Source organism: Gracilibacillus lacisalsi DSM 19029, assembly GCF_000377765.1.
Classification (GTDB): Bacteria; Bacillota; Bacilli; order Bacillales; family Amphibacillaceae; genus Gracilibacillus; species Gracilibacillus lacisalsi.
The window spans coordinates 173015-230685 of the sequence record NZ_KB898668.1; the positions used below are offsets into that span (position 1 = coordinate 173015).

The window sequence follows — 57671 nt, forward strand, 5'->3', positions numbered from 1 at the left end:
CCAGGTAAATCTATACCAGTTTTTTGGTCAAAATCAAATGCGTGCAAATAGTCTAAAAAACGATCCGCTCCAATTTTTTCATAGGCTAACTTTGCTGCCGCTACGTTTGAAGAACGTTGTATTCCTTCTAAATAGCTGATCGTTCCCCAGCCTTGACGCCTATTATGATCTCCAATTGTTTGAGCATGATCTTCTGCCTTGTATTGTCCTGATTTATATTGTTCCTCAGGATTCCAGACACCTTCTTCGATTGCTGCTGCTAAAGTAAATACTTTCATTGTTGAGCCAGGTTCGAAAGGTGTAGCAATAACGTCATTATACCAGTTCTCTACTTCTCCAATGCTATTCGGGTTATAACTTGGTCTATTACTTAGAGCAAGTATTTCTCCTGTCTTGGCATTCATGACAACAGCTGTCATTCTATCAGGATCATATTCCTCTTCTACCTCTGATAATGCATCTTCAACTAATGTTTGAACTTTTTGATCAAGTGTTAGGTAAACATCATCACCATTATCTGGCTCATTAATTACCTCTTTAGGATCTAATAGTTTCATATTAAATTTATCACGTTGATACGAAATCGAACCATTGACTCCAGTAAGTAAGTCATTCATGAATCCTTCCACACCATTAATTCCAACAATTTGATCATCTTGTTTATCCGTTAGTCCGATTGTGTGTGATGCAAACATCCCGTTTGGATAGAAGCGGGTTGGTTCTTCTATAAAATTTATACCAGGTAATTCTAACGCTTCAATCTCTTCTTTCTGTTCCTGATTTAATTCCCTGGCGTTAGAACCAAATTCTACTTGGAATCTCTCATTTTTAATCCCATCGTTCAATCGCTCTGCTATTTCACTTTCTTCCATTTCTAATATAGGTGCTAGTTTTTTTGCAGTCTCGTTAACATCTTTAACATGTTTCGGTTGCAGAGGATTGGTAGTATGTGACTCATCAACAACAGCGTATAAACGGTACACCACATGTTCTTGAGCTAGTGCCATTCCATTACGGTCATAAATTGTTCCTCTACTAGCAGGAATAGTATAATTATTCGTTCTTTTTTCATCAGCCAACTCTTGAATCGATACTCCCGATACTTCTCCAGATACTTGAATATACAAAAACCTACCAGCTATGACAAGAAAAAAGCTCGTAAATATAACAATCCAAACAATTGGCATGACTTCTGTTGTTCTACTTTTCATCGTTAACACCTATTCTACTAAGTCTGTCGCTCGTTTCACTTGGGTGTTTTGAACTTCCAGACCGTGTTTTTTGGCATTTTCAATAATCCGTTCAGGTTGGCTTAATTCTTTTTGTTTAAAAGCAAGGTTCTTGTTATGTACCGTTTGTTGTTGAATTTGTGTATTTAACGATTCAACCTCACGATTTAATTGGTCTAACGAAGAACTGTAGCTAACCAAGTAAGCAGAAATACTAAGAAAAATGACAGCAAAGATTGCATACATCATTTTTTCACCGCGAGTTACCCAGCGCTTCTGCACCTTTACTTTTTTTCTGACTACATTTGGTTGTTGGACTTGTTCTCTTACTTGATCATGTGTGTAATAAGCTCTTGCGTGTTGACTACTCATGGTTTTGCCACCCTTCTATTTTATATTATCTTCATTCCAATCCTTCACTTTTTCAATCACTCTCAACTTTGCTGACCTTGAACGTCGATTCTCTGCCAATTCATTCTCTGATGGCAGAATTGGTTTTCGATTAACTAGACGAAACGATGGTTTAAATTCCTCTGGTATTACCGGAATATTCTTTGGTACAGGAGGAGGTGTACTCCATTTTTTAAATGTTTGCTTACAAATTCGATCTTCCAGCGAGTGAAAGGTAATAACGGAAATACGTCCACCTATCGAAAGAGATCTTCCTGCTTGATACAATGCATCTTCAAAAGCCTTCAATTCATCATTAACAGCTATTCGTATCGCCTGAAAAATTCGCTTGGCAGGATGTCCACCTTTTCTTCTAGCGGGAGCAGGTATTGCTTGTTTAATGATGTCAACTAATTCAAATGTTGTGTCTATTGTTTTTTTCTCTCTTTCCGCTTCTATAGTTCTTGCAATTTGTTTGGAAAACTTCTCTTCACCATACCTAAAGAAAATCGATACAAGATCTTCATATGGCCATTTATTCACTATCTCAAATGCATTTAATTCACTTTTTTGATCCATTCGCATATCTAATGGCGCATCATGCTGATAGCTAAACCCTCGTTCCCCTCTATCTAATTGTGGAGAAGAGACACCTAAATCAAACAAAACACCATTCACTTCTCTTATTTGCAATTTTTCTAATTCTTCACTTAAATGACGGAAGTTCCGTTGTATCAAGGTGACTTGGTTAAGTCGGTCTTTCAATCTTTCTTTAGCAGCATTGATAGCGTCTTGATCTTGATCAAATGCGATCAATCTGCCTTTCTCATTCAGTTGTTCTAATAAATATCCGGAGTGTCCGCCACCACCTAATGTACAATCAACATAAATGCCATCTGGATTGATATCGAGACCACTAACAGTTTCTGTTTTTAATACCGTATAATGTCCAAACATGGAGTCACCCCTATTTCTTGTTGTCTTTACAAATCAAAATCCATCATATTTTCTGCAATTTCTGCAAATGATTCTTCTGATACATCTACAAATTCATTCCATTTATCTTCTGCCCAGAATTCTACTCGGTTTGATACACCGATCACTGCACATTCTTTTTCAATTCCGGCATATTTACGAAGTGGTGCAGGTATATTTATCCTTCCCTGCTTGTCTAGTTCACATTCAACTGCGCCAGAAAAGAAAAAACGGGTAAATGCTCGGGCATCTTTCTTAGTTAACGGTAATTTTTTTAGTTTTTCTTCCAACTGGTGCCATTCATTCATCGGGTACGCAAACAAACATTGGTCCAAGCCACGGGTAACGACAAACTGTTCACCGAGTCCGTCTCTGAACTTAGAAGGTACAATTATACGTCCTTTAGTATCAATGTTATGTTGATATTCTCCCATGAACATACCCAGGCACCCCACTTTCTATCCTTATCGTACCACATTCCCCCACTTTTCACCACTAAATCTTTAAAAAAACTATCCATTTTTTTGTAAAGGCATTTTTCTCGCTACAAATAGCTGCGAATCCATGTGTAAAAAAATAAAAAAAGGTAATTGGCTTTATCAACCAATTACCTTTTTTTATAAATACACAATATAATGTTGTTTTTTCCAATCAAACGAATAATTATTTATTTGTTTGACCCATTCAAACCCATAGAGATTAAGGAAGTAAGTAATATTCCAAATTCGTTCTTGCAGTCCATTATCAGGCTTTAAGTGCATTTGAATATAATCGAACTCTTTTAATTGCCGATGATACTTTTGGGAAAATTCTTTATGGATTCTCATTGAAAGTTTATCTACTTGTTGTAATAACAGTTGCAAATTTTTATCCGCATATTGTGATACATCATCTGTTAAATCATTTGTCACTTCTTTTAGTGGTTGATGCCCCATTTTAATAGCTTCCTTCAGTTGAATCGTCATTTCTTCAACAGGACTGTTAGCTTGAGCTGATAACCAATTTATTTTTTGAGTCTGGACTCCATTATCAATTGCGACACTAGGATCAATATTATACTTACTCAACACTTTTGCGAGCTTCTCATCCACTAATGTTAGCGACACACGTGGCAAAACGGGTGGCATCTTTAGCGATACGCTATGAAATGCATCTTTTAATATAGACCAGTAAGCTGCTTCACTCGGCCCCGCAAAAAAAGCTAGTGTAGGAAATAATTTTTCTTGCATTAATGGTCTAGTTACTACATTATTACTCAATCGCTCTGGCGTTTCTTTTGCTATTTCTAAAAGCTCTTGATTCGAATATAGACATTCATTATTTTTCCCTATCCAATTTTGACCATCTTTTTGAAGTAAGATCCTTTCCCCTTCCTGCTCTACAAATAAATGTCCATCTTGTTCATTTGCATCAACACTAACATGATATCCCTTTGTTCTCATTGACTGTAATGAACGATAAACACTTCGGCTTATTTCTGGCTGTTTTTCAATCATTTCATAATAATATGCCGATTCTAATTGGCGTACTTCACTATCTCCAGAGTCAATCAGGATTAATCCAGTATCAGCGAAAATCTCATGAATAAAGGATGCGAAAAAATCAACAAAAGTGTTAGCTTTCATCAGTTTATCATGTACAGTTTGAAACAATTCCTTGGTATAAGCAGTTTCTTTGAGTGATCGAAATGTTGTTTTCAACCAACGATAGGTTTGCTCTTTGTTTAATGTTCGATTAGACACAGACGTTCTTTCTTTATGATGATCTTCTATAGGATATTTTCGAAGTTCTGTTTCTTCTGGTAAAAAAATATGGTTCACTTCGGCAAAATCGTGGTCCTCTCCTGCTATCCAAAAGACAGGTAACACGGGAACTCCTAATAACTCTTCTTGCTGCTTTGCTAAAGCAATAATGGAGACTATTTTGTTGATCGTATAAAGTGGACCAGTCAGCATTCCTGCTTGTTGCCCCCCAATAACAACCACACTGTTTTCATCTCTCAGTCTTTCAATATTTTCAAATGTAGCTTCCGTTGCAGACCAACGTCGATTAATCGAATGTAACACATCAGCCAGGGCATCTCTTTGAAATGGCTGCTCTTTCAAGTCTTTCTCGCGTTCTTTAAAAACATTTTCATCATAAGGATTATAATCAAAATGATCCAACAAATCCTTTACTTCCTTTTGATAATCCGTGATAAATTTATTATGTAAATCGAGTCTTTGGGATTCGATACGCATTAATGAACTGCTCCTTTATCTTCAATATATACAATAGTAATCCAATAGTATTGTACATAATGAAAACGATAAAAGCACATAATTTGTTTGTAATAATTAGATCGTTACAACACTTTGCTTATATTATAAAAGATTCCATATAAGATCGTAATAATATGTAAAGTAAAAAATAATAAAAAAGTAGCTTTCCAGAAACGTTTACAGACATGAGAGAAAATAATGTCTGTATACACCCTCCAATGTATCAAGACACATATCATCAAAATGAATAACAACAGGAGAAAAATATAACTAATGGGATTTATCGAAAAAATAGAATAAATAATGGCTGCAACTGATGCGATATATAAAACTGTTGTCGTATCAATCGCTAAATGAAAGCAATATCGTTTTTCACCTACAAACTTATAAGATAATTTATAAACTAAAAATGTTATAGCAAACGGTAGTGTAACCATCAATGCAACCAGATAGTACAAACCTTCTATCATAAGATACCCTCACTTCAAAAATGTTATAACTTTCATACTATTACTTTTGGTCATTTTAATATTAATTATATAAGACTTTTGAACTTGTGCAAGCATCTTTTTTAAAAACCCATTACACATACACGCGCCTAAATACTTCTTAGGGATAAAGGATACATATACAGCGAAATAACGTTACTATAGATTACATTCAGGTAAGTCCGGGATGAATATGGACATTTGTTCCGTTATTTGTGACAAAAGTTCCGTTTTTAGAATGGTCCCGGACATCTATTCCGCTAATCATCAAAAACAATGCTTATCGAGGCCAAAATGGACCAAATAAGGGATTCAATGTCCGCTAACATCGAAAAAAGGCTTTTTTCAAATAACGCACTAAATGTCCACTCAACTAGCTCGCATTATTTATCTAGTGTAAATTCTTAACATGATGTAGAAAGTCAATTACATATCATGGCAAACCACATAAAAACCCCATCTATTCGATGAGGTTACTAACTCATAATAATAATGAATTAATGCTTTACCTTTTCCATTGCTTGCTGCACAGTTTCAAGGAATACTTGATATTGATATAACTTTTGCTTTAGCTGTTTATTTTCTTCCACTAATTTACGCAATTCTTCCTGATGGTCTATTTCCTGATAATATTTTTGCAGTCGTTCCAAAGTTTGGATCACTTCATGAATGTTTGGTTGTTCAGTTTGACTAGTATCTAGTTTTTGCTGAGATTGATAAGATATTTTCTTACGATTCTGTTTTGCTAACTGGATAGCTTCTTCATATTGTTTCCTTAACGTTGCGTTCCAGCGAAAACCACATGCTGCTGATGTTCGAGATAATTTTTCTCCTACTTCCTTAAAAGCCTCTAACTGTGTTTTTCCTTCACGAATATACCGTAACACAGTTTCAGCTAGCAAAATATCTTCATCACTAGTCCATGCATCTTGACGATTCCCTTGCACAACTCCACCTCCTCTATTCTTGATACAATGTATGCAATTAATAGAAGAGATAGACATATTGTTCTAAAATATTATAAAAACTTGGTACTCCCTTATCATAAGAAAAGCGCAGAACGCCCGCTTAGAAATGTAGCGACTGGAATGAATTAACTGAGATAAAGGAATCACGGTGAGTTTACGAACCGATGATGACTTATCGTAGGGCAATTGGTGAAGTCGCCTAGTTACTGGGCGCTCTGCGCTAGACATCTGCGCAAAATTTATACTTTCTAAAAATAAAAAGTAGTGTAAGAGATCTCATCTCTTACACTACTTGTTGTACAACATATCAAATTATTGTTCTACTACTTGTTTTCCATCATATTGTCCACAAGATTTACATACATGGTGTGGTTTTGTTAGTTCACCACAATTTGAACATTCTACCATTCCTGGTACATGTAATTTTTTATGAGTACGACGTTGGTTTTTTACCTTTTTTGAAGTTCTACGCTTTGGTACTGCCATGCATTACACCTCCTTTAAAGAGAAGCAAAGATCTATCCTTCACTATCTTTCTCATTACTTTTGTCATCTAATAAAGATTTCAATTTTTCAAGGCGCGGATCAACTTTTTCTGATTGTTCCTCTTCAGTAACCAGTGTCCAACCTTTTCCTTCCTTCATTGTGTTCGCTTCTAATTTTTCGTCATCAGCAAACACTCTTAAAGGCATTTCTAATAGTACATTTTCCTTGATAAATGGTGTTAAGTCAAGTACCTCACCATTTACTACATGTACCTCTTCTTCTTCACGATAAGAGGATGTCGTAAAAAATTCAATTGCATGAATGGAAAATTCATACGGTACATCTACTAACGTTCTCGCACAAGGTAGAATCATCGTTCCTTGAATTTGAAAATCACAGGTAATATCGTCACCATCCATCCTAGCTGTTCCGTCAACTAAAACTGGCTCGATTCGTCGGATATCATTTTCCAAGTTCGCAATATCTGAAATGTCCACTTCCTCACGAAAAGAAACGGGTTCTCCCTGTGACTGTTTAAGTTTTTGGATATATAATTTCATTTACATTCACCTCAAGGCAACAAGAAATATTTTAAAATGTATTAGTCCATTTGTCAATATATTTTCTTTACAGAACAAACATTTATTACTTAATCACGAGCTAACACCTGATAAGTTTCACTAATCATCAAAGGGATTCTTCTCCACTGACCATAGTCGTACTTTATATGATATACTTACTACAATATGATTATCATGCACATTAACTTGAAAGATCATTCATGAAATCAATGATGGAGGTGGTTACTCTGAAAGCATGTGGTTTAATCGTTGAATATAACCCCTATCATAACGGACATCACTATCACTTTCAACAGGCAAAGCGTGTGACAGGTGCGGAATGTATGATTGCAGTCATGAGTGGGAACTTTTTACAACGAGGGGAGCCAGCTATTTTAGATAAGTTCACAAGAGCCAAAATAGCTGTACAACAAGGGATTGACCTCGTTGTTGAACTACCTTATTTTTATGCTGTTCAACATAGTGAGCTTTTTGCAAATGGTGCAGTCAAAATTTTGAACAGCCTGCAAGCTGATTCATTGTGTTTTGGAAGTGAGCATGGTGAAATAGAAGACTTTCATACATTGTATCATTTCATTACCGAACACCAGGAAGACTATGATCATTATTTAATGAATGCTTTAAACCAAGGTCATTCCTATCCAAAAGCAAATGACATAGCTTTCAATAAGATTGGTGGAGAAACGCTGTCTATCGATTTTGCCAAACCAAATAATATACTTGGGTATCAATATGTCAAAAATATTTTTGATCTACATACCACCATAACACCTTACACCATTAAACGAATTAAAAATAATTATCATGATCGTGAAATCCATGATCCTATAGCCAGCGCAACTAGTATTCGTAATCAATTACTGTCAGATCATACTAGCAAAAATGAACTAAACGATGCTATCCCTTCGCTAACCAAAGAAAAACTTGAAGAATATAAAGAGCTTCATGGTACTTGGCATGATTGGGAGGCGTATTTCCCATTACTAAAATATCGGATATTAACGATGAAAAAGGAAGAGTTTGCTAAGATTCATGGTATTAAGGAAGGGTTAGAGAATCGAATAGTTAAAACCGCGAAAAAAGCAGATTCCTTTTCAAATTGGATGGAATTGTTAAAAACAAAGAGATATACTTGGACAAGTTTGCAACGCGTATTTACACATATCTTAACCAATACATACTCTAGCGAAATCGAAGCTTTCGTAACAGAAAGACAACCGTCTGCTATTCGAATTTTAGCTATGAGCGAAAATGGTCAAAACTATTTAAGTACCAAAAAAAAGGATATCGATGTGGAGTGGTATACAAGTAGCAAGCAGCCCTACCCTTATCAAGCTTTTGAAGAGCGTATTGATCATGCTTATTACAGCGTTTTACCACTGTCTTCACAAAAGTATTTAACGAAACAACCCTATCAAAAACCAATATTTAAGACGCCTTAATATTAAGGCGTCTTGGAAGGTTACTACACTTTAGTTTATTTAATTGTGTTTGCCCTATCCTCTTCCGTTTAGATTTTCGAGATAGTTTAAGGCGTCGTTGAAAGTGTCTACAGGAATAATCTCCATGTCTGTTCCGATATCTTCTGCAACTTGTTTAGCTACTTGATAGTTTGAGTCTTCTCTACCGTTCTCATTAGGTGCAAAGAAGATATCACACCCCTCACGGTTTGCTGCAACTACTTTCTTATCTATGCCACCAATTCTTCCTACATTACCTTGATAATCAATTTCACCCGTACCAGCGATCTGATAACCTTTCGTTATATCTTCCGGTCTTAATTGATCGTAGATTTCCAACGAGAACATCAATCCTGCACTCGGACCCCCGATTTCACCGCTAGAGAAAGTTAGTTCAGGCGATACCGTCACATGTCGGTTTGTAACTAGTTGAATTCCAATACCTGGTTGCCCATTTAAGGCCTCAAGAGCTTCCAAAGTAATATCTACTTCAAAAGTCTCTTCATTTCGTTTTACCGTTAACGATACACTGTCACCAACATTTTTCGTTGTTACATAATCAATCAAGTCCTCTGCCTCATTTATCGTATGTCCATCGATTTCGATAATTTCATCTGCTGACTGTAAGATCCCATCAGCTGGCATGTCCTCTACTACTGATACTACATAAATTCCTTGATAATCGATGTTAATCTCCTTATTTGCTGCCTCATAAGCAACAACAGTTGATGCTTCTTGTGAACTTTCCATCATCATCAACTGCATTTGACGATATTCTTCATCTGTCATCCCATCCACTAGTACTTCCTCGATCGGTAGTATATCGTAATAGTCTCTCCATAAAGCCATCATATATTGAAATGGTGTAGCCCTTCCACCTTGTATCGTAACAAGATGCATATCTCCTTCACTTTCTGATGCTCCATCAACTTCTACAACAGGATTTAGCGGATCTGCATGTCCCGGTTTATGAATATAATAGGGTAACTGATAGCTAAATAATAAGAAAATGATAATCAATGCTACGAAAAAACCAATTATTCTTGCTTTACTTTTTGTCTGAAACATCTAATCCCTTCCTTTTCACGGTCTTCCAATTTTATCTGAAGAAAAGTCATAATTCTTCTATACAGTTGCGTATATTTAAATGAAGGACAAACTTAAAAACACTACATATTTTACTACTCATTCTGATAAAGGTACAGAAAAGTGCTATTAAAGGAGTGCAAAACTTGAAGCAAAAGTTGTATTCTATTATCTATGCATCAGTCTCCGTATTTATGGCTACGATGATTATAACCTTCCCTCAAGAAGTATTAAAAGCTAGCCAGAGAGGGTTAGATGTTTGGGCTAATGTTGTATTCCCTTCGTTATTACCTTTTTTTATTGTAGCTGAATTATTAATCGCTTTTGGAGTTGTACATTTTATAGGGGTATTATTTGAACCTGTCATGAGACCATTATTTAATGTTCCAGGTGTTGGTGGATTTGTGTGGACAATGGGAATGGCTAGTGGTTATCCGTCAGGGGCGAAATTCACCGCAAGATTAAGACAAGAAAATCAATTATCAAAAACAGAGGCAGAAAGACTTGTCAGCTTTACAAATGCCTCTAATCCATTATTTATTATTGGAGCAGTTTCGATCGGCTTTTTTCATGATCACAAGCTAGGTATATTGCTCGCTATCACTCATTATACTAGCAATTTCTTTGTCGGAATTTGTATGCGATTTTACAAATACCACGAAAGAAATCGTCATTCAACACAACACTTCTCTATCGCAAAAGCTATGACACAACTCCATCGCGCAAGAATGAGGGACAAAAGACCGCTAGGTAAAATATTAGGAGACTCTGTAACCCAGTCTATTCAAACATTACTTGTTATCGGTGGATTTATCATTCTTTTTTCGGTTCTAACAGAAATCTTACGCGAAGTACAAATTGCTCAATTTATATCAGGAGGTATTAGCATTATTTTAAGCTGGTTTCAAATACCAGGCGAGTTGGCTTTACCACTATTATCAGGTATATTTGAAATTACCATAGGAGCAAACGAAGTAGCAAGCGCTGATTCATCTACTTTAATTAAAGCTATTTTAGTTTCCGTTATCCTAGCCTTTAATGGTTTTTCTGTTCAGGCGCAAGTTGCCAGCATACTTGCGGAAACAGATATCCGATTTACGCCTTACTTCTTTGCTCGTTTGTTACATGGTCTTTTCGCTGGCATTATCGTAACCATACTATATGTACCTGTTTATAAAAGCTTACAAACAACTAATGAAACGGTCATAGCAGCTATAGCACAACCATCTGTTGACAACATTCAGCAGTTATACTTAATGTTCGAACAAGTGGGATTCATCTTCACCTTGTCAGCTTTATTTATCTATTTGATTATTTTAATGAAACATAAAGAGAAACTATGATCCAGGTGTTATCGTCTGTTCCCCCTCACATAGAGCTTCCTTCTGTTACTGGAATCTTGAAGTGGGTGGCTTACAGACGTTTAGCACCTTAATAAAAATTAACCATTGCTAAACTTTTCTTTTAGTGCCTCCTCCACAACTGGAGGTACTAAATCCGATACATTTGCATGATACTTTGCTATTTCCTTTACCATACTTGAACTTAGAAAAGAATATTGATTGTTTGTCATCATGAAAAACGTTTCAATTTCTTCATTTAGTTTTCGGTTCATAGAGGTAAGCTGTAGTTCATATTCAAAGTCGGATACTGCTCTTAATCCGCGTAACACAGCTTGAGCATTTTTACTTTTAGCATAATCCATTAATAAACCACTACATGCATCTACCGATATATTATCGAAATCCTCTGTAGCTTTTTCCAAAAGGTGAACTCGTTCCTCAACGGTAAAGAGTGGATTTTTGGATTGATTGTTAAAAACAGCAACAATAATTTCGTCAAAAACTTTAGCTCCTCTTTGAATAATATCCAGGTGACCATTTGTTACTGGATCGAAACTGCCAGGGCAAATTGCTAGTCTAGTCATCATCTTTCACACCTTTCTTGAAAATCGTGATAGCAGTAGTGGTGTTATATACTTCATGTTTCCATATATGATACCCTTCGTAGCTATCCTCCATACGAATATTAGGATCATGCTCACAAATAATGAGCCCATTTTCAGTGACTATGTCTGTTGAACTAATCCCTTGCAACAATTTATCATAGGACACTTTATGGTAGGGTGGATCCAAAAAAATAGTATCGAACTGTAATGCTCTTTTTTGTAAAGCCTTTAAGGCTCTAAAAGCATCATTACGATATATTTCTACCTTGTCTTGAATATGCAAATGGCTCACATTTTGATGAATAATAGAGATTGCTTTAGGTTGTTTGTCCACTAAAATCGCTTTATTCATTCCTCTACTAATGGCCTCTATAGCCAAAGCACCACTACCGGCAAATAAATCAAGACATATTCCACCATCAAAGAAAGGTCCAATCATTTGAAATAAAGACTCTTTCACTTTGTCCCCAGTAGGTCTTGTTAATTGGTTAGGAACTGCCTGAATTCTGTTACCTTTAAAATCACCAGCAATTATTCTCAAAGCATTCCCTTCTTTCTTGCTTTTTAAATCTCCCTTACTATAGCACGAAAGTAACAAAATTCTCAAATTCATTTGTATAAAAGTAATCGGTTTTGTACAAACTCTAAATATAGCAACATAAAAAGTTGCTTAAATACGGAGAAGACTTACATTTCCCCATAAGTTCTTCCTCCGGTTTCTCCTCTCCCTTTATCTTTTTATTTTCTTTTTTAGAAAATAAAAAGAACCTGCAGTTATTAATGAACTGCAGGTTGTTTTTTTATATTCTAGGAAAGTATAAATTTTGCGCAGATATCTAGCTCCGATCGCCCAGAAACTAGGCGACTTCACGAATTGCCCTACGATAAGTCATCATCGGTTCGTAAACTCACCGTGATTCCTTTATCTCAGTTAATTCGTTCCAGTCGCTACGTTTCTAATCGGGCGCTCTGCGCTTTTCTTATATTCCCATTTTGTAGTCATATTCTTTTTCTTCTTTATCAAACGATTTACTTTCGAAATCCGTTTTAATAAATGGTTTGTAAGAGGGTTCGACATTTGTGACAAAAGGTAATTTTAACAGCGATTGATATGTATCATCCAACTTTTCCTGATCAACATATATCATCGCATATTTTAACTTTTTTGACACATGAACCATATGACCAAATTTTTTAATATGTTTTACATGCTTCATTTGATGAAACCAAACGATTAATCCTTGTCTTTTTACTAGCATAAGGCACCTCACTTTTTACTGCATTTCGCTAAGAAGCTCTACAGCCACACCCACTGCTTCCGGATCCACAGCCACATCCACCATCTGTAAGTGCTGCTCCATCCATCGGAACTTTTACTTTATCACTTACACTAAAAGCTACTAACTGACTAATCTCATCTAGAAATTTCTGAAGATTGGTTTCAGCCATTTTATAAGCAGCAATGGATTCATGCATATCCATCTCACGTTTGGCTACACGTATTTCTTTCATTATTTTACTATAATCAGGATGATATCTGCCAAACCTTTCTACTTCATCGTACGATTGCTTTATTTGATTAAAGTTCGTGATTAGTTCCTGTGCTTTTTCATCCTGTTCCATTACTTCTTTTGCTTTATAAAAATCCTGCATAACATCAGATTCTAATACCATCTGACCTAGTGCTTCTGATTTATCTAGAATATCAACAATTTCCATTGTTGCTAACATAACTCTTACACCTCCATATCTTTATCATACCAATTATAAGAAAGAAATTAAAGAGGCAGCACTCTAATCATTCCAAGAGCCTGCCATTTGCATGAGTAATCGTACCATCTGTATATTTTGTTGTGCTTTTGCCATACGTTGAGGTAACGTTTTTCCATAAAATTGTTTTGCCTCTGTTTCCAATTCGCCAATCCTACTTGGATTTCTTGTTAAATACCGATACCACTCAGGATTCAGCCGAATGAAACGCCACAAGTCTTCTCGCTGCTGGATAAAACGGTAGGTTTCCGGCTCCATCTATATCCTCCTAATCCTTTGGTTTATAAAAGAAATTGTCTGATTGAAATTGGCCCATTTGATTATTTCGGAATTGTTTAAATTGATCTATCAATGTCACAATATTATCTATAGCGCCATTTAGATCATTAATATGATTTTCTACTTGATTCACATCTAATTTTTCGATATGTTTCCAAAATTTTTGATAAAGTTGATTGGTGGAGGTATCTTCTGATTCGTTATTGTCTTGAGTTGCCTTATATTTTTCCCAAGCAGGGTCTTCCTCACCTAATAAAACATATTGCTCATAAGCCTCTTGCAAGCTCATTTTTCCACTTTTAATTTCCTTTATTAAAAGTGGATGCTCATGAATGAATGCTTTAAATTGTTGTACAGAAGGATTGGATGCGTTTTTCATAGCTGTACTCCTCTCTTACAACTTCTCTACCACAATATATGCAAATGGCCTATTTTTGTGCTTTTGGCATTATTTTTGAATGAAATTTTGGGTGTAAAATGATTGGTAAACCCCAACACCCAAATGTGTATATTCTTCTTTTAATAAAGCTTCCCGATGGCCCTCACTGTTAAGCCAACCGTGAATGACAGCTGGAGCATCAACATAATGAGCAGCTATATTCTCTCCTGCAGATAAATAATGAGCATTAGCGGCTAACAAGCGTTCCTTCAACCCATCACCATTCAAGCTATAATGGGAAAAATAATTCTCTTCAAACATATCTTGACTATGAGCTTTTGCAGCATCTGCTGCCTGGTCATCCCATGATAATATTTCCAATTCATGTTCAGCACGAATTTCGTTTGTTAAGTCAAAAATTTGTTGTTCTAATCCTTCCTCAATGGCTTTCCATTGATCTTCATCCGGTTCGCTAGCTTCTGTTATTTCCCCCCAATAGAACAACTCATAAGGTTTTAACAACTCAAACGCATCTTTATTCAGCAGCCGTATACCTGCTAATTTTTCCGTGAATTGATCGATATATAACTGAGCAAATACCTCTTCAGATAGTCTTAATACAGGCCTTTGTTGTAAATCATCTTCAGTCAATTTAAATCGTATATGATCAAACTCAATTTCTTCTTGCAATTGATATATTTCTTCGATCTCCGTTATTGTCTGGCCTATTTCTAGCGGACTAAAATCTAATGTAGCCGCATTCGAATAAATACTCATAATCAATTCATTTTGAACTGCTACCTGTATATAGAAATCTTCTTGTTTAAATACCCACCATTCAAAGTCATATAATGAAGGGTCTTTACGATCCGGTTCTCCGTAAACGGAAACAAAATTATCAATATTTTGATTTAAATATTTCCATACAGCATTTTGTTGAACGATAAGTGTATGATCGTCAGCCAAATGAACTTTATCACTTTTGGTAAGTGTAGGTTTTTTATGATAATGCACTAGTTGAGGTGCATCAGGTTGGCGAAAGTAAAAAAGACTAAATAAAACTATTAAAAATACTATTAGGATAAATGATACCACTTTTATTTTCATGTAATCCCACCTATTATTTACTTGTGTTAACTCCATTATATGCAACTCTATATTAATCATGAAAGTTTTTAATAGGGAATAAACTTTTTTAAATTGCATCTTTTGGCATTTCATACTATTATAGGTTTAGTGATAAATTTAGATGAGGTGAAAGTATGAAAATTACAAACACAGGAATAGAAGACGTATTAATTGATTTACAACCATTAGATCATGCAATGGCAAAAGCTAATTTTATACGAGCAGATCAATGGGATTATGAACGTGTGACATATGATTATAAGATTGGATCCCCTGAAAAAAACATTACATATTACATAAGAGTACAAGGCTATGCAGTGGAGGGTGATGTGGATAGAGGTGATGCTGTAATCAAATTACTTACACCTTTATTAGGGAAACATTATTATCCTCACGGTATTGAATATGGAGAAGAAGAGGAGTTTCCTGCTTCTACTGTTGAGAGAGCTTCAAAGTTATTACAAAATGCAAAAGAAAATATGGAACCGTTTGTTAAATAGTGGTCCACATTCCTAATAAAAACGGCTGTATCCGGAATACAGCCGTTTTTCATAAGGACTCTAAGTGTTCACTATGATTGTGAAAGGAGTTTCAAGATTACTTAATGAAAAATCTCAATAAAAAACATATCAAATTATTTTTTGTAATCCTATTCTTACTTTTATTAGCTATATTTATTTTGCCAGTCTCGATTCCCCTTCTATTAGCATTTGTTACAGCATTGATCCTGAACCCGGTTGTACGATGGTTTATTAGAAAACTAAAAATAAACCGTAAGCTTTCCGTTACCATTGTATTTCTCCTGTTTCTCATAATCGTCAGTATCATCGGAACATATGCAGTGACTAAAATAGTTGGGCAAGTTATAAATTTTGCTGAAAATGTACCATCCTACATTATTCAAGTAAAAGATCAATTACTTCAGTGGGAAACAGAATTTGATCATTTTACTGAAGATTTACCAAAGGAACTCGTTGATGAAGTAAATAAACAAATACAATCCACTACAACTGCCTTGAGTAACAATGTTAGTGAAATGCTTCGGATTGAGGAAATTGCCAAAGTTGCTAGTAAAGTACCGGATTTTCTTGTTAGCTTAATTGTATACTTAATTGCTCTATTTATGTTTATGCTAGAAATACCTCGCTTAAAAGCAAAAGCATATAGCCATTTAAAAGAAAGCACAGCAGATAAAGTAAAATTTATGAACGACCGTTTGTCTTACGTAATTTTTGGCTTTTTTAAAGCACAGTTTTTAGTAAGTATCATCATTTTTATTGTGACACTTATTGGTCTATACATTATAGTACCAGAATATGCGTTAATTATGTCCTTAATTATTTGGATTATTGATTTTATACCTATTATTGGTTCGATTGCGATATTGGGTCCATGGGCTCTCTATATGCTAATTACAGGTGACTTATTTATCGGTGGACAATTAGCTATATTAGCTATCATTCTCCTTGCCATTAGAAGAACCGTGGAACCAAAAGTGATGGGGAAACATATCGGCTTATCGCCACTCGCTACACTTATTGCTATGTATATTGGACTCAAATTATTAGGTATCCTAGGTTTTATTGTAGGTCCGTTGGTTGTCATAGCCTTCAATTCGGCAAAAGAAGCTGGTATTTTTAAAATGAATTTCAAAATCTAACAAAAACATTTGTATGTTTTATCTACACAAATTCAAGGAATTTAGTGTGGAATAATAATCCAGGTTTCTAGCTCTGGCATATGTTGCAAAGCAGTACTTAGCCAAGGCCGCTCTGAAATCTCTGAAAAAGTGTAATACTCTGATAAGAAAAACCGAGAAAGCCCACTCGGTCCTGTCCAAAGTAGTTATTTTGATATGAATAATAGGCGTAACAACCGCTGCGGCTTGCCCACTTCGCTTTCCGTGGGACGTGTCTTCAGCTAACTTTTGTAAAGAAGATCGCTTTACAAAAGTGGATCTTCAGATCACGCTGATCCCACAGGAGTCGAAGTGGACAGCCGCAGCGATGGTTTCCTTTACAAGCTATTTCAAAATGGCTACTCTGCTTACAAATGCGTTGATACCGCGGACTATATACTTTCTTTACTTATAAGAAAAACTGAGAAAGCCCACCTGGTCCTTTTAATTGACCAAAATAATATATCGATGGTATAAAGTAGTTATTTTGAGATGGATATTGGGCGTAACAACCGCTCCGGCAGCCCCTTCCCTTTCCGTAGAGTTTGGCCTTCAGCTAACTTTTTCGAGTCAAAACCGCTCGAAAAAGTGGATCTTCAGGTCAAACAGTTTCCACAGGAGTGAAAGTCGGCTGCCTTCGCTTTATACATGTGCTTCAACATTTGTTAGATCAGACAACTTTAGTTGTTATCCCTGCGAAAGTGCAAGGTGTGCCATAGAAATTTCTAATAAGTTTTATAAAACCCAATATCTTTTCTATACAAGTAAAAAAGCTGAGCATTAATGCTCAGCTTTTTTTAAGTACCTAAAATTGCCTTTAATAAACTAGTTGTTTCTCCGCCGTCATAGAGGACATACAATAATAAGTATACCATTACCCCTGTAATAGCACTACAAAACCAAATAACACTTGTCACAGGGCCAATTTTTTGGTGCTTTTTAATATTTCGCTTAAATGCTAATGTTAAAGTTATAACACCAAAAACAGCTCCAGAAGTTGCTAATATAATATGAAAAATCAAAAATATGGTGTAGTAAACTTCTAATTCCTCCGGTCCTCCAAAGCTTGTATTTCCCACGAAAATTGTTCTGGACATATAAATGATAAAGAATGCAAGTGCACTCAGTGCTCCTGCTATCATTACTTTCTTATGAGCTTTATATTGCTTTTTTATTACTAAGCGCCAACCAATAGCAACTAATATCGCACTTAATATAATAAAAAATGTACTTAGAGTCGGTAATAATTCCATCAGATCCAATCCTTCCAATTAAATTTGTTCTGTATGTTGGCTAGACGGTAACGGATCGATTTTATCTGCGCCACTTCTAAACCATGGGAAGAAAATACGAGCTAAGATTGAACCATAAATAATTTCTTGTGTAATTTTCATGACAATCCCACCAAGTTGTTGATCTTCCAATATCCCTAATGGTGAGAACATTTCTGGTCCACTTAACGACAGACTACTTAATACGTCCTCAGGCACACATAATGCCAATGCTTGGATCCATCCGCCTGTAGCACTATAAGTCGTATATATAGTAGTATTAGCAAAAATAATAAGTGCACAAGCAGGCGTAATTAAGATTCCATTTGCCGCAATATAGCCAAGTTTAAGTAAAGGTGACATCGTATCCATCTCTTTTATTGGGGTAAAGATTGGCCACCAAACAATAAATGCAGCGACTAAAATAGTTAATGTGATCAGAGTATGTGAAAGGTCATTTGCTTTAGCGTAATCGAAAACCACTGGAATATGATAGATAGAAAACAATCCATTAAACAACAGTAAAGCGATTAAAGGCTTTGTTAATAAGCGTAATATTGGACTAATTACAGACAGACGGAATATATTTTGCCACACCCAAACCGGGATCCCTTTAATCATCAGAATGGGGAACAATAAATAATATAATGCCATTTGTATCATATGGGCGGTAAACATAATATGAGATAATAAATCTATCGGAGATCCTTTAATTATATAGAGTAAGAATAAACCACTATAGAAATAAGAAATTTGTTTAATATCTGCTTTTTTATCATCGTTTCGTTTTATAAAAAATAAATAATATAGAACAGCTAAACTTACGATAAATAGAACATAATATGGACTCCATAATGCACGAAAACCAAATATTTGCAACTCTTGCCACATGTATATCACTCCATTTTATATCATAACAACTATTTCTTATTATACCGGACTTGGCAGTTATTAAAAAGCAATATAAATATTATATTTTAACAATTTAATGAACACATTAGCATAACCAAATAATTCTTTCCGCGCTTCTGATTTGATTAAAACTTGGAAGTGGATGGTCTCCGCTATTTTATACTTTCTTTCTATATAAAAAAGCTTGAGAAGTAAATCAAACTTCTCAAGCTTTTTTGGATTACCACCATACTAACACTACAAGTGCTAGGATCGTTAAAAATGCGGCGAATACTCCGCCATAGAACATTAAAGATGGTAGTTCATGCCCTTTATGACTCATATGCATAAAGTAATAAATTTGAAAGCCGACTTGGATAGCTGCTAATACCAATAATACAGGAATAACAAATAATTTGTCCAATTCAGCTTCTACCATTGCGAAAGCAACAATGGTAAAAATAATCATTAATGCAAACGTAATAACTTGTTGCTTCATCTCATCTTTTCTTTTTTGCTTTTCAAAATCAAATTGATCAGTAGCTCCAGATACTTTGTCAGCCATTTGTTAAAGCACCCCCATGAGATAAACTACTGTGAAGATAAATACCCATACAACATCAATAAAGTGCCAGTAAAGACTAGCAACATAAAACTTTGGTGCATTGTATAAATTTAACCCTCGTTTTGCATTTCGGATCATCAATGCGGTGATCCATAACAGACCGAACACAACGTGACCTCCGTGGAAACCAACAAGTGTATAGAATGCTGAACCAAATGCTGAAGATCTCATTGTGAAGTGTTCACCATGAATATAATGATAGAACTCATAAATTTCACAGCCAAGGAAACCAAGACCTAAAACAACAGTAATTCCCAACCAAATTTGCATCTTTTTAAAGTCATGGTTTTTCATATGGTACATTGCATAAACACTCGTTAATGAACTAGTCAATAGTAACATTGTCATAATGAATACTAGCTCAAGTCCAAATAATTCTTCTGATGTACTGCCGCCATTTGTTGAATCTTTCAGAGCTAAGTAAGTACCAAATAAACTAGCAAAAAGTACAGTTTCTCCACCTAGGAAAAACCAAAAACCCATAAACTTGTTTTTACCTTCTAAGGTGGCTTTTTCAGGGTCATGAGGCATTTGTTCTGGATTTAGCACATCTTGTTCACTCATTATTCCTCTGCCTCCTTCTTCAAGTCTTCTTTATGGATATGGTAACCTAGGTCATCTTTAACAGATCTAATTAACATACATCCTAGTGTGATACCCATACCGATAAATAGTACGATTAACCATGATAAATCATACTTTTGATAAATGAAACCAAAGCCTGCAATGAATAAACCTAAAGACATTACAAACGGTAAGAAAGAATTATTTGGCATATGAATATCTGTAAGCGGTTCTGCTGGTGTCATGCCTTTTCTTCCTTCGGTTTTTTCTACCCATAACGGGTCTAAACCACGAACTAATGGTAATTGCTTAAAATTATAGAATGGTGGAGGTGATGGTATTGCCCATTCTAATGTACGTGCATCCCATGGGTCCCCACTCACTTTTTCATTTTTTACAGAAGTTTTAATAATATTGATTAATAAAACAATGGTACCAATTCCCATTAGGAAAGCGCCGATTGTACTGATCAAGTTTCCTAAATCAAGTCCTTGACCTTCTAAATATACCCAATAACGTCTAGGCATACCCATTAATCCTAAGAAATGTTGGATAAAGAACGTCAAGTGGAAACCAACAAAGAATAACCAGAAAGTAACTTTTCCTAATTTATCATCTAAGACGGTACCAAACATTTTTGGCCACCAGTAGTGTGTACCTGCAAGCAATGCAAATACAACCCCTCCAACGATTACATAGTGGAAGTGTGCGACAACGAAATACGTATCATGGTACTGAAAGTCAGCAGATGCCGCTGCAACCATAACACCTGTCATACCACCGAGAGTAAATGTAGGAATAAACCCTAATGCCCACAACATCGGCGTATTTATCTGAATATTACCACCCCAAAGGGTAAACAACCAGTTAAAAATCTTGATACCTGTTGGAACAGCAATCGCCATGGTGGCGACAGCAAAAATTGAGTTTGCCGCTGGTCCCATACCTACTGTAAACATATGGTGAGCCCATACCATGAATCCTAAGAAACCAATTAATACAGTTGCAAATACCATTGCTGTATAACCAAATAGGCGCTTCTTAGAAAAAGTTGATATAATTTCACTAAAAATACCAAAAGCAGGTAAAGCCAAAATATAAACTTCTGGGTGTCCGAAGATCCAAAACAAGTGTTGCCAAATGACAGAGTTACCACCCATGGCAGGATCAAAGAACCCTGCACCGAATAATCGGTCAAACATCATTAAAAATAAACCTACTGTTAATGCTGGAAATGCAAATAAGATAAGTGCACTCGCAACAAAAGCAGTCCATGTAAATAGTGGCATTCTCATATAAGTCATACCTGGTGCACGCATGTTTACAATCGTCACAAGGAAGTTAATACCCCCTATCAATGTACCTGCACCTGAAATTTGTAGACCTAGTACATAGTAGTCTACACCCTCACCTAGTGAAGTAGTAGAAAGGGGTGCATATGCTGTCCAACCAGCATCTGCGGCTCCACCTGTAAACCAACCTACGTTTAACATAATTCCACCAAATAAAAATAACCAAAAACCTAATGAGTTTAAAAACGGAAATGCAACGTCACGTGCCCCAATCTGTAAAGGCACTACTGCATTCATAAACGCAAAGATTAACGGCATTGCTGCCAGAAATATCATCGTTGTACCGTGCATTGTGATTAACTCGTTATAAAAACCTGCACTTACAAAGTCGTTCATCGGTTTTACTAATTGCCATCTAATAGCTAATGCTTCTAAACCACCAATGATAAAGAAGAAACCACCAGCTACGAGGTACAAAATAGCAATTTTCTTATGGTCTACTGTTGTTAAGTAATCCCATAATGTGGCACCGAAGCCTTTTTTGTTCGTAGCTACCATAGTACTCACGTTAAGTTAACCTCCCTTTAGTTATCATTTGCTTCATTTTCTCTAAATTGTTGAACACTGTCTACTGGTTCATCAGTAGCTTTTAATTCCAGTAAGAAATCAGCGATTTTCTCAGCTTCTGCTTGCCCAATCGTATTTTCTTCCAGATATGGTGCATCTAGCATCCCGTTTCCTGGTTTTACTTCAGCAGGGTCTACAATCCATCTAACGATTTCCTCTTTACTGAAGTCATTTATACCAGCAACTTTTGTACGGTTAGCAAAGTCTGCTAAGTTAGGACCAACTACAGGATGATTCGAACTTGCGTCAATAGCATGACAGCTTATACAGCTATTTTCAAATAACTCCTGACCTTCCTGAGCAGTTGCAGATTCTGCAGTGTATTCTGGATCAGTACTTTGCATTGCATCTACCCACTGATCGTATTCCTCTTGACTGACAGCAACAATCTTAAAGTCCATTAGCGAGTGAGAATCTCCACAGAACTCTGTACATTTACCCCAATAAACACCTTCTTCATAAGCCTCAATGTACATGGTATTTTCATTTTCAGGACTAACATCCATCTTCCCTGTTATGGATGGCACCCAGAATGAGTGGATTACATCACTGGACATCATGTTTAAATAAATTCTTTCATTTACAGGAATATAAAGTTCCTGGCTAGTTTGAATTTCCTCATTTGGATACTCGAAATTCCACCAGAATTGTAAACCTGTTACATTTACATTAATACTGTCTTCTTTTTCTGATTCATCTGCTAAATCATATGTACTGGCAATTGTTGGAACAGCAATGATAATTAATAGTAATATTGGAATAACTGTCCAAACTACTTCTAACGTTTTGTTCCCCTCTGTTTGTTTAGGGATTTGGTCTTCTTGTCCTTTTCTCTGGCGATACTTCAAAATTACATATACATATATAGCCATTACAACAACAAAGACTACAATCATTACAAGGATTGAAATGATAATGACATTAAATGATTGTTCTGCCCCATATCCTTTTGGCACTAATGCAGTTAAGTTGTCTTTACCGCACGCTGAAAGTATGATTACCAAAAAAGAAAATAATGACAGAGTTCGGATTTTTCCCATCCAATCTTTCATGTTTAACCCTCTCTTTCTTTTTAACTTAATATTATTTAGAAAAACTTGAATAAATTCAAGTTCTACTGACAAAATTTACTCCATTATAACAAATTACTAGGTAAAGTTATAATAATCATCGAAAAGAAAATAGCTGTTAAATACAATAATGAGTAAACAAACATTTGGTTTGACCATTTTTTGTTATCAATCGTAAACAGCCCCTTAATTGCTAAGGCTAACCAACCTATATTTAATATTGTCCCTAATAGGACAAAAATAAATCCTAATTCATATAGTAAAAAAGGAATTGGCAGTAAACATACTACATATACAATCATTTGACGTTTCGTGATATCAAATCCATGTACCACTGGTAACATCGGAATATTAGCATCTTTATAATCATCCACTTTTTTCATCGCTATCGCAAGAAAGTGTGGAGTCTGCCAAATGAAAATAAGTAAAAATAAAATCCATGGAATAACATGTAAATTAGGGTCAACTGCTGACCATCCTATTAATGGTGGGACCGCACCTGATAAACTTCCAATTGCTGTGTTGATCGTGTAGCGTCGTTTGGACCACATTGTGTATAACACGACATAGCTAAACCACCCGATCGCACCAAAAATTGCTGTTGGAATGGATGCTAAGGACAATATTAATACGCCGACTACAGATAACGAGATCCCGATAATTAAGACGTGTGATAAGTCAATACTTCCGGTCACCGTAGGGCGCTTCTTTGTTCTTTTCATCACTTGATCAATGTCTCGGTCATAATAATTATTGATGACACAGCCACCAGCAATTACAAATGCTGTGCCGACAAGTGTTACTAATAATACATGCCAATATTGAGATAAGGAGGCACCTGTATAGAATAAGGCTAACCAAAATCCAGCAAACGCAGTCATTGTATTCGAATTAATGATACCGACTTTCATTAATGATTTAAGTTCAGACCATTTATACAAATATTCATTTGTATGTGTTGACAATATCGGCTCATTCGAAGAAAACCCCATTTTATCCATTTTTGTAGTTACCTCCTTTCCATCATTTCAAAACATAAAAGTTTGTTATTTTAACACAATAGTTGTATCCATTATAAACTATCAAACAATGATATTGTATCATGTATTTATGCGCTTCGCTATTTATGTTGAATATTGATTTTTAATTTTGACATTTCTGTGAACAATTGATTCAAATAGTACTTAGTAGACACGAATGTAGTTTTATTTGTTATAATAAATAAGATTTTGATTTCAACGTTTTCTATTATACCCTATTTATTTCTAGCATAATACATAAATACTTTGCAAGAGATATATGCAATTAAATATAATTGCAGAAGTTTTGATGAGTCCTAGTAGAATGATCTAAAGTTTATTGAGGTGTATTAATGATGAAATTTTTAAAATATTTATCGGTATTATCGACATTAGCCATGATTGGCGTTCTAGTCGGTGGTGCATTAGTAACAAAAACAGAATCCGGAATGGGTTGTGGTGCGAACTGGCCCTTCTGTTACGGGACCTGGTCAGTGGAAATGTTCATTGAGCTGAGTCATCGTATCGTTTCTTCAACTGCAGGAATTTTAGTTCTGTTGTTATCGATTATTTCTTGGCGAAAAATAGGGCATATTCGTGAAACTAAGTTTTTAGCATTTATTTCAATTTTTTTCCTTGTGGCACAAGGCTTGATTGGAGCTGCAGCTGTTTTGTGGCCACAATCTGATTTTGTTTTAGCATTACACTTTGGAATTTCCTTAATTTCTTTTGCGGCAGTCTTACTATTAACTTTGTTAATTTTCGAAGTGGATCACAAATTTGATGCAGATTCATTAGTCGTTTCATCATCTTTTCGAAAACAATTTATCTGGCTGACCATATATATAATGGTAGTAGTCTATTCTGGAGCACTGGTAAGGCATATTGATTCTAGTTTAGCTTGTCCTAGTTGGCCATTTTGTGATGCTAGTCAACCATTAACCTTTGATTATCATTTAGGGCAGTGGGTACAAATGGGACATCGTCTGTTAGCAGGTATCGCATTTATTTGGACATGGGTAATATTTTTTAAAATCAGAAAGCATTATCGACATAGTCGTGTCATGTATTACGGTTGGGGAATGGCTACTTTATTTATTACTATCCAAGTGATTTTAGGTGGGCTTGTCATTTTCACGAAAGCTAATCTCATGATTGCACTATTACATGCACTATTTATCACCCTATTTTTCGGTTTGTTATGTTACTTTTTATTATTATCCAATCGTAGCATAAAAAGGAAATAAACGAAGTGATATAAATCACTACAATAAAAGCTATTTTTGTTTGTAAGAAAAGCGCAAAGCGAAGTAATTAGTCGAAGTGTTGCGAAAATACATCAAACTTTTCAAAATAAATATTTCGCTTAATGGAGTCATTGCACTGATTTTATACTTTCTGTACTTATAAAAGAAAAAAGCAAAGCCTTAAATCGGCTTTGCTTTTTATGATGAATAATTTCTTCTTAATCTGCCTGTTGCCCGGGTATCTTGGAGCTTAGTTTCTTCCGTTTCAGTTGTTTCCTCATTAAATCTTTGGTAATTCACATGACGAGCAATATTATTTAAAATACCGACAGAGAATAATAACATAACTAACGATGACCCCCCTGCACTTACGAATGGTAAAGGTACACCAGTTATTGGTAACAATCCACTAATAGCTCCTAAGTTAACTACAGCTTGTATACCAACCATGGAAGAAATTCCGATTGCTAACAGAGTACCGAAAGGATTCTCACACTTCTTAGCAATAAATAATCCTCTGATGACAATAATACTTAAATTGACCAGTACAAATAACACACCGAATAGACCAAGTTCTTCAGCAATAACGGCCATAATAAAATCACTTTCGGCTTGAGTTAAATAGCCTAATTTCTGAATACCCTGCCCTATTCCGACACCTGACAATCCACCGGTACCAATCGCTATGTATGATTGTATAAGCTGATATCCATCCCCAGCAATATCTTCAAATGGATGATAAGCACCGGTGAACCTCGAAATTCTTTCATCAGATGCCATATGAAATCCGACTGCACTTAACACAATCAAACCAGTGAGTATCAATAACGATAAATGTTTAAACTTTATTCCCGAACTAAATATCACGGTACATGCTATGGCGAAAACAATTGCTGCAGTACCTACATCGGGTTGCTTGATAATTAATGCTGTTAAAGCACTAGTTATAATTAAAGGTGGTATAACAGCTTTAAAAAAATCGTCTATATAATTGAGTTTCTTTGTATAAATGGCAGCTAAATAAATAATCAAACCAATTTTGACGAATTCTGCTGGTTGTACAGAAAATGGACCGAGCGCCACCCAGGATTTTGCATTATTTAAAGTGTGTCCGAAAAAATCTACCCAAATAAGACTTATAAACATGAAAAGAACAATCCACTTGGTTAACTTTAGATACAATGTGTATTTAAAATAGCTAGCAAATAGAAAAAGAGCTACTCCAATAAGCAAATACATAGCTTGTTTTAATGCTAAAGAATAAGCCGGATCTTCTCGGACTATTACTGATGTAACCATACTCGCACTATACACCATAACTACACCGAAACCAGCTAACAATAATGGCGATATCATCAATAAAAAGTCAAACGTTTTAGATTTTTGTTTCATAACGATTACCTCAGAATCTTATATATTATTACTCTCATTTTATCATAATCAAGTAAGCTTTTAACATAGGACATTTTATATAAAGTTAGAATATAAACAGTCGTGAAATCGACTCCTATTACTCATTAGCGAAACTTATTAGATTATAAACACTGTTAACCCCCGCATACGTTACATGATAATTGAAATTATTAGGGCTTACAGAAGACTAGCATCAGGATAAATCTGCTTTAAATACAAAAACCTTGCCTGGTCTGGCAAAGTTTTTACGTGTTAAAACATTATGCTTTCTGTGATGCCTCATGTAAGACATTTAACTGTCTTTCAAGATTTTCTAATAATGCTTTTCCATCTTCTTCTCTTATTAAATGTAGCCTCACAGCAAAATCTATTTCTCTAGATAAACCAAACATTTGTGTATCCAATACTTCTTCATATAAAGGGCACTGTGGCATCGTTAAGTTATCTATCTGAACTTTTATTAATTGTAAAATTTTATCCGCATCAGCCTTTAGAAGGGCATAGGCTTGCTCTTCTTTACTTAAAGCCACTTCAGGTAACAACTAAATCCCCTCCGTATTAAAACTTCTACTTTTAATATTATCGTGAAAAAGACAAAAATGCAAGATTACTACTATTATATATATTCGCGATAATTTAAATTAGTATTAAGATAATAGAATAATGGATGTGGAATGCATTTTCCCAAATTGTTTGCTATCCTAAGAAGTAACGTAAAAATAAAGAGGTGAAGTAAAGTGATCATTCAAATTAAGGGAAAGGTGAAATATCCAATAACACTAGATCCAAGCGTATGGATTTTCGATGACAGAAAAATAAAGTTAGAAGAGGCATTCACACCTACTACTGTTCCAAATGAAGATGTCATCGAATCCAATAGTAAATTAAATAAGCCACCAGTCAATCATAGTATAAAAAAGTATAATAAAAAGGAATTATTAGAACATTCCTATCTTATGCCTATTCAAGAATTCGTTGAAAATGCTGAAGTAGATAAAGAAGTTTCCGAAGCAATATTAAAAACATCAGATAATAAGGAACATACAATTACATATGGCGAATTATTGGAATCGTTTTTATTATTTTCTATTGACGGTAAACAAATAAAAGAAAATGGTCCTGCATATTTATATTATGGGGATGGTTCAAATCAAGATGATCCGATAAAGGGAATTAAGGTTATTGAGCTAAGATAAGATAAATTGTACGTTCTTTCTTCTTCTCGCAAGTATATTTTATTAATTTCAACAAAAAATATACAAAGAAGAAGGAGGGATTTTTTATGAAGTACATTTATTTATTGTGCTTTGTAGCTGTTTTGATTGGTTGTCAGCAAGATGTACAGGAGAATAAATTTGCTCAGAATTCGGATGACTTTGGACAGGTTCAAGTGAAGAACTCTGATCCATCAACGACAGATGATATGGATAATCAAGAAAAGGCACAATATTTGGCCAATTTGGCAAGTGAGGTACCGAATGTAAATGATGCATCTGCTCTAATCACAAATCGTGGTGTCATCGTCAGCATAGATGTCGATGAAGATTTAGATCGTTCACATGTAGGCTCAATCAAGTTCTCTGTTTTGGAAGCATTAGAACATGATCCATTCGGAAGAAAAGCAATTATCGTAGCTGATGCTGACTTACATGAACGAATACAAGGTATGGGGCAAAAAATCCAGGAAGGTCATCCGATTGAAGCTATTACAGAAGAACTGGCTAACATTACGGGTCGTTGGATGCCCGAATTACCTCTGAACGAAAACCAGTCGGATAACGAAGATTTAAACAAGCAAATAATGGAAGAAGATGAACAAGAACAGCTTGAAGAAATTAATGATGAGCAGTCTAACCACCAGAAAAATCGTTAAATATTAGAACTAAACGGAATAAACCGCATGAATTCGTATTTATAATATGGTTTTCATGCGGTTATTTTATTACTGTATGTGACTTCATGATCCATTCTCTTCTTACTGTCTTACCTTATTATAATAGTGAACTCCAAATTGAGATCCCTCTGCAACCATATCTGCATTTTCTAAATTATCTTTCCCTGGGTCACCAGCTTCTTCAATTGGTAAATGAGATTCATTCATTTGCATAGCATTTTTCCATTCATTCCATTTATTCATAAGGCTCTGTCTTTTATACTTATCCATTAACACTAAAGATATAGAGGTAGCAATCCCAGTTGCTCCTATCATTCCTACTATGCTTCTTTTACGCACCTTCATCACCCTTTCGCATTTCTTCTTACTATAGCTATACCCAGACACCACTAGTTAAAACATCTTTTTTTACACGCTAACTAATGTAAGAAAAGCGCAGAGCGTCCGCTTAAAAACGCACCAGCAAGTGTGTAATATGAAAATTGTGAAATTTGTGTTACAATATTCAGAAATAGGTATTTGTTTATATTTGAGGTGAAACAATGCGAGTAAAATGTGTAATTTGCGATAAAATAAATAAAATAGATAATGATTGTCCTAAAGCTAAGAAATTGCGCAATCGACTAATTCACACCTATATGTGTCCTGAGTGCGACGAACGTATTGAAGAAAATACGATCAAAAGGCACAAAACTGGTAATTTTAAACTTTATCGAAAAAAAGAAGTACAAGACCAATATTTATCATGAACCACTCATCAATAAAGTGACAAGTATTCTAGTGAACATTGACAAAATGAAAGATGCTCATTAATTTTAGCTTTAACTGCAACTTAGAAACAGACATTCATTCCATATATAGATATACAAAAGCTGAGCAAATTTTCTATTGCTCAGCTTTTGTTATTATGTTGTTGTTTTCGTTCTTGAGATAGCCTTAAACGATAAACTCCCATTACTACTGCGATAATGAATAAACTTTCTGCTAATGGAAGATTTAGACCAAATATTAATGTCAAAAAGAATGTCCCAATAATCAATAAGATATAGATAACGAGTGATTTAAGTGGCGAAAGTTTTTTGGCAAAACCAAATTTATACGCGAATATAGCGAAAATAACAACTGTTAGGTAAAGTAACATAAATCCTCTAATTAAGGTAGCCATCTCCCCTTCATTAGCTACATTAACTTCCCCACCTAAGTCTCTCATGAAAAAATCAGCCACTGGCCATAGATTATCAGGTACTTGAATTACTGTTTCTCTTTGCATGTGAAACCTCCAAATTCTACATTCAAACAAATCTATTATACTTTAATCCCTTGATAAATACAATTTCTATTAAAGATATGATATGCTAAGAATAACAACTAAACTAATTAATTGAGGTGACATAATGAATTTTCAGCTTTCCAAATTTCTTTTAGCATTATGTGTAATCTTGGCATTTTCTGCTGCCGGAGTTGGTGTAGCCCTTCGCAACATTTGGTTTATCGTCATTGCTTTTCTAGTTGGGTTTGCGCTAATGGGATACGGTATATCACTAAAGAAAAAAGAAACCAGTTAAAAATACTAGCAATCCTAAGACTGCTAGTATTTACATTTATTTAAATTCAATATATTCATCCAGTAACTGTTGCTTAATTTTACTATTGCAAGTTAATATCGTATTTTTCTCTAAAAGATTTACAGGTTTTCCGTTTGCTTGGATCGTAACCCCGCCTACTTCTTCTACCAGAATTAAGCCTGCTGCAAAATCCCATGGCGCTAACCTCATCGTTAAATAAGCGTCAACTATACCTTCTGCTACAAAGGCAAATTCTAATGCTGCAGATCCATATGATCTTGTTCCACGACTATCTTTAATTAATTGCTGTACTTTCTTTTCATTAATTCGTTTATTCTCACAAGCTAAGGAGCTATTTAATGCTATGATACTTGTTTCTAAGTTAACCTGTTCACCTAGTGGTGGAAGCTTGTCTTGATTGCGGTAGGCACCTTCACCTTTTTTTCCACTGTACAGTACGTCTTCCATCACATTATAAATAAGACCAATTTCTCCAACACCTTCATGAAAAATTCCAATCGAAATGGCAAAGTTCCGTTTTTGATGGACAAAATTCATCGTACCATCAATAGGGTCAATAATCCATAAGGTCCCATCTAACGATTCTACTTTATCACCATATCCTTCTTCACCAACGATAGAATGAGTAGGATATTTTTCTCTTATTTTCTCAGTAAAAAACTGCTCTGTTGAACGATCTACTGCAGTTACAAGGTCATTCGCATCTGATTTTGTATCAATTTGATATGGATCATCTATTTGATCACGAATTTGTTTACCAGCTTGATAAACCCATTTTCTTGCATCCTCAAAAATTAGTTGCCGAGTGGCTGCATCCATCAACCTTCCTCCATTTCTCCTTAGGGTAATTACTATTTTAGCAAATATTCAATTAATTTAAAAATGTATACTATTTCTTTGCAAATAAATAATAATTAATATAATATTAAAATGATACTAATTAAATAGAAAGGTGAACAAAATGGCATTTAATGGATTCGAACAAAAAGATTTTAAAACATTCCAAATCGAGGGTCTTGATGAAAGAATGGAAGCAATTCAAGAACGCATTCAACCTAAGTTCAAAAGTATTTACGAAGAAATCAAAGAAGACTTAAATAAATTAGCTGGACGTGAAATGCATTTACACATTGCCAAACATGCGAGACGCACAGTCAATCCGCCTAAAGATACTTGGTCAGCATATTGTCATAATAAGCGCGGATATAAGAAACATCCTCATTTTCAAGTTGGTTTATGGGATGATCATCTCTTCATCTGGTTAGCATTTATTTATGAATTACCACATAAAAGTGACATTGCGGAGAAATTCTTAAATGAAATAGACGATATTAAAGAATCTGTCCCTGAGAACTACCATATTTCACTCGATCATATGAAGAATGAAGCCACCCTCCTTTCCGAAACTGACTTACAAGAAGGGCTGGAGCGCTTTAAAAAAGTTAAAAAAGGTGAATTTCTAATCGGACGCAGAATTGAAGCAACTGATCCTCTTTTACAGGATGGAGATAAGCTTATTAAGACGATTAAAGATACGGTACAAACATTAGCACCTTTATATCGCTCTTCTATGGATCTTTAATTAAAACACAGCAAGTTGCGGAAAGATATGCAGTCTTTTTAGCACCATCATGTAGTCTAGGTGTGCAACTGTTCTATCGCTATCTTTCCGCCAACATTGACTGTTACATTTTTATAATATCTTTTGAAGATAAGTCTTTTGCTTTTTTGATCACACGGAAAGGAACATAACCGGACTGTTTTTCAAATTGTTTATCTAATTGTTTTTCTTCACTTTTAGATGGGACGATTTCTTTGTACCGATTATATGCTGCTACTAAATCTTGCTTTTCTACCCCTTTTTCATAAGCTTTTTCAATTAATGAAAAATAATTAACGACATCAACTATTTCCTCTGTTGTCCATGTTTCATCAATAGGATAACTATAATTCATTTACAACACCTCACGTTTGGATTCGCCCGTATTTTAACATGTTCATTTTAGAAAGTATAGCGATAAAACTAGCTATTCAGCGATGGATTTGCTATAATACTATTTGCTTTATATTTCAAATGGTAAAGGAGCACTATACTAAGCATGAATCAGAATGCAACTCCACTTTTTAGTGGATTACTACAACATATAAAGAAAGACCCGAAAGCATTCCATATACCTGGACATAAAGCTGGTAAAGGAATGGAGCCTACATTTCAAGAGTTTATCGGATACAATACACTCGCTATCGATTTAATTAATATAGAGCCTTTAGATGATTTGCACCACCCGAGAGGGATAATCAAGGAAGCACAACAATTAGCAGCAAGTGCCTTTGGAGCTGATCATACCTTCTTTTCCGTACAAGGAACAAGTGGTGCAATTATGACGATGATTCTTAGTGTGTGTAACCCTGGTGATAAAATTATCGTCCCAAGGAATATTCACAAATCCGTATCGTCTGCTATTATTTTTTCCGGTGCAATACCCATATTTATTCACCCTGAATTAGATCATACATTGGGTATTTCGCATGGCATAACACCAAATGCAGTTGCAAAAGCATTACATGCACATCCAGATGCAAAGGCTGTCCTTGTTATTAATCCTACTTATTTCGGTATCGCTGCTGACTTAAAACAAATTGTAAATATTGCTCATCAATTTCATATACCTGTGTTAGTTGATGAAGCCCATGGTGTGCATATTCATTTTCATGACAAACTTCCTTTATCAGCAATGCAGGCCGGTGCAGATATGGCAGCTACTAGCGTCCACAAGTTAGGTGGATCCCTTACCCAAAGCTCTGTACTTAATGTCAAAGACGGACTGGTAAATCACGATCGCGTCCAAACCGTTATGTCCATGTTGACTACAACTTCTACATCATACATTCTCCTAGCATCATTAGATGTAGCGAGGAAGTATTTATATCAACATGGAACAGATTTGCTTACCCAAACATTAAAATATGCCGAGTTTGCTAGAAACGAAATTAATCAAATCCCTCATCTATATAGTCCAGGAGGGGAACTTTTAGGTACAGAAGCAACCTTTGATTATGATCCGACAAAGATTATTATTTCCGTTAAAAATTTAGGGATTACAGGACATGATGCAGAAGTATGGTTAAGGGAAAACTATCAGATAGAAGTTGAATTATCGGATATGTATAACATATTATGTATTTTAACACCTGCTGATAGCAAGGAAGATCTAGAATATATATTAAATGCTTTAAAACAATTATCTCAACATTATCAAGACGGTGCGAACCTACAAGAAATTAAAGTTTCCATCGCAGAAATCCCTCTTCTGGCAGTCAGCCCCAGAGATGCATTTTACGCAGAATATGAGGTAATACCTTTACAAGAATCTGCTGGCAGAATTAGTGCAGAATCAATAATGGTCTACCCTCCTGGAATTCCAATTTTTATTCCAGGTGAGATCATTTCCGAAGAAAACCTAGAATATATTTCCGAAAATATTAATTCAGGATTACCAGTTCAAGGGTTAGAGGATGAAACATTAGCAACTGTTCGTGTACTGAAAGAACGCGTGGCTTTTAAATAAGCAAATAATTCGAACTGCCCCCTGTTCACTTGACAAGAGGCAGTTCGTTTTTGCTTTGAGCTACCTATTCTGTTGAGTAGCAGTTGCTTGATCTATTGATAGGTTGTTATCGCTTTTTGGTTTCATAAAAAACACGAGTGTACTGATTACTGAACCTAGCCAAATGAATAATGTAACACTTGCCTGATAGGCAAAATTGTTAACTCGAATACAGAGCGGTCTAAGCCAGTTTGAATCCCAATAAGTAAAAGCATAAGTAACCAAGCAATACCGCCTGAATGGATTAGTCTATTTTTGATCTGGTCTTTAACCTGCGTGTTCTCTAAAAACCAAGCGGGTAAAATTAATGTTTGCAATGCATGAAATCCTAGACCGTGGAGTACAATGAGATTACCTGCATCACCTGTAAGTCGGTCTTGAAGTAAAATCATCCATATTCCAGCGACATTGGCTGCAAAAACAGAAAGAAAGGCATAACGAATCCCAACTAAGAGTAATGGTCTTTCATAAGGAGGTTTTATTCGAAAGAAATGAATCATTAGTATGATCGCTAAAACTACAAGTACTAAAGAAATAATCCCGAATAAAATTCCTGCAACCATATCGATTTCCGTACCTATGCGTGAAAAGCGTGGATTTAACCCTCTAAAGTTTTGAACAGTTTCAATTACATACCCATAAATGCTTGCCACAATAAAAAACCATCGAACTACTTTCTTTTTTCGATCGCTAAATCTGGCAAGGGGTAAAATCGCAGCTATGGATAGTATAAAAATACCAATAGCTGCATTAAAGGAAAATGCATCCCTCATATTGCCTTCCGGTAACCTAATATGTCCCTGAAAAAGAATTAAAAAGGCAATACCTAATGAAAGTATAAATCCAACTAACCCTGTAATAATAAGCCATCGTTCACCTTCAAACAGTTTTACAGACTGCTCTTTTCCAATTCGATTAGACTTCATGAATTTTAACATGTAATGATCCCTTCTTTCGAATAGTTTATTTTTACACCAATATTTATTTATTAATAAATAAATATTGGTGTAAAAAAAGGAGAAGTATTACTCCTTTTTTACATATGATCATCTTTATGGAATAATTGTGGTAAATCCAACACTTCTGCAACAGTAATGAGTAAACCAGTGCCTATAAATTGAGATGCTGTCTGTTTTGCATACGGAATACCTGCATTTTCAAATTTTAGTGTCAAGGATTCAAATATAGTAAGGAAAAGCTGTTTAACATGATCACGAATTCCCGTTTCCGCAATTGCATGTGCTTGCATAACCATCAAAACCTCATCGCGGTGTGTCTGAATGGTTTGTTCAAACGCACACCCCATTGTTTCAATTAATTTATCAGTAGGAGCTTCAACTTCTGAAAACGTATCGTAAATTCTGGTGAAAGCACGGTCAATTACTGCTTTAAATAGTTCTTCTTTGTTTGTAAAAAAATGAAATACATATGGTTGTGTCACTCCTGCAGCTTTTGCAACCATTGCAGTTGTTGCTTTATAATACCCCTTCTCCGCAAATACTGCTACAGCGTTATCAATAATGATTTCTTTTTTATCTTTCTTCGGTGTCATTTAATCATCCTTATGTAGAATATTTATTTATTACTTAATAAATAAATCATAAGTTATATATCGAGTCCTGTCAATAGGCTAATGTTGAGCTTTGTTACTCATTCTCCATAGCTTGTTTTATCTCGAACACAAAAAAACACCATCGAGATAGTTTTTCAACTATCCGAAGGTGTTTTTAGACTATTGGAAGATTGGGGAAATTCGATTACTCTGGGACTTGTAATTCAATAGGATCTACGAATTCGTAGCCCTTATCTCGCAAACCTTTTACAATATCTTCTAGTGCAGCTGCAGTCCATTCTCTATCATGCATTAATAAATTGGCACCAGGTTTTAAGAGCGAATATGAGATATCAATTTCGGGAGCTTCACCTGAAATCATAGCTTCTTTGAGTTTTTCAGCATCCATATATGGCTCAAAATAATCATATCCATATGTCCAATTCATGAGAAGCATACCTTCTTCCTCTACTAAAGATGTAGCATAATCAGTATTATCTCCATGTGGTGCACGGAAAAATTTTGGTTTTTCCCCAATTATTTCTTCAATAAGATCATTTAATTCCATTATTTCTTGTTTTTGTGTTTCCTCATCTACATCTGATAATTTTTGATGATGATATGTATGGTTTCCAATTGCAAATCCCATCTCATGAATTTGACTTAACTTATCTTTTTCTTCGTCAGTCTGTAAGAAATGACCATTTACGAAGAAAATAGCTGGTGCTTCTAGTTCCTTTAATGTTTGAGCCATTTCTAAAGCATATTTTTCTGGAGCATCATCAATGGTAAGTAACACTACCTTCTCATTCGTACCTTCTTCCAGAGGTACTACATTCCAGTTATCGTCGATTTTATACAATGGTTCCGTTATTTCTTGTACTGCTTCTTCTTCTATATTTTCTTCATCTTCAGTCTTATTATCTTCATTATCTTCTGTAACCGGTGGCTCTTCCTCTACTTCATTCTCTTCTTCTGTTTGATCGGTTGATGTCTCTTCGGTATTAGCTTCTTCTCCCTCAGCTACTTCATTTTCATCATTCATATTATCACTACACGCACCCAAAATGAATAATATCCCTAACAGCAATGTAAAGATACTTTTTTTAACCAACGAAAATTCCTCCATTTCAAATTAATAAGACAACCAGACAATGCCCACTACTTCGCAGTAGATATAAACTGCGAAGTTAACAGGACTTCTCTTCCAGGGATACCTCTTTCTCTTCCCTGGATATCCTTTTCTGTTCCGTGGATATGCCCTTCTCTTCCCTGGATATAGTCGTTTATCCTCGGAAGAGAAGATCTTTTCCCTGGAAGAGAAGCCTATTTCCTCAGAACAGATCAGCGCTTCCGAGGATATCTCTTTTCCATATCTACGTTATTTCACAGTATATGGATTTTTTGCATTTTCTTTGTTTTAAAAAGGAGCCTGCCATAGCAGACTCCCTTTGTTCACTTATTATTTTACAATATGAATTGGTGTACCGATAGCAACCTCTGCTGCTTCCATTGTGATCTCACCTAAAGTAGGGTGAGCATGGATTGTTAGAGCAAGATCTTCAGCTGTCATACCAGCTTCAATAGCAAGCCCAAGCTCAGAGATCATGTCACTAGCGTTTGGACCAGCAATTTGAGCACCAATAATTAAACCATCATCTTTACGAGTTACAAGCTTCATAAATCCTTCAGATGCATTCAATGACAACGCACGACCATTTGCTGCAAATGGGAATTTAGATGCTTTTACATCGTAACCAGCTTCTTTTGCTTCCTCTTCAGAATAACCAACAGTAGCTAATTCTGGATCAGAGAATACAACTGCAGGGATTGCATTATAATCAATAACAGCATTTTCCCCAGCAATTGCTTCAGCTGCAATTTTACCTTCATAAGAAGCTTTGTGTGCAAGTGGTGGTCCTGGAACGATATCACCGATAGCATAGATGTTATCTACATTTGTACGGCACTGCTCATCGATTTTGATAAGACCTTTATCTTCCATTTCGATACCAACTTGTTCTAGACCAAGTTCATCAGTGTTAGGTTTACGTCCAACTGTTACTAATACGTAATCCGCTTCTACTGTTTCTGTTTTGCCCTTCACTTCATACGTAACTTTCACACCGTCTTTTGTTTCTTCTACACCTTGAGCCATTGCTTCGGTAACAATTGTAGCACCTTTAGACTTCAATTTCTTTTTAACAAGGGCGCTCATTTGCTTTTCAAATCCACCTAAGATTTCGTTCATACCTTCAAGAATAGTTACTTCTGTACCGAAGTTTGCATAAGCACTACCTAATTCAGTACCAACATATCCTCCACCGATAACTACAAGTTTCTTAGGAACTTCTTTTAAGTTAAGAGCTCCAGTTGAGTCTAATACACGATCAGAGAATTTAAATGTTGGCAATTCGATTGGACGAGAGCCTGTTGCAATAATACAGTTTTTAAAAGTATACGTTTGAGAGTTTTTGTCATCCATTACTTTAACTGTATTTTTATCAACAAAGTAAACTTCACCATTGACGATATCAACTTTATTTCCTTTTAATAATCCTTCAACACCGCCAGTTAGTTTTTTAACAACTGAGCCTTTCCATTCTTGTACTTTGGAAAAATCTACAGAAACATTTTCTGCTTTAATCCCTAGTGACTCATCACCTTGAGCGTGATCGTAACGGTGGCCTGCTTCGATTAATGCTTTTGATGGGATACATCCAACGTTAAGACATACACCACCAACAGTACCTTTTTCAACTACCGTTACTTTTTGTCCAGTTTGTGCTGCACGAATTGCTGCAACATATCCCCCAGGACCAGCACCAACTACAAGAGTATCTAATTCTACCGGAAAATCTCCTACTACCATTTGTTTACCCCTCCATCATAATTAATTGTGGGTCTTCTAACAGACGTTTAATTTGATTTAATGCTAACTGTGCTGTTGCACCATCAACAATTCTGTGGTCAAAGCTTAATGATAATGCTAGTACAGGCGCAATGACAATTTCACCGTCACGTACAACTGGTTTTTCAGCGATACGTCCAATTCCTAAGATTGCTGCCTCAGGATAGTTAATGACAGGTGTAAACCATTGTCCACCAGCTGAACCGATGTTAGAAATAGTACAAGAAGCACCTTTCATTTCGTTAGGAGCAAGCTTGCCATCTCTTGCTTTTCCTGCAAGTTCATTAATTTCACTGGAAATAGCAAAAATCGATTTAGAATCTGCATTTTTCACTACAGGTACAAGTAAACCTTTCTCTGTGTCAGCTGCAATACCAATGTTGTAATAATGCTTATGAATGATTTCATCTGTATCATCATCAATAGAAGCATTTAAAATCGGATATTTAGATAATGCTGAAGTTAAAGCTTTTACTACATATGGTAAGTAAGTAAGCTTAATTTCTTGTTCTGCTGCAATTGGTTTAAATTTCTTACGGTGAGCAACCAATTCAGTCACATCAACTTCATCATGTAATGTAACGTGTGGTGCTTTATGTTTAGAATTAACCATTGCGTTCGCAATTGCTTTTCGGATTCCGCTCATCTTCTCGCGAGTTTCAGGGAATTCACCTTCAGGAACTGTTTGCGCAGTAGTTTGAGCTGGTTCTTCACTAGCTTGATCTCCAGCTGCTGCATCCGCTGCTTTTTGATCGCCATTTAAGAAGGTATCGATATCTTCTTTCAATACTCGATTATTTTTTCCGGTTCCCTGTACCTCTGCAATATTAACATTGTTATCACGTGCATATTTACGAACAGAAGGCATCGCAATTACGCGGTTGTTCGGATCTTTAGCTGCTGGCTCTTGTTTTTCTTCTTTAGCTGCACTTTCATCTTTTGTTTCTTCTTTTTTCTCTTCTTTTGGTTCATCTTTTGCTTCAGCTTTGTCACCATCATCTGCTGATACTTCATCTTCATATCCTTCAGCATCGATAGTAATAATAGTTTCACCTACTGTCGCAACGGAACCTTCATCAAAATGTACTTCTTTAACCGTACCTTCTACTGGAGAAGGAATTTCAACAACTGCTTTATCGTTTTGTACTTCACAAATTACGTCGTCTTCTTTTATCTCTTCACCAGCTTTTACAAACCATTTTACAATTTCACCTTCATGGATACCTTCACCAATATCAGGCAATTTAAATTCAAAAGCCATTCAAATGACCTCCCGTCTCGATTTTATTGCTTAAAAATTAATGACTTTATTTACTTTTTCGATAATATCGTTATAGTTTGGTAACCAAACTTCTTCTGCTTGTGTAAAAGCATATACTGTATCAGGAGCAGCCACTGTAAGGATAGGTGCTTCTAAGTGTAGTATAGCTCGTTCTTGGACATTAGATACTACATAAGAAGCAATACCTGCTTGACGTTGCGCTTCTTGTACCATCACTACGCGATTTGTTTTCTCTACTGATTTAATAATGGTATCGAAGTCAACAGGCATAACCGTACGTAAGTCAATTACTTCTGCATCAATGCCGTCTTTTTCTAGTTCTTCCGCTGCTTTTAATGAAGAGTGTACCATTGCTCCATATGCGATTAAGGTTACATCATTTCCTTCACGTACAACATTTGCTTTACCTAATTCAAGTGTGTAATCTTCCTCAGGTACTTCTTCACGGAATGAACGGTAAAGTTTCATGTGCTCTAAGAATACTACCGGATCATTGTCACGGATAGATTGGATTAAAAGACCTTTTGCATCATAAGGACCAGATGGAATAACTACTTTCATACCTGGTTGTTGTGCAATCAGACCTTCTAAAGAGTCAGCGTGAAGCTCCGGTGTATGCACACCACCACCAAATGGTGAACGAATCGTAATTGGAGCCGTTTGTGTATTACCAGAGCGGTAACGTAAACGTGCCATTTGACCATTAATAGCATCCATTGCTTCATACACGAAACCAAAGAATTGAATCTCCGGTACTGGACGGAAGCCTTGAGTTGCAAGACCAATGGATATACCTGCAATTGCAGATTCAGCTAATGGTGTATCAAACACTCGATCTTCACCGAATTCTTTTTGCAAACCTTCCGTTGCACGGAAAACCCCGCCGTTTTGACCAACATCTTCTCCGTATACAAGCACATTTTCATCATTTTTTAATTCTACTCTTAAAGCATCAGTAATTGCTTGGATCATTGTCATTTGAGCCATGATTTACTTCGACTCCTTTGCTTTATATTCTTCCATTTGTTCCTGCAAGTGAGCTGGAAGTTCTTCATACATATTACCGATTAGATCAGTAACTTTTTGTTTTGGTTGTTCATCTGTTTTCTTAATTGCTGCTTTGATTTCTTCTTTAGCTTTTTCGATTACTTCATTTTCTTCTTCTTCAGACCATAAGCCCTTTTCTTCTAGGAATTTACGGAAACGAACGATTGGGTCTTTCTTCTCCCATTCATTATCCATATCTTCCGTACGATATCGAGTAGGATCGTCACCAGCCATTGTGTGAGGACCATAACGATATGTTAATGTTTCAATTAATGTCGGACCTTCACCATTAACTGCACGATCTCTTGCATCTTTTGTCGCTGCATATACAGCAAGAACATCCATACCGTCTACCTGAATCCCTTCAATTCCAGCTGCTACTGCTTTTTGTGCTAATGTATCAGCAGCAGTTTGCTTTTCAACTGGTACTGAAATTGCAAAATGGTTATTTTGCACAACAAAAATAGCTGGAGCTTGGTACGCACCTGCAAAGTTGATTCCTTCATAGAAATCCCCTTGAGATGTACCACCGTCACCAGTGTAAGTAATAGCAACTGACTTCTTACCACGTTTTTTCATACCTAATGCAACACCAGCAGCTTGTGTGTATTGTGCACCAATAATAATTTGTGGACTTAATGCATTAACTCCTTCTGGCATTTGATTTCCGTGATAGTGACCACGAGAAAATAAAAATGCTTGATAAAGAGGCAGTCCATGCCAAATTAATTGAGGTACATCACGATAACCTGGTAAAATAAAGTCTTCTTTTTCCAGTGCAAACTGTGTTCCTAATTGTGATGCCTCTTGTCCTGCTGTCGGTGCATAGAATCCTAAACGCCCTTGACGGTTTAACGCTATAGAACGTTGATCAAGAATTCTCGTATACACCATGCGATACATCATTTCTTTTAACTCTTCATCTGAAAGATCAGGCATAGCATCTTCGTTTACGATTTTACCTTCTTCATTCAGAATTTGAAACGTTTCAAACTGTTCTTCGATATTTTCTAAAGTACGTTTCAAAAGAATTCACCTCTTCCTTTCCTTTATAGCCTAATTTAAATTTATCAAAATTAGCTTTCCCAAAAGATTAAAAAATCTGTACCAAAGTCATTATTATTGCTATACCCTTTAGGACAAAAAATAATCTGCCTATGTAATAAATAAACTGTTACATAAGAATCGACTTAAATTACTGGTACAATTTTTACACATGTATAGTTTAGCTTATTGAAGTCTGTTGGTCAAACACTTTGCAAGATTTAATTACATTTTTATTCTACCCTTTTAAAATCGTATCATCGCATTTATTAAAGCGCTTTTACAAAATCTGTTTCATAAACTTTTTTTATCTGTACTATTATTGTTACTTTTTAAAACAACAAAAAAAGCTTCCGAAAAAATCGAAAGCTTTACTCATATACGACATTCAAATCAGCGGCTTTATAGAAATCTTCTTTCAGCTGATTGTATGTATCTGTTAGTTCATTAAATTCCGTATTAATTTCCATTACTTCATCATATGATTGGTTTACTGTATCAATTTGTTCACGGAGTTCTTCTTCTGTAAGTTCTTCGTCCATAAATAATTCATATAAAATTTTATCTTGATCTAAAGAGCTTAAATATGCTTCATTTAATTGTTGATAAACTTCATAGCGTTGATCCATCGTTTGAATCATTTCTTCAGCTATTTCTTTAGGTTCTTCGTCTAACTCATCCACATATTCTTTAACTTGAGAAAATTCTTCTTCTGCTCCTTGCATACTTTCTAATTCAGTCTGAAGTAATTCTTTTCGTTCTTCAATTGTATCAATTGCTTGTTCTGACAATGATGTAATTTCATCCATCTCATCAGCAGTCAATTCGATAATTTGGTTATATAGTTCTTGTTCTTCTTCTTCCAGTGCAGTAAATGGTTCTTGTTGTTCAACAAATGTTCGTTCTAATTCTACTGTTTCTTCTAAATGTTCATACATGTCATTAGCGACAGATTCTCCACTACACCCCACTAATACCAGTGTAAGCAAAAAGCCGATTAGTAATAATCTTCTCATATTCCCTAAATCCTCCTAAAGCAACTTCAAAAATTATTATAAGCCAATTTATTATAACATAAAAAACCTTTGCATTTATACAAAAGTTAAAATTGCATAGTAGAATTCTATATTTTTTACTCATTTTTCGTTATGATAGATAGTACGAATATTTATGAAGAGGTGTATGTCAATGATTACGATGGAAGATATAGTTAGAGAGGGAAATCCTATTTTAACACAAGTGGCAGAAGAAATAGAACTGCCACCAACTGAGGAAGAGAAAAATACATTGGAAGAAATGCTACAGTTCTTAAAAAATAGCCAAGATGAGGAGATCGCTAAAAAATATGATCTACGAGCTGGTGTTGGCTTGGCCGCACCACAAATTGGCATATCTAAAAGAATGATTGCTGTTCACTTTACAGACTTTGATGACAAAGAATACAGCTATGGATTATTCAATCCAAAAATTATCAGTCATTCTGTTGCGGAAACATACCTATCTGGTGGTGAGGGTTGCCTATCCGTTGATAGGGAAGTACCTGGGTATGTTCCTCGCTATCAAAAGGTTACAATAAAAGCCACTGACTTAGAGGGAAATGAAGTGAAGCTTAAATTAAGAGGCTATGCAGCGATCGTGTTCCAGCATGAAATTGATCATTTAAATGGTGTGATGTTTTATGATCGCATAAATAAACAAGATCCATTTGCAGTTCCGGAAAACGCTAAGCCGTGTGATTAATAAAACACACGCACACAACAAGAATCCCGTTTCAACAAGATTGAAACGGGATTCTATTATGACCTTATCGGAAATAGATTAGATAAAATATGTGAACTAATAAAAATTTATGGAGCGGACATTGAATCCCTTATTTAGTTCATTTTGACTTAAATGAGAACTATTTTTCGCTGAATAGCGGAATAAAATGTCCGCATATACCCTGAAAACGGAGCTTTTGTCACAAATAACGGAACAACTGTCCGCATTACTTCGAAGCATATATACTTTTAGCTAATTTTTAATTTTGTAACCGATTAGAAACAGTTTATTGGATTAATCCTAATTTCCTCATGGCGTTGCTTAGGCCATTTTGATCTACGTCATCAGTTACGAACGTTGACGCTTCTTTAACTTGTTGTACACTATTCCCCATCGCAACACCTGTATGAACTGTTGAAATCATTTCTAAATCATTTAAACCATCGCCAAAAGCATATGTATCTTCCCAGTTAATATGTAATGCCTCAATAAATTTCTCAATACCATTAGCCTTTGATCCATTTTTCGGCATAACATCACAGGAGACTGGGTGCCATCTAACAAAACGTAATTGCTGAAATGCCTCCTCATAAACAAGTTGTTCCTTTGGCTCACTAAATAATAAAACTTGAAAGATTGGTTGATTTTTATAGTACTCCGTATCCATTAATGGATGATTTCGCTTTAAACTCCCCATACCTTCCTCAATTTGCGGATGATTAGTTACAGTAGACTTCATATCATCAACACTTTGGTAAACAAGTGGATGATTACGGTCAACGCTATATGCTGTCAATTCTTCCAGTTGATCAGCGTTAATCGGATTTTGATATATAACCTCACCATTATATACGGCATACTGACCATTAAAACTAATATACGATTTAATATTTAATTCCTCTAAGATATCTTGAAACATAAATGGTGCTCTTCCGGTAGCTATCGATACAATCACACCAGCAGCTTGCAGTTGCTTAACTGCCTCTTTTGTTGCGGTCGGAATTTGTTTGTCATGATTTAAGATTGTCCCATCAATATCAAGAAATACAACTTTTTGTCCCACGTTCATTCTCCTCTATATATAATTTAAAAATAACCAAACTGATTATACCACGAAGAAAATGCATAAGTATAATCTTCTCAGTAAAAACTAAGAAAAGCTATTGATACTCGAGACCTAAATAATAAGCAAATTAGAAAATAATTCATTTATTTTAACCTTTTTTGTTTCAAATTTCCGAAATTCATACTATACTATATAGTAATAGGGATTGGATCGGTTCGTTGAGTACTTGCTTTTCTTTTCTACATAGATAGAAAGGAGTTGAGCAGTAATTATGTTAAAACGTTTAAGAGAAAAATTAAAACGACGCATGCGGGAAGTTTTACGGAGAAAACGTATACCAACTACTATTAATCATTCTGATGATGTGTACAAACAACAAAACAAACCATAGAATCGAAAAAACAATTTACAACTAAAGGAGAGATAGTATGATCTATAAAGTACTTTATCAAGAAAACGCATCAGAAATACCTGTACGAGAACATACAAAGAGTTTATATATCGAAGCTTCTTCTGAAAGAGAAGTGCGTGACTCTTTGAAAGGTAAGCATATTAATATTGAATTAATCCAATTGTTAAGTGAGGCACATCAAGAATATGAACAACAATCACCTTTTTACAAAGTGGAGACTGCTTAGTATATGAAGTTTGTAAAAAATGACCAAACAGCGGTTTTTGCTCTGGGTGGTTTAGGTGAAATTGGTAAAAACACATACGGTGTTCAATTCCAAGACGAGATCATTCTTATCGACGCAGGAATTAAATTTCCGGAGGATGAATTACTAGGAATTGATTATGTTATTCCAGATTACACCTACCTTGTGCAAAATCAAGATAAAATAAAAGGTTTATTCATTACACATGGTCACGAAGACCATATTGGTGGAATACCTTATTTGCTACGTGAATTAAATGTGCCCATTTATGCCGGCAAATTAGCAATTGGCCTTATTCGAAATAAATTGGATGAGCATGGATTATTACGCAAGACAAAATTACACAGCTTCCAAGAAGATGATGTAATTAAGTTTAGAAAGACAGCTGTGTCCTTCTTTCGAACGACACATAGTATTCCCGATTCTTATGGTATTGTTGTAAAAACACCTCCAGGAAATATTGTTCATACTGGTGATTTTAAATTTGATTTCACACCAGTAGGTGAACCTGCCAATTTGGCCAAAATGGCCGAAATCGGTAAAGAGGGCGTTCTTTGTCTATTATCAGACAGTACAAACAGTGAAGTTCCTGGATTTACTTTATCAGAACGAGTAGTTGGTGACAGTATTAATGATATTTTCTCACGAGTGGATGGCAGATTAATTTTTGCTACTTTTGCTTCAAACATCCACCGCTTGCAACAAGTCGTTGAAGCAGCCGTTAAACATAACCGTAAAGTTGCCGTATTCGGACGAAGCATGGAAGCTTCCATTAAGATTGGACAAGAGCTCGGATATATTCGTGCACCTAAAAACACGTTTATCGAGGCACATCAAATAAACCAACTTCCCGCTAACGAAGTGACCATCCTATGTACTGGTTCACAAGGAGAACCTATGGCTGCATTATCTAGAATCGCTAACGGTACACACCGTCAAATTCAGATTATACCTGGTGACACAGTTGTATTCTCTTCCTCACCAATCCCTGGGAATACATTAAGTGTTAGTAGAATTATTAACCAATTGTACCGTGCGGGTGCTGAAGTCATTCACGGACCACTTAACGATATCCATACTTCAGGACATGGTGGTCAACAAGAACAAAAATTGATGCTACGACTTATTCAACCAACATATTTTATGCCGATCCATGGCGAGTATCGTATGTTAAATGAGCATACAAAATTAGCGGAAAGCTGTGGTATACCACCTAAGAATAGCTTTATCATGGATAATGGCGAAGTATTAGCGTTAGGAAAAGATAGTGCTGCAATCGCTGGAAAAATTCCTTCTGGCTCAGTCTATGTAGACGGTAGTGGAATTGGAGATATTGGTAATATTGTATTACGCGACCGACGCATCCTTTCCGAGGAAGGATTAGTTATTGTAGTCGTAAGTATCAATATGAAAGAATTCCAAATTGCTTCAGGTCCAGATATTATATCGCGAGGATTCGTCTATATGCGAGAATCTGAAGACTTAATTAACGAGGCTCAAAAACTTGTTTCCAAACATTTGCATAAAGTAATGGAACGTCGGACTACACAGTGGTCTGAAATCAAAAATGAAATTACCGATACAATCGCTCCATTCCTTTATGACAAAACAAAACGTCGTCCAATGATCCTACCAATCATTATGGAAGTATAATAATACTAAAAACCCGTTTCAATTATTAGTTGAAACGGGTTTTATAGTTTAAGTATAGATACGCTTGAAAACAAACTAGTCTTCTACTACTAATTGCTTTTCAAATCGGGATATGTCTTTATCCGCTCCAATAACGATAAGAATATCATCTCGCTCGATCGTTTGTGTTGCCATCGGAGAGACATTAATACCTTTCTCGTCAGCTTCTTTAATGGCGACAACGTTACAACCATACTGCGCACGAATGTCTAATTCCAACAAGGTTTTGCCGTTCATTTTCTCCCCTGCTTTAACCTCCACAATACTATGATCATCAGATAATTCCAGATGATCCAAAATATTGGTCGAGATAATACTATGTGCAATCCGTTTCCCCATGTCCCGCTCTGGATGTACAACATGATCTGCACCAATTTTATCTAATATTTTTGCATGATAATCATTTTGAGCTTTAACGGTTATTTTGTTGACTCCCAATTCCTTTAACATCAATGTGGTAAGTGTACTTGCTTGGATATCATCACCAATGGCGACAATAACATGGTCAATATTTCGCACTCCTAATTCCTTTAACACATTTTCATCAGTTGTATCCGCAATTACGGCATGTGCCGCAATATTTTTAAATTCTTTTATTCTATCCTCTTGTATATCGATAGCCAATACATCCAAACCATCTGCACTCAACTCACGGCAGATACTTCCTCCAAATCGACCTAAACCAATCACTGCAAATTCACGTTTCATATAAATTCCTCCAACACTTATAATCATACTCATTTTATCACATTGAAACAAAAAAGAAACCAGATTTAATATCTGGTTTCCATTTTTATACTATCTGTTAATGAAAGACGCTTTTCTTATAACGCGTCTAGCATTTCAAATTGCGATTTAACAAGATCATAATATTCGCCTTTTTGCTTCATTAATTCATCATGGCTCCCTTGCTCCAAAATACGACCATGTTCTAAGACGATAATATTATCTGCTTCTCTAATCGTAGACAAACGGTGGGCAATCATAATTGCTGTACGTCCTTCTAGCAATTTTCTTAGTGCTTGTTGAATTTTCACCTCTGTTTCCGTATCAATACTAGCTGTTGCTTCATCTAAAATTAAAATTCTAGGATCAGCTAATAATGCACGAGCAAAAGATAACAACTGTCTTTCACCAGCAGACAATATATTGCCCCGCTCTTCTACTTCTGTTTGATAGCCATTGGATAACCTTTTAATAAAATCATCTGCTCCTACAACTTTTGCGGCTTCTATTACTTCTTCATCTGTTGCTTCCGGACGTCCGAAACGAATATTCTCCATGATTGTACCTGAAAAAATAAAAGTATCTTGCAGTACAACTGATATATTCGTTCGCAAACTATCTAATCGCATATCACGAAGATCATGCCCGTCAATCTTAACGGTACCTTCAGTCGGATCATAAAAACGACTGATTAAATTCGCAATGGTTGACTTACCTGAACCCGTATGACCAACAAGTGCAACCGTCTGACCTTGTTTCATTTCCAATGAAATTTCATGTAATGCTACACGATCTTCATCATAGGAAAATTGTACTTTATCAAATACGATATTACCTTTCATATCATGAAAAGCTTTTGCATGCTTTTTCTCTTCAACATTTGGTTGTTCATCTAAAAATTCAAAAATACGCTCCGAAGAAGCCATCGCTACCAATAATTGATTATAAATCTGACCTAAACGTGAAATTGGTTCCCAGAACATACCTAAGTAGAAGGCAAAGGCTACAAATACACCAATTTCAATATTACCTGTAATTATCAGATGTGCACCATACGAAATTAAGATCACCGTACCAATTGCATTACTCATTTCAACGAAAGGACCAAAATAAGCACTTTTTTTCATGGCTATTCGTTCTTTTTCATAGTTATCTGTATTCACGCCATTAAAGAACTCGGTGTTTTCCTTTTCTTGAGAGAAAGACTGTGTAATGCGAATCCCTTGCATACTTTCATTCAAGTGTGAGTTCAAGCGCGACTTCTGAATACGAACATCCTGCCATGAGCGACGAATCCTTCTTCGTAATTTAGTAGAAATAAAGAACATAATCGGTAATATAAACAGAACGGCTAATGCTAATGGTGGACTTAATGCAAACAGGATGACAATAATACCTGACAACATCACAACATCCATTAGTAAATTAATAATCCCGTTCGTAAATAATTCCTGTAAAGAGTTAACATCGTTTAATATCCGGACCAGTATAGATCCTGCCGACCTCTTATCAAAAAAGTTGTGAGATAAACGTTGTACATGTGAAAATAAACTTTTACGTAAATCATGAATTACTCGTTGACCTAAAATGTTGACCCATCTGATACGAAACGTGTTTGCTACATAACTTAATATATATAACACTGAAATTCCTATAATTAAATAAGTAAGTAAACTAACGTTTTGATCTGCAATTGCCCTATCAATAACCCATGTACCAATAATCACTGGTACAACTAATCTGACAATAGTAGAAACAAGCATCGCCACTATTGCAGCTGGCATTAACGTTTTTGCATATGGCTTTAAATATATAAGCAGTCGCCACATCTGTTTCCAGTTAAAAGGCTTTTCCACCGCTTGGTCCAATGGATAATAAAACCGATTTAAATGGGGACTGTCTTTTTTCATCTCTTTTGCTGTCATCGACTTCGCCACTATGATTCCCTCCTTCTATTCAACAGAATGCATAATACTGTCACGATCTTGATATTGAATATCATAGATACGACGATAAGCACCATGCTGTTTAATTAGTTGATCATGTGTACCACGTTCTTTAATTTCTCCTTCTTCTAATACAAGAATCTCATCAGCATGTTTTAATGAAGAGATACGGTGCGCGATAATAAATGTTGTCCGACCATCCATTACTTCTTTGAGCGCTTTTTGAATCTGAAATTCTGTTTCCATATCTACTGCTGATGTCGCATCGTCTAATACTAAAATACTCGGATCAATTAATATCGCACGAGCTATCGCGATTCTTTGCTTTTGACCTCCGGAAAGTCCCATACCACGTTCACCAAGTAACGTATCGTACCCCTTCGGCATCTCCATAATGAAATCATGTGCCTGCGCCCGTTTTGCAGCAGCAATAATCTCATCCATGGACGCATTTGGATTGCCGTAGGCAATATTCTCTCTAATTGTTGTAGAGAATAAAAATGATTCTTGCAATACAAAACCGATATGTCTCCGTAACCATTTTAAAGAATAGGAACTTGTCGGTTTCCCATCAACTAAAACTTCTCCTTCTTCTGGTTCATAAAATCTTGTAATTAATTGTGTAATACTTGTTTTACCTGCTCCGGTAGGACCAATTAAACCGATAACTTTTCCTGGTGGTGCATCAAACGAAATATTTTTTAATGCAGAATCATCATCTTCCGTATACGTTAATGAAACGTTGTTAAAAGTTACATGACCTTTAATACGTTCTGGAACAATTGGATCTTCTTCCTCCACTATATCTTCCTTAGCTTCAAGAATTTCCAATAGTCGTTCACCCGAGGCTTTCGCCTGTGAGAATTGGTTCACAATAAAACCTAAATGCATTAATGGCCCTAAAATATACGTTACCAAACTAAAGAAAGCAACCAACTCACCTAGTTGAATAGAACCATTAATAACTAAATAACCACCGTAAATTAACAATGCTACCATACTGATATTGCCGATAAACTCCATTAATGGAAAATATCTCGACCAAATGTTAGAAGTGAAAATATTTACATCTTTATAGTTCACGTTATTCGATGAAAATCTCTTAATCTCAAAATCTTCTTTAGATAATGATTTAACTGTATTCATCCCACTAACATTTTCTTGGATACGAGTATTTAAACGACCTAATGACTTCCGAACACTTCTGAATGCCGGGTGTACTTTTTTATCAAAGCGGTAAACAACGACAGCCAAGAACGGCATAGCAGCCATTGTCACCAGTGCTAACGGTATAGAATAATAAAACATTACCCCTAAACTGATTACTATTAATAATGATACTCTGATTAGTTCACGAAAACCTGCTGCTAAGAAAAAACGGAAACCTTCTACATCCATTGTTAACCTCGACATTAGATCACCAGTACGTGCGTTATCATAATAAGTAAAAGAAAGCCTTTGCAATTTCTTGTACAATTGATCACGCAAAGTATATACAGATTTCACACCAAACAAGTCACCTAAGTATTGTTGCAGAAAGTTGGAAACCCCTTTCAAAAGCATAATTAAAATAAAGCCAACTGCTAAGAACGGAACCAGTTGATAGTTTCCAGGTATAACCACATCATCAATCGTGATTTGTAAAATGATTGGGTATACTACTGTAATACCGGCTACAATCATAACGAATAGCACCGATAAGAAGAAGTATTTTTTAAAAGGCCAATAAAAGTCTTTCAGTTTTTGAAATGTTTCCATCTTGTTTGCACCCCCTATTTTTTTACGTATGTATAAATATAACGGCATCCGAAATAAATTTCCACCTTTTCGACTTATTTTCTAAAAATTTTTTTAATTTTTTTAATTCTTCGTAATAGATGAACGGATCTAGTTTTTCATTTGCGTGTTGATTTACATTTTTATATGATAGAGTTAATCATCAACAGAGGAGGCAAAACATGTTTGAAGATGGATTACAGTTTGATTGGAGTTACATATTAGAAAATGTGATTTATTATGGTATTAAGATTTTAGTACTTATCATTGCACTACTTATTGTATCGCCAATCGGAAAGAAATTAATCTCTGCAGCTCTTAAAAAATCGAGTCAGCGACAAAATGTATCTGAAGCAAGAATGCAAACGTTAGAAAAACTACTATTAAATGTTTTTTCTTATGTATTAATTTTTGTTTTTGTCGTTATGTTCTTTGGCATCATTGAACAACCAATTGGTCCGCTACTTGCTGGTGCAGGGGTTGTAGGTTTAGCGATTGGTTTTGGAGCTCAAGGATTAGTAAGTGACATTGTAACTGGATTTTTTATTTTATTGGAAAAGCAGATCGATGTAGGAGACTATGTGACTGCGGCTGGATACAATGGAATTGTAGAGGAAGTTGGTTTACGAACTACAAAAATTCGTGGCTTTGATGGCACGCTTCATTATGTTCCAAACAGGGAAATCGCTGGAGTCAGCAACCACTCCAGAGGAAATATGCGAGCACTAGTTGATATTGGCATAAGTTATGATGATAATATTGATCAAGCAATGGCAGTATTAAAAAGTGTATGCGAAGAATTTGAGACAGATCCTCGCTTTGCGGAAGGGCCTGATGTATTAGGTGTACAAGCCTTCGGATCTAGTGAGGTAGTTTTACGGATTATTGGTAAAACCGAAAATATGGAACAATGGGGTGCAGAAAGAGATATTCGTAAACGGATTAAAGAAGCCTTTGACGAAAACAATATCGAAATCCCATTCCCACATCAAGTGTACGTACAAAAGAGTAATTAAGCAAAAAACTCACTCATTTCAGAGTGAGTTTTTCTATTGAGTGATTGCTAGAAAATACTGACTGATCATCCATTATTACTTGAATATTATCCTACCTATATCTCTTTCATCGTAGTTGTTACTGCTCTAATACCTATTTCGATCGCATCTTCGTTCGGGTTTAGTTTGCTGTGATGCAATCCATATGATGAATCTACACCTAACCAGAACATAAAGCCTGGTATTTCCCTTAAAAAATACCCAAAATCTTCACCAGTCATCGCCGCATTTGCTTCGCTATACTGAATCCCTTCCTTTTGTACGGCTTCAACAAACTTATCGAGACATTCCTTATGATTGTTCACTTGATAATACATTGCACCATAATCTACTTTAATTGTACAATCATGGGCAATTTCGAAGCCTTTGATCATATTCTCGAGCTCTCTTTTTATAATTGACATTGTTTCCGGTTGTAACGTACGTATAGTACCTTCCAGACGTGCTGTTTCTGCAATAATATTTTGGACGGTTCCAGCAGTCATTTTACCTATTGTGATCACACCACTATCTAAAGGATCCACTTTTCTGGAAATAATTTGTTGTAATTGGGTAACAAAACTACTGGCAGTGACAATCATATCTTTCGTTAAATGCGGGTATGCTGCATGCCCACCCTTTCCGGTGAAATCAAGAAATAACTCACTTGTATTAGCAAACAAGATACCTGCTCTACTTGACACGGTTCCGACAGGCAGTTCAGGTGCTATATGTAACGCAAAAATATTGTCTACTTTCCACTGTTGAAATGTTTCAGATGCAAGCATAGGCTCAGCACCACCTGGTCCCTCTTCCGCTGGCTGAAAAATAAATAAGACATTATCATCAATTGGATTAGCACTAATCTCGTCGAGAGCTCCTAATGCAATGGTCATATGCAAATCATGGCCGCATGCATGCATTTGACCATCGTGTTCAGACTGATACGAAAGATCTGTTTCTTCCTTAATTGGAAGTCCATCAATGTCTGTACGGTAGCCAATTGTTTTCTTCGGATTTTTCCCTTGTACCAATACAAACAAACCAGTTTCCCATTTGGTAATTTCAATATTTGATCGGTTCATATTTTTAATAATTTCTAGTAAGTATGCTTGTGTCTTATATTCTTGAAAACCAAGCTCCGGAATCTTGTGCAAATCACGTCTAATTGCTACTAACTGATCCTTATTCATCAAAAACTTACCCCTTTTCCATTATTCATACTAGATAACTACTGAGAAGTAATGAAAATTCTGTTTAGTGAGCTTTCTTCCATTCTTCTTAAGTTGAGTGCTAATTCGTCGCTGAGGAAAAACACTCCCTTTCCGGTGGCACGGCCTCAGCTAACTTGGTGAAGAAAATCACTTCACCAAGTGGATCTTCGTCGCGTGAGTTCCCCCCCAAGAGTGTCGCATTTTTCCGCAGCTTAGTGTGTATTTCTTATCAAGTAAGAAGACATTCACAGAATATATATACCAAAAGTTCTCTTCTTTCGATAAGTAGAACACTACACTTAGCGGAGGCAGAATACGGAGACTCCTATGGGAATTCACGCGAGCTGAAGACCCCGCAGGAAAGCGATATTTGCTTTCCGAGGAGGCTGAGGCCGTGCCCATGGAAAGCGCAGTATTCTGCCGGAGCGGGTGACATCACTTATCTCTAATCAGAATGGAAAAAAGTAATTTTATTACGCACCATTTTACATTCTTTTCTTAAAAAAGACAGGATCTACATGACCCTGTCTTTTTACGAGATATTAATCATCTAATTTTCGTAATGCTTCCATAATTTCAGTTTTTGATTTTGTTTGGTCATCGATTTCTTTAATTACTTTTGCCGGAGTTCCAGCTACCACAGTGTTTGGTGGTACATCCTTTGTCACAATCGCGCCTGCTGCAACAACTGCTCCTTCACCTACACGAACCCCTTCAAGTACTACAGCATTCGCACCGATTACCACACCATCTTCAATAACTACTGGTTGTGCTGAAGGTGGCTCAATAACACCTGCTAATACTGCACCAGCTCCGACGTGACAATTCTTACCTACTGTTGCACGTCCGCCTAATGATGCATTCATATCGATCATTGTTCCTTCACCAATAACAGAACCGATATTGATCATCGCACCAAACATAATAACAGCACCGTCACCGATTTCCACTTGTTCACGAATGATCGCACCTGGCTCAATACGTGCATTAATATCTTTCATATCCAATAGTGGGATCGCTGAATTACGACGATCATTTTCCACAACATGATCAGTAATGTTATCACTATATGTATCAAGTAATGCTTTTACTTCTTTCCATTCACCAAAAATAACGCCATTCGTATCGTTTAAGAAAGTCTGGATTGACCCTGTTGCTTCAATGGTATCCAACCCTGTACCTTTCACATATACTTTTACAGGTGTTGATTTTTTACTGTTTGAAATAAATGAGATTATCTCATGTGCATCCATTTGCTTCATTATTTTCTTCCTCCAATATTTGTTGTTTTTATAAATGTAACAAAAAATAATTTACTTTTACAAGTATTATTATTTTTGCACATACATTGATTTGTTAACCTCTTTTAAAATAGCACGTCTTGTCAAAATACCAAGAAAATATCCCTCTTCATCAACAACACATGCAAATGCATGATTGATAACGACCTTTAGACATGTTAAAAAATCGGTATCCATTGTTAAAGTTGGTTGCTCAACTTGCATAACAGCTTCTACTTTTGTCTCTGCTAATTTCTCCATCTCGAACCGTTCCATTCCCATTACACTTTTTAAAATCGGTGTTTTTGCAATCGTACCTTTGAATTTATAGTCTAAGTCCAACACCGGAACAGATGAATAGCCTGATTCAACTAATACTAGTAAAGCATGCTCTACAGGATTACCTACTTGAACATGTGCCACCTTTTCTGCTGGTATCATCAAATCCTCTACAGTCAAATCAGTTAATGATTTTTTTAATAAGCTTGACATATGGGACACTCCTTTTCTCTTTGGTGAAGGAGCTATTATGACATCACCTCTACTATTTTAACATAAAATTTAAAAATTTGTGTAATCTATCGCATGGATATCATATTTGCTTCCACCCATGCTATAATGGAATACATATATTATTATGGCTGTAATGGAAAGGGCTTTAAACTGTATGAACCGTCGAACTTTTTTAAAACGTGTATTTGGGGGTATCATTACACTATTTGGGCTTAGTGGTGGTACTTATTATTATGCAAGAGAAATCGAACCTAATATGTTGGATGTACACGATGTTAATATCTATTCATCTAAAACTCCTACTGCATTTGAAGGATACAAAATACTACAATTCAGTGATACACATATTGGTTTTCAATATACAATAGATCAACTAGAAGAATTAGTAGTTAAAATGAATCAACTAGAACCGGACCTAATTGTGTTTACTGGTGATTTAATAGATAACCCTCGTACATATGATATCGATGAAAGACTAATATCCATACTGGGTAGATTGAAAGCTAGAGATGGGAAGTTTTGGATATACGGAAACCATGATCATGGTGGTTATGGAACAGATATATTAATGGATGTTTTTCAGCAGAGTGGTTTTGAATTGTTACAAAATGGACACAGACAGATAGATAAAAATGGTGATATGATTTATTTAGCTGGTCTAGATGATGCATTATTAGGGAGACCTGACATCAAACAAGCATTAGATGGAATTAGTAATGAACAGTTAACCATTTTACTTGCACATGAACCAGACTATGCAGATGTAACAAAAGACTATCCGGTTGATATTCAGTTATCGGGGCATAGTCACGGTGGACAAGTACAGATACCTTTTATAGGGTATATTTACACTCCTCACTTAGCACAAAAATACGTAGAAGGCACCTATGAAATCGGCAGTAATCCTTTGCAGTTGTTTGTGAGTCGCGGAGTGGGAACTACCAGATTACCGTACCGATTTTTCTGTAAACCTGAAATTACGATGTATCAATTAAAGAAAGAATAAACGAGGTGAAGACATGAAACGCAATGTAATACTTATGATCTTTATTGCACTTATAATAGCTGGCTGTGCAGATTCAAATAAATATGAAGGTGACTTTTCTATTGAGGTAGAAGATTTTACCTTTACAAATCAAGATGGTGATGATTTTTCAAAAAGCGATCTAGACGGAAAATTTTGGGTCGCTAACATGATATTCACTAACTGTGATTCGATTTGTCCCTCGATGACTGCTAATATGGCCAGACTCCAGGGTCTATTAGAGGAAGAAAATATAGATGCTGAATTAGTTTCCTTTAGTGTTGATCCAACTAATGATTCACCAGAAATATTAAAGGAATATATTGAGGAACGTGGCGGCACATTGGATAATTGGCACGCACTAACAGGTTACACAGATGAAGATATCAGTCAATTTGCCAGTAATTCATTCCAAGCATTTGTAGAAAATCCTGACAATAGTGACCAAGTTGCCCACGTCAATTCGTTCTATTTAGTCACACCAGACGGTAATGCTATAAAGAAATATCGCGGAGATAAGGCAGACAATATGCAAAAAATAGTTGAAGATATCCAAGCAATGAATTAAAGTAACAAGTAGAAGGATTGTTCTCCTTCTACTTTTCTTATGATATGAAATTTGGAAAGAAGGTGATGAAATGAAGGATTCAGATCAAGCGATTGATAGAATTGGACAAGCATTATTTATTGTTAATCGACATGCCAAGACCGCCCCAGATCCTACTCAATTATACCGCTTAAAAAATGAAACGATGAAAAAACTTATTAAAGAAAAAAAGGCAATAAAAGTTGGATTGCATTTTTCAAACAATCCAAAGCAAAGTCGCCAACACTCGGTATTACTTGTTCAAGTCGGGAATTACTACTTCCACACTCCTCCTAATAAAGAGGACATGGATACTTTACCCCATCTTGGTCAATTAAATGATAGCTA

Annotated in this window: 63 protein-coding genes (2 of these 63 running past the window's edge); 18 read left to right on the top strand and 45 right to left on the bottom strand. The window is 35.6% G+C overall.

The features are described from left to right. The 9 genes from D569_RS0112525 to D569_RS0112565 form a co-directional block, all read right to left on the bottom strand. A protein-coding gene (locus tag D569_RS0112525) for a penicillin-binding protein (RefSeq protein WP_018932773.1) crosses the window boundary here: on the bottom strand, positions 1 to 1211 show its 5' portion. The gene continues 997 nt to the left of window position 1, outside the view; the window shows 1211 of its 2208 coding nt (coding positions 1–1211); it begins with the start codon at positions 1209 to 1211; the stop codon falls past the left edge of the window. 9 nt (positions 1212 to 1220) lie between these two features. Continuing rightward, positions 1221 to 1601, bottom strand: coding sequence for a cell division protein FtsL (gene ftsL / locus D569_RS0112530; protein ID WP_018932774.1), 381 nt, complete (start codon positions 1599 to 1601; stop codon positions 1221 to 1223). Between the two features lie 15 nt (positions 1602 to 1616). Further along, positions 1617 to 2576 carry a 16S rRNA (cytosine(1402)-N(4))-methyltransferase RsmH gene (gene rsmH, locus D569_RS0112535; RefSeq protein WP_018932775.1) on the bottom strand — a complete coding sequence of 320 codons (960 nt, stop codon included), beginning with the start codon at positions 2574 to 2576 and terminating at the stop codon, positions 1617 to 1619. A gap of 26 nt (positions 2577 to 2602) precedes the next feature. Continuing rightward, positions 2603 to 3034 (bottom strand): division/cell wall cluster transcriptional repressor MraZ, encoded by a 432-nt coding sequence (mraZ, locus tag D569_RS0112540; protein ID WP_018932776.1) that lies wholly within the window; start codon positions 3032 to 3034, stop codon positions 2603 to 2605. A 177-nt stretch (positions 3035 to 3211) separates the two neighbouring features. Further along, the gene (gene bshC / locus D569_RS0112545; RefSeq protein WP_018932777.1) at positions 3212 to 4834 is read right to left on the bottom strand and encodes a bacillithiol biosynthesis cysteine-adding enzyme BshC; all 1623 of its coding nucleotides are present in this window, start codon (positions 4832 to 4834) and stop codon (positions 3212 to 3214) included. 104 nt (positions 4835 to 4938) lie between these two features. After that, positions 4939 to 5325, bottom strand: a complete 387-nt coding sequence (locus tag D569_RS0112550; RefSeq protein ID WP_018932778.1) for a DUF3397 domain-containing protein — start codon at positions 5323 to 5325, stop codon at positions 4939 to 4941. Positions 5326 to 5840: 515 nt separating this feature from the next. After that, a complete protein-coding gene (locus tag D569_RS0112555; protein ID WP_018932779.1) occupies positions 5841 to 6290 on the bottom strand; it encodes an RsfA family transcriptional regulator in 450 nt (149 codons plus the stop codon). Positions 6291 to 6623: 333 nt separating this feature from the next. Continuing rightward, positions 6624 to 6797, bottom strand: coding sequence for a 50S ribosomal protein L32 (gene rpmF / locus D569_RS0112560; RefSeq protein ID WP_018932780.1), 174 nt, complete (start codon positions 6795 to 6797; stop codon positions 6624 to 6626). Positions 6798 to 6829: 32 nt separating this feature from the next. After that, complete coding sequence (locus D569_RS0112565) at positions 6830 to 7357, bottom strand: YceD family protein (RefSeq protein ID WP_018932781.1); 528 nt, start codon at positions 7355 to 7357, stop codon at positions 6830 to 6832. Between the two features lie 221 nt (positions 7358 to 7578). Here D569_RS0112565 and D569_RS0112570 point away from each other — a divergent pair, with 221 nt between their 5' ends. Beyond that, entirely contained in the window at positions 7579 to 8820 is a 1242-nt protein-coding gene (locus tag D569_RS0112570) for a nucleotidyltransferase (RefSeq protein ID WP_018932782.1), read from the top strand. 54 nt (positions 8821 to 8874) lie between these two features. On the opposite strand, the gene D569_RS0112575 is transcribed toward D569_RS0112570, so the two are convergent. Next, entirely contained in the window at positions 8875 to 9906 is a 1032-nt protein-coding gene (locus D569_RS0112575) for a SepM family pheromone-processing serine protease (RefSeq protein ID WP_018932783.1), read from the bottom strand. 164 nt (positions 9907 to 10070) lie between these two features. Here D569_RS0112575 and ylbJ point away from each other — a divergent pair, with 164 nt between their 5' ends. Next, complete coding sequence (gene ylbJ, locus D569_RS0112580) at positions 10071 to 11267, top strand: sporulation integral membrane protein YlbJ (protein WP_018932784.1); 1197 nt, start codon at positions 10071 to 10073, stop codon at positions 11265 to 11267. A 98-nt stretch (positions 11268 to 11365) separates the two neighbouring features. On the opposite strand, the gene coaD is transcribed toward ylbJ, so the two are convergent. From coaD to D569_RS0112615, 7 genes are all read right to left on the bottom strand, one after another. Further along, complete coding sequence (gene coaD, locus D569_RS0112585) at positions 11366 to 11851, bottom strand: pantetheine-phosphate adenylyltransferase (protein ID WP_018932785.1); 486 nt, start codon at positions 11849 to 11851, stop codon at positions 11366 to 11368. Beyond that, entirely contained in the window at positions 11844 to 12413 is a 570-nt protein-coding gene (gene rsmD, locus D569_RS0112590) for a 16S rRNA (guanine(966)-N(2))-methyltransferase RsmD (RefSeq protein WP_018932786.1), read from the bottom strand. Before rsmD ends, coaD begins: the two co-directional genes overlap by 8 nt. Positions 12414 to 12852: 439 nt before the next feature. After that, on the bottom strand, positions 12853 to 13131 hold the full coding sequence (locus D569_RS0112595; protein ID WP_018932787.1) for a YlbG family protein: 279 nt from the start codon (positions 13129 to 13131) through the stop codon (positions 12853 to 12855). Positions 13132 to 13159: 28 nt separating this feature from the next. After that, positions 13160 to 13603: a YlbF/YmcA family competence regulator gene (locus D569_RS0112600; protein WP_018932788.1), complete on the bottom strand. Its 444-nt coding sequence runs from the start codon at positions 13601 to 13603 to the stop codon at positions 13160 to 13162. Between the two features lie 63 nt (positions 13604 to 13666). Continuing rightward, on the bottom strand, positions 13667 to 13900 hold the full coding sequence (locus D569_RS0112605; protein ID WP_018932789.1) for a YlbE-like family protein: 234 nt from the start codon (positions 13898 to 13900) through the stop codon (positions 13667 to 13669). A 10-nt stretch (positions 13901 to 13910) separates the two neighbouring features. After that, entirely contained in the window at positions 13911 to 14300 is a 390-nt protein-coding gene (gene ylbD / locus D569_RS0112610) for a spore coat protein YlbD (RefSeq protein ID WP_018932790.1), read from the bottom strand. A gap of 69 nt (positions 14301 to 14369) precedes the next feature. After that, entirely contained in the window at positions 14370 to 15407 is a 1038-nt protein-coding gene (locus tag D569_RS0112615) for a CAP domain-containing protein (protein ID WP_018932791.1), read from the bottom strand. Between the two features lie 155 nt (positions 15408 to 15562). On the opposite strand from D569_RS0112615, the gene D569_RS0112620 reads away from it, so the two are divergent. Further along, positions 15563 to 15928 carry a YugN family protein gene (locus D569_RS0112620; protein ID WP_018932792.1) on the top strand — a complete coding sequence of 122 codons (366 nt, stop codon included), beginning with the start codon at positions 15563 to 15565 and terminating at the stop codon, positions 15926 to 15928. A 104-nt stretch (positions 15929 to 16032) separates the two neighbouring features. Further along, positions 16033 to 17088 (top strand): sporulation integral membrane protein YtvI, encoded by a 1056-nt coding sequence (ytvI, locus tag D569_RS0112625; protein WP_018932793.1) that lies wholly within the window; start codon positions 16033 to 16035, stop codon positions 17086 to 17088. 815 nt (positions 17089 to 17903) lie between these two features. Here the strand turns inward: ytvI and D569_RS0112630 are convergent. From D569_RS0112630 to cyoE, 7 genes are all read right to left on the bottom strand, one after another. Beyond that, a complete protein-coding gene (locus D569_RS0112630; protein ID WP_018932794.1) occupies positions 17904 to 18359 on the bottom strand; it encodes a DUF420 domain-containing protein in 456 nt (151 codons plus the stop codon). Positions 18360 to 18377: 18 nt separating this feature from the next. Beyond that, entirely contained in the window at positions 18378 to 19268 is an 891-nt protein-coding gene (gene ctaG / locus D569_RS0112635) for a cytochrome c oxidase assembly factor CtaG (RefSeq protein ID WP_018932795.1), read from the bottom strand. A gap of 241 nt (positions 19269 to 19509) precedes the next feature. Continuing rightward, a complete protein-coding gene (gene ctaF, locus D569_RS0112640; RefSeq protein WP_018932796.1) occupies positions 19510 to 19833 on the bottom strand; it encodes a cytochrome c oxidase subunit IVB in 324 nt (107 codons plus the stop codon). 3 nt (positions 19834 to 19836) lie between these two features. Beyond that, a complete protein-coding gene (locus tag D569_RS0112645; protein WP_018932797.1) occupies positions 19837 to 20457 on the bottom strand; it encodes a cytochrome (ubi)quinol oxidase subunit III in 621 nt (206 codons plus the stop codon). Beyond that, positions 20457 to 22307, bottom strand: a complete 1851-nt coding sequence (gene ctaD / locus D569_RS0112650; RefSeq protein WP_156822948.1) for a cytochrome c oxidase subunit I — start codon at positions 22305 to 22307, stop codon at positions 20457 to 20459. The genes D569_RS0112645 and ctaD overlap by 1 nt, the downstream gene beginning before the upstream one ends. A 26-nt stretch (positions 22308 to 22333) precedes the next feature. After that, positions 22334 to 23428 carry a cytochrome c oxidase subunit II gene (coxB, locus tag D569_RS22840; protein ID WP_033404916.1) on the bottom strand — a complete coding sequence of 365 codons (1095 nt, stop codon included), beginning with the start codon at positions 23426 to 23428 and terminating at the stop codon, positions 22334 to 22336. An 83-nt stretch (positions 23429 to 23511) separates the two neighbouring features. After that, positions 23512 to 24447 (bottom strand): heme o synthase, encoded by a 936-nt coding sequence (cyoE, locus tag D569_RS0112660; protein ID WP_018932800.1) that lies wholly within the window; start codon positions 24445 to 24447, stop codon positions 23512 to 23514. Positions 24448 to 24818: 371 nt separating this feature from the next. Between cyoE and D569_RS0112665 the strand changes: the two genes are divergently transcribed. After that, a complete protein-coding gene (locus tag D569_RS0112665; RefSeq protein ID WP_026287319.1) occupies positions 24819 to 25712 on the top strand; it encodes a COX15/CtaA family protein in 894 nt (297 codons plus the stop codon). A gap of 198 nt (positions 25713 to 25910) precedes the next feature. Here the strand turns inward: D569_RS0112665 and D569_RS0112670 are convergent, their stop codons facing one another. Both D569_RS0112670 and D569_RS0112675 read right to left on the bottom strand, forming a co-directional pair. After that, entirely contained in the window at positions 25911 to 27104 is a 1194-nt protein-coding gene (locus D569_RS0112670; RefSeq protein ID WP_018932802.1) for an FtsW/RodA/SpoVE family cell cycle protein, read from the bottom strand. Positions 27105 to 27385: 281 nt separating this feature from the next. After that, positions 27386 to 27667, bottom strand: a complete 282-nt coding sequence (locus D569_RS0112675) for an Fpa/YlaN family protein (protein ID WP_018932803.1) — start codon at positions 27665 to 27667, stop codon at positions 27386 to 27388. Positions 27668 to 27862: 195 nt separating this feature from the next. Between D569_RS0112675 and D569_RS0112680 the strand changes: the two genes are divergently transcribed. Next, a complete protein-coding gene (locus tag D569_RS0112680) occupies positions 27863 to 28321 on the top strand; it encodes a hypothetical protein (protein ID WP_018932804.1) in 459 nt (152 codons plus the stop codon). A gap of 86 nt (positions 28322 to 28407) precedes the next feature. Then, positions 28408 to 28998, top strand: a complete 591-nt coding sequence (locus D569_RS0112685) for a YhcN/YlaJ family sporulation lipoprotein (protein ID WP_018932805.1) — start codon at positions 28408 to 28410, stop codon at positions 28996 to 28998. 102 nt (positions 28999 to 29100) lie between these two features. On the opposite strand, the gene D569_RS0112690 is transcribed toward D569_RS0112685, so the two are convergent. Then, a complete protein-coding gene (locus tag D569_RS0112690) occupies positions 29101 to 29364 on the bottom strand; it encodes a hypothetical protein (protein ID WP_245548503.1) in 264 nt (87 codons plus the stop codon). Positions 29365 to 29561: 197 nt separating this feature from the next. Between D569_RS0112690 and D569_RS0112695 the strand changes: the two genes are divergently transcribed. Continuing rightward, positions 29562 to 29768, top strand: a complete 207-nt coding sequence (locus D569_RS0112695) for a YlaI family protein (protein ID WP_018932807.1) — start codon at positions 29562 to 29564, stop codon at positions 29766 to 29768. Between the two features lie 143 nt (positions 29769 to 29911). On the opposite strand, the gene D569_RS0112700 is transcribed toward D569_RS0112695, so the two are convergent. Beyond that, positions 29912 to 30289: a YlaH-like family protein gene (locus D569_RS0112700; protein WP_018932808.1), complete on the bottom strand. Its 378-nt coding sequence runs from the start codon at positions 30287 to 30289 to the stop codon at positions 29912 to 29914. Between the two features lie 124 nt (positions 30290 to 30413). Here D569_RS0112700 and D569_RS24385 point away from each other — a divergent pair, with 124 nt between their 5' ends. Continuing rightward, positions 30414 to 30584, top strand: coding sequence for a DUF5325 family protein (locus D569_RS24385; RefSeq protein ID WP_018932809.1), 171 nt, complete (start codon positions 30414 to 30416; stop codon positions 30582 to 30584). 36 nt (positions 30585 to 30620) lie between these two features. Here D569_RS24385 and D569_RS0112710 read toward each other — a convergent pair whose 3' ends face one another. Further along, positions 30621 to 31424 carry an inositol monophosphatase family protein gene (locus D569_RS0112710; protein ID WP_018932810.1) on the bottom strand — a complete coding sequence of 268 codons (804 nt, stop codon included), beginning with the start codon at positions 31422 to 31424 and terminating at the stop codon, positions 30621 to 30623. A gap of 142 nt (positions 31425 to 31566) precedes the next feature. Here D569_RS0112710 and D569_RS0112715 point away from each other — a divergent pair, with 142 nt between their 5' ends. Further along, positions 31567 to 32187, top strand: a complete 621-nt coding sequence (locus D569_RS0112715; RefSeq protein ID WP_018932811.1) for a DUF1054 domain-containing protein — start codon at positions 31567 to 31569, stop codon at positions 32185 to 32187. A 103-nt stretch (positions 32188 to 32290) separates the two neighbouring features. Here the strand turns inward: D569_RS0112715 and D569_RS0112720 are convergent, their stop codons facing one another. Further along, positions 32291 to 32560 (bottom strand): UPF0223 family protein, encoded by a 270-nt coding sequence (locus D569_RS0112720; RefSeq protein ID WP_018932812.1) that lies wholly within the window; start codon positions 32558 to 32560, stop codon positions 32291 to 32293. Between the two features lie 144 nt (positions 32561 to 32704). Here D569_RS0112720 and D569_RS0112725 point away from each other — a divergent pair, with 144 nt between their 5' ends. Beyond that, positions 32705 to 34174: an aminotransferase class I/II-fold pyridoxal phosphate-dependent enzyme gene (locus tag D569_RS0112725; protein WP_018932813.1), complete on the top strand. Its 1470-nt coding sequence runs from the start codon at positions 32705 to 32707 to the stop codon at positions 34172 to 34174. 155 nt (positions 34175 to 34329) lie between these two features. Here the strand turns inward: D569_RS0112725 and D569_RS23445 are convergent, their stop codons facing one another. From D569_RS23445 to D569_RS0112765, 8 genes are all read right to left on the bottom strand, one after another. Continuing rightward, a complete protein-coding gene (locus D569_RS23445; protein WP_051084518.1) occupies positions 34330 to 35151 on the bottom strand; it encodes a hypothetical protein in 822 nt (273 codons plus the stop codon). Between the two features lie 98 nt (positions 35152 to 35249). Further along, positions 35250 to 35765, bottom strand: coding sequence for a TetR/AcrR family transcriptional regulator (locus D569_RS0112735; protein ID WP_018932814.1), 516 nt, complete (start codon positions 35763 to 35765; stop codon positions 35250 to 35252). Between the two features lie 205 nt (positions 35766 to 35970). Beyond that, complete coding sequence (locus D569_RS0112740; RefSeq protein ID WP_018932815.1) at positions 35971 to 36879, bottom strand: polysaccharide deacetylase family protein; 909 nt, start codon at positions 36877 to 36879, stop codon at positions 35971 to 35973. Between the two features lie 348 nt (positions 36880 to 37227). Further along, on the bottom strand, positions 37228 to 38637 hold the full coding sequence (lpdA, locus tag D569_RS0112745) for a dihydrolipoyl dehydrogenase (RefSeq protein ID WP_018932816.1): 1410 nt from the start codon (positions 38635 to 38637) through the stop codon (positions 37228 to 37230). 4 nt (positions 38638 to 38641) lie between these two features. Beyond that, positions 38642 to 39937 carry a dihydrolipoamide acetyltransferase family protein gene (locus tag D569_RS0112750; RefSeq protein WP_018932817.1) on the bottom strand — a complete coding sequence of 432 codons (1296 nt, stop codon included), beginning with the start codon at positions 39935 to 39937 and terminating at the stop codon, positions 38642 to 38644. Between the two features lie 30 nt (positions 39938 to 39967). After that, entirely contained in the window at positions 39968 to 40945 is a 978-nt protein-coding gene (locus tag D569_RS0112755) for an alpha-ketoacid dehydrogenase subunit beta (protein WP_018932818.1), read from the bottom strand. A gap of 3 nt (positions 40946 to 40948) precedes the next feature. Beyond that, positions 40949 to 42031 carry a pyruvate dehydrogenase (acetyl-transferring) E1 component subunit alpha gene (gene pdhA, locus D569_RS0112760; RefSeq protein ID WP_018932819.1) on the bottom strand — a complete coding sequence of 361 codons (1083 nt, stop codon included), beginning with the start codon at positions 42029 to 42031 and terminating at the stop codon, positions 40949 to 40951. Positions 42032 to 42420: 389 nt separating this feature from the next. Beyond that, positions 42421 to 43065, bottom strand: coding sequence for a YkyA family protein (locus D569_RS0112765; RefSeq protein WP_018932820.1), 645 nt, complete (start codon positions 43063 to 43065; stop codon positions 42421 to 42423). A gap of 172 nt (positions 43066 to 43237) precedes the next feature. Between D569_RS0112765 and def the strand changes: the two genes are divergently transcribed. Further along, positions 43238 to 43789 (top strand): peptide deformylase, encoded by a 552-nt coding sequence (gene def / locus D569_RS0112770; protein ID WP_018932821.1) that lies wholly within the window; start codon positions 43238 to 43240, stop codon positions 43787 to 43789. Positions 43790 to 44096: 307 nt separating this feature from the next. Here def and D569_RS0112775 read toward each other — a convergent pair whose 3' ends face one another. Then, positions 44097 to 44873 (bottom strand): Cof-type HAD-IIB family hydrolase, encoded by a 777-nt coding sequence (locus D569_RS0112775; RefSeq protein WP_018932822.1) that lies wholly within the window; start codon positions 44871 to 44873, stop codon positions 44097 to 44099. A gap of 431 nt (positions 44874 to 45304) precedes the next feature. Between D569_RS0112775 and D569_RS0112780 the strand changes: the two genes are divergently transcribed. Continuing rightward, complete coding sequence (locus D569_RS0112780) at positions 45305 to 45514, top strand: DNA-dependent RNA polymerase subunit epsilon (protein WP_018932823.1); 210 nt, start codon at positions 45305 to 45307, stop codon at positions 45512 to 45514. Positions 45515 to 45517: 3 nt separating this feature from the next. Next, entirely contained in the window at positions 45518 to 47185 is a 1668-nt protein-coding gene (gene rnjA, locus D569_RS0112785; RefSeq protein ID WP_018932824.1) for a ribonuclease J1, read from the top strand. A gap of 75 nt (positions 47186 to 47260) precedes the next feature. Here rnjA and D569_RS0112790 read toward each other — a convergent pair whose 3' ends face one another. From D569_RS0112790 to D569_RS0112800, 3 genes are all read right to left on the bottom strand, one after another. Continuing rightward, positions 47261 to 47932, bottom strand: a complete 672-nt coding sequence (locus tag D569_RS0112790) for a potassium channel family protein (RefSeq protein ID WP_018932825.1) — start codon at positions 47930 to 47932, stop codon at positions 47261 to 47263. A 116-nt stretch (positions 47933 to 48048) separates the two neighbouring features. Beyond that, the gene (locus tag D569_RS0112795; RefSeq protein WP_033404918.1) at positions 48049 to 49875 is read right to left on the bottom strand and encodes an ABC transporter ATP-binding protein; all 1827 of its coding nucleotides are present in this window, start codon (positions 49873 to 49875) and stop codon (positions 48049 to 48051) included. Positions 49876 to 49902: 27 nt separating this feature from the next. Beyond that, the gene (locus tag D569_RS0112800; RefSeq protein WP_018932827.1) at positions 49903 to 51654 is read right to left on the bottom strand and encodes an ABC transporter ATP-binding protein; all 1752 of its coding nucleotides are present in this window, start codon (positions 51652 to 51654) and stop codon (positions 49903 to 49905) included. A 200-nt stretch (positions 51655 to 51854) separates the two neighbouring features. Between D569_RS0112800 and D569_RS0112805 the strand changes: the two genes are divergently transcribed. Next, entirely contained in the window at positions 51855 to 52688 is an 834-nt protein-coding gene (locus D569_RS0112805; protein WP_018932828.1) for a mechanosensitive ion channel family protein, read from the top strand. A gap of 95 nt (positions 52689 to 52783) precedes the next feature. On the opposite strand, the gene D569_RS0112810 is transcribed toward D569_RS0112805, so the two are convergent. The 3 genes from D569_RS0112810 to cbpB form a co-directional block, all read right to left on the bottom strand. Then, entirely contained in the window at positions 52784 to 53899 is a 1116-nt protein-coding gene (locus D569_RS0112810) for an N-acetyldiaminopimelate deacetylase (protein ID WP_018932829.1), read from the bottom strand. A 563-nt stretch (positions 53900 to 54462) separates the two neighbouring features. Next, positions 54463 to 55182: a 2,3,4,5-tetrahydropyridine-2,6-dicarboxylate N-acetyltransferase gene (gene dapD / locus D569_RS0112815; RefSeq protein WP_018932830.1), complete on the bottom strand. Its 720-nt coding sequence runs from the start codon at positions 55180 to 55182 to the stop codon at positions 54463 to 54465. A gap of 69 nt (positions 55183 to 55251) precedes the next feature. Beyond that, complete coding sequence (cbpB, locus tag D569_RS0112820; protein WP_018932831.1) at positions 55252 to 55692, bottom strand: cyclic-di-AMP-binding protein CbpB; 441 nt, start codon at positions 55690 to 55692, stop codon at positions 55252 to 55254. Between the two features lie 175 nt (positions 55693 to 55867). Here cbpB and D569_RS0112825 point away from each other — a divergent pair, with 175 nt between their 5' ends. From D569_RS0112825 to D569_RS0112835, 3 genes are all read left to right on the top strand, one after another. Then, a complete protein-coding gene (locus D569_RS0112825; protein WP_026287320.1) occupies positions 55868 to 56719 on the top strand; it encodes a metallophosphoesterase in 852 nt (283 codons plus the stop codon). A gap of 13 nt (positions 56720 to 56732) precedes the next feature. Beyond that, the gene (locus tag D569_RS0112830; RefSeq protein WP_018932833.1) at positions 56733 to 57305 is read left to right on the top strand and encodes an SCO family protein; all 573 of its coding nucleotides are present in this window, start codon (positions 56733 to 56735) and stop codon (positions 57303 to 57305) included. Between the two features lie 70 nt (positions 57306 to 57375). Then, positions 57376 to 57671: the 5' portion of a YkyB family protein gene (locus tag D569_RS0112835; protein ID WP_018932834.1), read on the top strand. The gene runs 169 nt beyond the window's last position; only the first 296 of its 465 coding nucleotides appear in the window; its start codon is at positions 57376 to 57378; the stop codon falls past the right edge of the window.

Bases quoted from the DNA above. Each gene is read 5' to 3' on its own strand.
- ctaF (WP_018932796.1), bottom strand. From the start codon at position 19,833: ATGGCTGACAAAGTATCTGGAGCTACTGATCAATTTGATTTTGAAAAG.
- D569_RS0112710 (WP_018932810.1), bottom strand. From the start codon at position 31,424: ATGGATGCAGCCACTCGGCAACTAATTTTTGAGGATGCAAGAAAATGG.
- D569_RS0112630 (WP_018932794.1), bottom strand. From the start codon at position 18,359: ATGGAATTATTACCGACTCTAAGTACATTTTTTATTATATTAAGTGCG.
- D569_RS0112685 (WP_018932805.1), top strand. From the start codon at position 28,408: ATGAAGTACATTTATTTATTGTGCTTTGTAGCTGTTTTGATTGGTTGT.
- D569_RS0112700 (WP_018932808.1), bottom strand. From the start codon at position 30,289: ATGCAAAGAGAAACAGTAATTCAAGTACCTGATAATCTATGGCCAGTG.
- D569_RS0112695 (WP_018932807.1), top strand. From the start codon at position 29,562: ATGCGAGTAAAATGTGTAATTTGCGATAAAATAAATAAAATAGATAAT.
- dapD (WP_018932830.1), bottom strand. From the start codon at position 55,182: ATGAAGCAAATGGATGCACATGAGATAATCTCATTTATTTCAAACAGT.
- D569_RS0112805 (WP_018932828.1), top strand. From the start codon at position 51,855: ATGTTTGAAGATGGATTACAGTTTGATTGGAGTTACATATTAGAAAAT.
- ytvI (WP_018932793.1), top strand. From the start codon at position 16,033: ATGAAAAATCTCAATAAAAAACATATCAAATTATTTTTTGTAATCCTA.
- D569_RS0112810 (WP_018932829.1), bottom strand. From the start codon at position 53,899: ATGAATAAGGATCAGTTAGTAGCAATTAGACGTGATTTGCACAAGATT.
- D569_RS0112795 (WP_033404918.1), bottom strand. From the start codon at position 49,875: ATGACAGCAAAAGAGATGAAAAAAGACAGTCCCCATTTAAATCGGTTT.
- D569_RS0112735 (WP_018932814.1), bottom strand. From the start codon at position 35,765: ATGACACCGAAGAAAGATAAAAAAGAAATCATTATTGATAACGCTGTA.
- rpmF (WP_018932780.1), bottom strand. From the start codon at position 6,797: ATGGCAGTACCAAAGCGTAGAACTTCAAAAAAGGTAAAAAACCAACGT.
- D569_RS0112750 (WP_018932817.1), bottom strand. From the start codon at position 39,937: ATGGCTTTTGAATTTAAATTGCCTGATATTGGTGAAGGTATCCATGAA.
- D569_RS0112800 (WP_018932827.1), bottom strand. From the start codon at position 51,654: ATGGAAACATTTCAAAAACTGAAAGACTTTTATTGGCCTTTTAAAAAA.
- lpdA (WP_018932816.1), bottom strand. From the start codon at position 38,637: ATGGTAGTAGGAGATTTTCCGGTAGAATTAGATACTCTTGTAGTTGGT.
- cbpB (WP_018932831.1), bottom strand. From the start codon at position 55,692: ATGTCAAGCTTATTAAAAAAATCATTAACTGATTTGACTGTAGAGGAT.
- ftsL (WP_018932774.1), bottom strand. From the start codon at position 1,601: ATGAGTAGTCAACACGCAAGAGCTTATTACACACATGATCAAGTAAGA.
- D569_RS23445 (WP_051084518.1), bottom strand. From the start codon at position 35,151: ATGTTAAAATTCATGAAGTCTAATCGAATTGGAAAAGAGCAGTCTGTA.
- D569_RS0112830 (WP_018932833.1), top strand. From the start codon at position 56,733: ATGAAACGCAATGTAATACTTATGATCTTTATTGCACTTATAATAGCT.
- D569_RS24385 (WP_018932809.1), top strand. From the start codon at position 30,414: ATGAATTTTCAGCTTTCCAAATTTCTTTTAGCATTATGTGTAATCTTG.
- D569_RS0112690 (WP_245548503.1), bottom strand. From the start codon at position 29,364: ATGAAGGTGCGTAAAAGAAGCATAGTAGGAATGATAGGAGCAACTGGG.
- D569_RS0112780 (WP_018932823.1), top strand. From the start codon at position 45,305: ATGATCTATAAAGTACTTTATCAAGAAAACGCATCAGAAATACCTGTA.
- D569_RS0112755 (WP_018932818.1), bottom strand. From the start codon at position 40,945: ATGGCTCAAATGACAATGATCCAAGCAATTACTGATGCTTTAAGAGTA.
- D569_RS0112665 (WP_026287319.1), top strand. From the start codon at position 24,819: ATGATGAAATTTTTAAAATATTTATCGGTATTATCGACATTAGCCATG.
- coaD (WP_018932785.1), bottom strand. From the start codon at position 11,851: ATGACTAGACTAGCAATTTGCCCTGGCAGTTTCGATCCAGTAACAAAT.
- D569_RS0112565 (WP_018932781.1), bottom strand. From the start codon at position 7,357: ATGAAATTATATATCCAAAAACTTAAACAGTCACAGGGAGAACCCGTT.
- ctaG (WP_018932795.1), bottom strand. From the start codon at position 19,268: ATGTGGCAAGAGTTGCAAATATTTGGTTTTCGTGCATTATGGAGTCCA.
- ylbD (WP_018932790.1), bottom strand. From the start codon at position 14,300: ATGAAAAACGCATCCAATCCTTCTGTACAACAATTTAAAGCATTCATT.
- D569_RS0112765 (WP_018932820.1), bottom strand. From the start codon at position 43,065: ATGAGAAGATTATTACTAATCGGCTTTTTGCTTACACTGGTATTAGTG.
- D569_RS0112790 (WP_018932825.1), bottom strand. From the start codon at position 47,932: ATGAAACGTGAATTTGCAGTGATTGGTTTAGGTCGATTTGGAGGAAGT.
- def (WP_018932821.1), top strand. From the start codon at position 43,238: ATGATTACGATGGAAGATATAGTTAGAGAGGGAAATCCTATTTTAACA.
- cyoE (WP_018932800.1), bottom strand. From the start codon at position 24,447: ATGGATAAAATGGGGTTTTCTTCGAATGAGCCGATATTGTCAACACAT.
- D569_RS0112645 (WP_018932797.1), bottom strand. From the start codon at position 20,457: ATGAGTGAACAAGATGTGCTAAATCCAGAACAAATGCCTCATGACCCT.
- D569_RS0112825 (WP_026287320.1), top strand. From the start codon at position 55,868: ATGAACCGTCGAACTTTTTTAAAACGTGTATTTGGGGGTATCATTACA.
- D569_RS0112620 (WP_018932792.1), top strand. From the start codon at position 15,563: ATGAAAATTACAAACACAGGAATAGAAGACGTATTAATTGATTTACAA.
- D569_RS0112725 (WP_018932813.1), top strand. From the start codon at position 32,705: ATGAATCAGAATGCAACTCCACTTTTTAGTGGATTACTACAACATATA.
- D569_RS0112570 (WP_018932782.1), top strand. From the start codon at position 7,579: ATGAAATCAATGATGGAGGTGGTTACTCTGAAAGCATGTGGTTTAATC.
- D569_RS0112615 (WP_018932791.1), bottom strand. From the start codon at position 15,407: ATGAAAATAAAAGTGGTATCATTTATCCTAATAGTATTTTTAATAGTT.
- D569_RS0112600 (WP_018932788.1), bottom strand. From the start codon at position 13,603: ATGTTAGCAACAATGGAAATTGTTGATATTCTAGATAAATCAGAAGCA.
- D569_RS0112720 (WP_018932812.1), bottom strand. From the start codon at position 32,560: ATGAATTATAGTTATCCTATTGATGAAACATGGACAACAGAGGAAATA.
- coxB (WP_033404916.1), bottom strand. From the start codon at position 23,428: ATGAAAGATTGGATGGGAAAAATCCGAACTCTGTCATTATTTTCTTTT.
- D569_RS0112670 (WP_018932802.1), bottom strand. From the start codon at position 27,104: ATGAAACAAAAATCTAAAACGTTTGACTTTTTATTGATGATATCGCCA.
- D569_RS0112595 (WP_018932787.1), bottom strand. From the start codon at position 13,131: ATGCTAGTAAAAAGACAAGGATTAATCGTTTGGTTTCATCAAATGAAG.
- rnjA (WP_018932824.1), top strand. From the start codon at position 45,518: ATGAAGTTTGTAAAAAATGACCAAACAGCGGTTTTTGCTCTGGGTGGT.
- mraZ (WP_018932776.1), bottom strand. From the start codon at position 3,034: ATGTTCATGGGAGAATATCAACATAACATTGATACTAAAGGACGTATA.
- bshC (WP_018932777.1), bottom strand. From the start codon at position 4,834: ATGCGTATCGAATCCCAAAGACTCGATTTACATAATAAATTTATCACG.
- D569_RS0112715 (WP_018932811.1), top strand. From the start codon at position 31,567: ATGGCATTTAATGGATTCGAACAAAAAGATTTTAAAACATTCCAAATC.
- D569_RS0112550 (WP_018932778.1), bottom strand. From the start codon at position 5,325: ATGATAGAAGGTTTGTACTATCTGGTTGCATTGATGGTTACACTACCG.
- D569_RS0112575 (WP_018932783.1), bottom strand. From the start codon at position 9,906: ATGTTTCAGACAAAAAGTAAAGCAAGAATAATTGGTTTTTTCGTAGCA.
- D569_RS0112605 (WP_018932789.1), bottom strand. From the start codon at position 13,900: ATGGAGCCGGAAACCTACCGTTTTATCCAGCAGCGAGAAGACTTGTGG.
- rsmH (WP_018932775.1), bottom strand. From the start codon at position 2,576: ATGTTTGGACATTATACGGTATTAAAAACAGAAACTGTTAGTGGTCTC.
- ctaD (WP_156822948.1), bottom strand. From the start codon at position 22,307: ATGGTAGCTACGAACAAAAAAGGCTTCGGTGCCACATTATGGGATTAC.